This is a genomic window from Vibrio sp. 10N.261.52.C11 (assembly GCF_041471405.1).
Lineage (GTDB): Bacteria > Pseudomonadota > Gammaproteobacteria > Enterobacterales > Vibrionaceae > Vibrio > Vibrio crassostreae_C.
Map to the genome: position 1 here is coordinate 1 of NZ_JBFROI010000026.1, position 57,671 is coordinate 57,671.

The window sequence follows — 57,671 nt, forward strand, 5'->3', positions numbered from 1 at the left end:
CCAGAGCCAGAGCCAGAGCGCCAATTTTCGAGTCACCACTCTAGCTACGCAGAAATACGCGCGGCTGAGTTTGAGGTTCCTAACCTTGAAGATGTTCAGAAACTACTCAGCCGTTTAGAGGCGACCAATGTTGTTGATGAACTGAACCTTGATGAGTTGATGGATCAGAACACCCAGAAAATCGCCCAGCAAGCAGACATGCAAATGTTTGATGCCGCGGTTGAGTCTGTTCAAGTGTTCGAAGAGCCAGAGATTCAGGATTGGAATCTTCCAGAACCCGATTTATCAATTGTTGTAGAGCCACCTGTTGAATCGCAGCAAATTGAAGAGTTACAAGCTGAATCGTTGGAGACGGAACAAGTAGAAGTTAAGGCTGTTGAGCCTGAACTTGACGTTCCTGATCCCGAGACAGTTATTGAACCCGAAACTCAAGCAGGAGGTGCTGACCAGTTTACCTCTTGGGAAAGTACGGTTCGCAAAGAAGACTTTCAAGTCTTGTATTTTGATGTAAACGGCGTGACCTTTGCGGTGCCACTTGATGAGCTTGGCGGCATCCATCGCCTTGAAGAGTTAAGTCATATCATTGGTAAGCCAGCTTGGTATTTGGGTTTACAAACCAACCGTGATAGTCAGCTAGATGTGGTCGACACCGCAAAATGGGTGATGTCTGAGAAACTATCAGGTGACGAATACAAAGAAAACTATCAATATATAGTGATGCTTGGAGAGAGCTTGTGGGGCCTGGCGGGCACAGAGCTCAAAGGCACCGAGCTACTTAATACAGACAAAGTACGTTGGCGAGAAATGGCAGGGAAACGCCCATGGCTCGCTGGTATGGTAAAAGAAAAAATGTGTGCTTTGATTCATGTTGAAGCATTAATCGCCATGCTAAACGCAGGGCTAGATGTAAAAGCATTAAGCTAGTAATAAGCATTGGGCTAACAATAAGCATCAAGTTAATAATAGTGGTCGGTAACGACGGCAAGAGGATTATCTATGTCTCATATGAGTGAAGTTGAAGTAAGAAAAGAGCAAACGAATGATGAAGTACTTCAATGGGTGACTTTCCAGCTAGAAGAAGAAACTTACGGCATCAACGTAATGCAAGTACGTGAAGTACTACGTTACAGCGAAATTGCTCCAGTACCGGGTGCTCCAGATTACGTTCTAGGTATTATTAACCTACGTGGTAACGTTGTTACTGTTATCGACACTCGTTCTCGCTTTGGTTTGATGCAAGGTGAAATCACAGACAACACTCGTATCATCGTTATTGAATCTGAGCGTCAAGTAATTGGCATTCTAGTAGATAGCGTTGCTGAAGTGGTTTACCTGCGTTCTTCTGAAATCGACACAACGCCAAGTGTTGGTACTGATGAAAGTGCTAAGTTCATCCAAGGTGTAAGTAACCGAGATGGCAAGCTACTTATCTTAGTAGATCTAAACAAACTACTAAGCGAAGACGAATGGGATGAGATGGCTCACCTGTAATGTTTGAAGCGCTTCCTTTAAGCCCTGTCGCTCTGATATCAGGCGTTGGGGTTTTTACGTTATTTATCCTGATTTTGATTAGCAAAGTAAAACGTGCGATTCAAAAGCAGCTCGATCAGTCACGCCTGCAAGTTCGTAACTTGGACAAAGAGCTTCAAAAATCGAGTAAGCAATTACTTGAGGTTCGCTCTGTTGTGGTTGGCCTTGGCCAGAAAGTGACTGAACAACAAGATCTTATCAAACATTTGAATGAACGTATTGTTGAGCTGGAACATGCGGATACCGATGGACGTTTGTACACACGTGCAACGAAAATGGTTCAGCTTGGCGCTGGGATTAACGAGTTAATTGAAGAATGTGAATTACCCAAAGCAGAAGCTGAGCTGATGATGTCTCTGCAGAACAAGCTTGCTGGTAAAGAGAAAATTCCTTCATTACGAAGCGACCCTTCATCGTACGATCAGCAACCCGATGCCTCTCGCGATCGCAGAGACCCGCCTCGACGTCGTTAAATTGAGCGCTTAATTCGTATTGAGCAATTGATGTTTATTACGTATTCCTCTTAAAAGAAGCTTCGGCTTCTTTTTTTATGCCTGTCCGATCTATATAGAACGATGTTTATAAGTGCTTGTATCTACGACAATATCTTGTTTGTTGATGAAAATGTGTAAATTGTGATGAGGTGGTAACAGTTTCTTACCGACTTTGTTCTATCGAAAACGCCTAGTCCTGTTTTGTCACCATGTTGGTGTGCTACTATAGCGCTCTCATTACTCGACTAAATTTACCTATGCTAGAAGTCTCAAATTTAACTGCTATTCGTGACGACAGGATTCTGTTTGAATCGTTGTCTTTTCAATTGAAACCAGGTGAGCTGGTTCAAGTTGAAGGTCGTAACGGTACCGGGAAAACGACACTCCTTAGGATTATTACTGGCTTAGGCGATCGCGATGACGGCACTATCTCTTGGGATGGTGAGTCTATTGAATCGAGTCGAGATGTTTATCATCAAAATTTACTTTTTCTTGGTCACCAAACAGGTGTAAAGCGCGAACTTAGTGCTTATGAGAATCTGAGCTTTTATCAGTCGATTCACAGTGGCGGTACCAGCAAAGAAGAGCTTTATCACGCGCTCGCTCAAGTGGGGCTTGCGGGCAGAGAAGACGTACCTGCGGGGCAACTTTCAGCAGGCCAACAACGCCGAGTTGCGTTGGCTCGCCTTTGGTTGAGCAAGCAAATGTTGTGGATTCTTGATGAGCCGCTGACTGCCATTGATAAGCAGGGCGTGAAAGTTCTCGAATCTCTTTTTTCTCAGCATGCAGACAACGGTGGCATTGTGTTGTTAACCACACACCAAGATATGTTTGCTGATAGCCCGAAACTAAGAAAAATAAAGTTGGGTGAGTAATATGATCTCTTCAATGACCACGATTATCCGACGCGAACTGCTTATCGCGTTTCGACGTCAAGCGGATATCTTTAACCCTTTGTGGTTCTTCATCATTGTTATCACGCTTTTCCCTTTGAGTATTGGCCCAGAGCCAAACCTACTTGCGCGTATTGCTGCGGGTATTGTTTGGGTGGCCGCTTTGCTCTCTGCATTGCTCTCTTTAGAGCGTCTTTTCCGTGATGATTTTCAAGATGGCGCCCTTGAACAGATGATGCTGATGCCAATCCCGTTGCAGTTGGTAGTATTGTCCAAAGTCATAGCACACTGGTTGTTGACCGGGTTACCATTGATTTTAATCAGCCCATTATTGGCTGTTTTGTTGTCTTTAGATTTTGATACATGGCTCTCAGTTGTGTTGACCTTGCTGGTAGGAACACCCGCATTGAGTTTTATTGGTGCGATTGGTGTTGCGTTAACCGTTGGGTTACAGAAGGGCGGAGTCCTGTTAAGCCTGTTAATCTTGCCGCTTTACATCCCCATTTTAATCTTCGCGACGTCAGCAATTGACGCTGCGGCTTTGGGCGTTGCATACAACGGTCAATTGGCGGTGCTTGGGGCAATGTTAATGGGTGCGATGACTATGACGCCTTTTGCGATCAGTGCCGCACTTAGAGTAAGTGTGAACTGATTGGGGTTCCGTTATCGTATAGCCAATGTGAACCAAATGTGTCGATTGGACTCATAGAGTCAATAAAACTGAAAGCAAGACAAATAAAATTATTATAATTATAGCTTTAATAGCTGTAAGCAATATGAAGTAAGAGTGAGATTACAACATGTGGAAATGGCTCCATCCCTATGCCAAAGCAGAAACCTCTTATCAGCTTGCTGGTAAACTTTTGCCATGGTTTTCGATCCTAGCGCTATTGTGTCTATCCGTCGGTACCGTGTGGGGGCTTGCATTTGCGCCTTCTGATTACCAACAAGGCGATAGCTTCCGTATCATCTACATCCATGTTCCGTCTGCAATCTGGTCGATGGGCGTTTACATGTCGATGGCGATTGCTGCCTTTATCGGTTTGGTATGGCAGGTAAGGCTATCAGACATGGCCGCACTGGCGATGGCACCGATTGGCGCTGTGTTTACCTTCATTGCGTTACTAACTGGCGCAGTTTGGGGTAAACCAATGTGGGGTGCTTGGTGGGTTTGGGATGCGCGTTTAACCTCAGAGCTGATTCTTCTATTCCTATACTTGGGTGTGATCGCACTACACCACGCTTTTGACGACCAAAAAACAGCAGCGAAAGCGGCGGGTATCTTGGCTATCGTAGGCGTGATTAACCTCCCTATCATTCACTTCTCTGTAGAGTGGTGGAATACACTTCATCAAGGCGCGACCATTACTAAGTTCGCAAAACCTTCGATCTCAAGTGACATGCTATGGCCGCTTCTTCTTAACATCTTCGGCTTCGCCTTTTTCTTTGGTGCTGTGACTATGGTTCGTTTCCGTAACGAAATCATCAGTAAAGAAAGTCACCGTCCATGGGTTCGCAAGCTTGCGGCTGAAAAAGCGTAGTAGGGTAGGTAATTATGTATTTTGAATCTTTGAGTGATTTCTTAGCCATGGGAGGTTATGCCTCGTATGTCTGGAGTGCATTTGGAATCACATTCCTCGCGATGATCATTTTACTGGTCGTAAGCGTTCGTCGTGGTAAGCAATTACTAAATGAAGTACAAGCTAAGATTGATCGTCAGGCTCGTATCGATGCAGCAAAAAATATGGAGAACACTCTATGAACCCAAGACGTAAAAAGAGGCTGGGCATTGTCTTAGCGATCTTTTTTGGTATCAGTGCGACTGTTGGATTGATGGTTTACGCACTTAACCAGAACATGGATCTGTTCTACACACCAACTGAGCTGGTCAACGGCAAAGATGGTAAAAAGCCTGAAGTTGGTCAACGCCTACGTATTGGTGGCATGGTCGTAGTCGGCTCTGTAAGCCGTGACAATGAATCACTACGTGTAAGCTTCGATTTGGCGGATGTAGGCCCTAAAGTAACAATTCTATACGATGGTATCCTTCCTGATCTTTTCCGTGAAGGCCAAGGTATTGTTGCTCAGGGTGTCCTTAAAAATGCAACGACAATCGAAGCGTTTGAGGTGTTGGCAAAGCACGATGAAGAGTACATGCCTTCTGAAGTTGCGGAAGCAATGAAGAAAACCCATGAGCCTTTGCAATACACGACTGAACAAAAAGAAGGAAATGCTCAATGATAGCCGAGATCGGCCATTTTGCGATGATCCTGTCCTTGGGACTTGCATTGCTGCTAAGCGTGCTCCCATTGTATGGAGCCGCTCGAAATAACACATTATTGATGAACAGCGCACGACCGTTGTCGTGGGGTATGTTCGGATTCTTAGCGATTTCGTTCTTTATCTTGTGTTACGCGTTTTACACAAATGATTTTACGATTCAATACGTAGCAAGTAACTCAAACAGCCAACTACCTTGGTACTACCGAATTACGGCGGTTTGGGGTGCGCACGAAGGTTCATTACTGCTTTGGGTTCTCATCCAAGCGGGTTGGACTGTAGCAGTAGCGACATTCAGTCGTGGTATGCCTCAAGAGTCTGTGGCTCGCGTTTTGGCTATCATGGGTCTGATTACTGTCGGCTTCTTGCTGTTCATTATCGTGACGTCTAACCCGTTCTTACGTACATTGCCTTTCTTCCCTGTTGATGGCCGTGACCTGAACCCACTACTGCAAGATCCGGGTTTGATTATTCACCCGCCAATGCTTTACATGGGTTATGTAGGTTTCTCTGTTGCGTTCTCTTTCGCCATCGCTTCTCTAATGAGTGGTCGTCTTGATACGGCATGGGCTCGTTGGTCGCGTCCTTGGACAATCGCAGCTTGGTTATTCCTAACGGTAGGTATCGCACTAGGTTCATGGTGGGCTTACTACGAACTTGGCTGGGGTGGCTGGTGGTTCTGGGATCCAGTAGAAAACGCTTCATTCATGCCTTGGTTGGCTGGTACTGCTCTAATGCACTCACTAGCGGTAACTGAGAAGCGTGGCACATTTAAAGCTTGGACAGTACTGCTGGCTATCTCTGCATTCTCGCTAAGCTTACTAGGGACATTCTTAGTTCGTTCGGGCATCTTGGTATCGGTTCACGCATTCGCGTCGGATCCTGCTCGTGGTATGTTTATTCTAGGTTTCCTAGTCTTTGTTATCGGTGGTTCACTGCTGTTGTTTGCTATTAAAGGCGCATCGGTTCGTGTTCGCGGTAACTTCGATCTGGTTTCTCGTGAAAACGCACTGCTTGGTAACAACATCTTACTGATTGCAGCGCTTGTCGTTGTGTTAGTAGGTACGCTACTGCCATTAGTTCACAAACAGTTAGGCTTGGGCTCGGTATCTATCGGTGCACCATTCTTTGATATGTTGTTCTTCTGGTTAATGATCCCGTTCTCGTTCCTGCTTGGTATCGGTCCTCTGATCCGATGGAAACGTGACAACCTGTCTAAGCTTGTTAAACCAATGCTGATTTCAGGTGCACTCTCACTTGGCTTGAGTGCGCTAATGGTTGCTCTACTGGCTGACCGCTTCAGTGGTACTGCGTTTGCTGGTTGGGTAATGGCGTTCTGGATCATCTTCATGCACGGCTTTGAGCTGCATGAGCGTGCGACTCACCGTCATACATTCTTGAAAGGTCTAACTAAGCTACCTCGTAGCCACTGGGCAATGATGTGTGGTCACATAGGTTTAGCCGTGACAGTGATTGGTATCGCGATGGTGCAAAACTACAGCATCGAACGTGATGTACGTCTGGCGCCAGGTGAAAGCTACCAGCTTGAAGAATACAGCTTCCTGTTTACAGGGGTTCGTGACAAAGATGGTCCTAACTACGATGGTTACATTGCTGACTTTGAAATTACTAAAGAAGGCAAATACATCAACACGCTTCACGCTGAAAAACGTTTCTACACCACAGCTAAGTCTATGATGACAGAAGCAGCGATTGACCGTGGCGTAACGCGCGACCTTTACATTGCAATGGGTGAACGTTTAGACGACAACAAATCTTGGGCTGTACGTATCTACTACAAACCATTTGTACGTTGGATCTGGGCAGGTTCTTTGATTATGTCGATTGGTGGCGCTATTGCTATCAGTGACCGTCGTTACCGTTTCCGTAAGCCAATCAAAAAGTCGGCTGAAGAGCAGGAGGCTTAATTCGAATGAACAAGAAGATTTTATTCATTCCATTGATTGCGTTCATGGTTCTAGCTGGAATCTTTGCAACGCAATTAATGCGCAACCAGTCGGGCGATGACCCAACTAAGCTAGAATCCGTATTGATTGGTAAGCCTGTTCCTGAGTTTGGTCTAGAAGACTTAGAACAACCAGGTAAGTTTCATGATCAAGCGATCTTTAAAGGCGAGCCACTGCTTCTTAACGTGTGGGCGACTTGGTGTCCTACTTGTTATGCAGAGCACTCTTACCTGAACAAGCTTGCGGATCAAGGCGTTAAGATCATTGGTCTTAACTACAAAGATGATCGCAACAAAGCGGTTGGTTGGCTAAAAGAGTTGGGTAACCCGTACCTAATTAGCCTGTTTGATGGTAATGGCATGCTAGGTCTTGACCTTGGCGTGTATGGCGCGCCTGAAACTTTCCTAATCGATGCTAACGGCGTAGTTCGCTACCGCCATGTTGGTGACGTGAACCCAACCAACTGGGCATCGACGCTTGAGCCGATGTATCAAGAGTTGTTGGAGGAATCGAAATGATTAGAAAGGCACTGATTACTCTATTCGCTACGTTCGCAATTTCAGCGACTGTTTCTGCTGCGCCTATCGAGTTCCATGAATTTGATACCGTAGATCAAGAACAGCAGTTCAAAGAGTTGAGTAATACGCTACGTTGCCCTAAATGTCAGAACAACACGATTGGTGATTCGAATGCTGAGCTAGCGGTCGACTTACGCCAAAAAGTGTACGAGATGACAAAAGACGGCAAGTCTGAGCAAGAAATTATTGATTACATGATTGCTCGTTACGGTAACTTTGTAACGTACAACCCGCCACTGACCTTAGCTACATCGATCCTTTGGATTGGTCCGTTTGCGGTTGTTGTGTTTGGATTTGGTTTGATTATTTTACGAAGCAGAAAGTCAAAATCAAAAGCAGCAGTAGAGTCAGATAAAGACTGGGATGCAGACAAAGAAGCTCGCTTAAAAGCGTTACTCGATGAAGAGAACGACGGAGATAAGAAGTAATGACTCTATTTTGGATTTCTACCATTATCCTTTCGCTAGCGGCAATTTTCTTAATTGTTCTGCCTTTCATTAACAAGAAGGCAAACAATGACGAAATGCTTCGCGACGAGTTGAACAAAGCATTCTATAAAGACCGTCTTGTCGAGTTAGAAGTAGAAGCAGAGGAAGGTCTTGTTGATAACCAACAAGAACTGATCGATGATTTGAAACAGTCTCTGCTTGATGATGTTCCTGCACAAGAAGAGATGAAGAAGACTCAAATCTCTACGCTTGGTGTGGTTGTACCGTCGATCATCCTTGTCGTCGTTGTGACTTATGGTATGTACTTTAAGTTCGGTGCGTTGGACAAAGTTCAACACTGGCAAGAAGTGAGCTCGAACCTTCCTGAATTGTCTAAAAAGCTAATGTCATCGGAAGGTGGTGCACTAACGGATGATGAGTTGGAAGATTTGACTCTAGCGCTTCGTACTCGTCTGCATTACCAACCAAAAGATTCAACAGGTTGGTTGCTACTCGGTCGTATTGCACTGGCTAACCGCGACGCTGAAACAGCAAAAGATTCTATGGAACGAGCTTACAAGCTTGAACCTAAGAATGAAGATGTTCAGTTAGGTTTCGCACAAGCACTGATGCTTTCTCCTGATGAAGCTGATCAAAACCAAGCTCGTTTGATTTTGAGCCGTTTGATTCAAAACGATTACGTTGACCTTCGTGTGTTCTCACTGCTTGCGTTTGATGCGTTTGAGCGTCAAGACTACCCAGGTGCGGTGAAGTACTGGAGCATCATGCAGCAGATGATTGGTCCACAAGACAGTCGCTATGAAATGCTTTCGCGCAGTATTGAAAGTGCTCAGAAGAAAATGGGCGACAATATGGGTGTCGACCAAGGTAAGACTGTTGCTGTAACGCTCGATCTATCTGCAGTCGTGAATGCTGACCCTAACTCAGTGTTAATTGTTTCAGTACACAGAGCAGATGGTTCTCCAATGCCTATCGCAGCCGCTCGTTACCCACTAGGGACTTTCCCTCGTACTGTTGTTCTAGATGACGGCAACAGCATGCTGGAAGGACAAGAGCTGTCTAGCCTTGAAACTCTGATGGTTAGAGCTAGGCTTGATACAGACGGCAACGTTTCAACTCGCGAAGGCGATTGGTACGGTGAAAGTGAAGTGGTTGAACTGGGTGCTCCAGTTACCATTGATATCAATAAGCAATATTAATCATCACTTTGCATAGGTGTTAGCTATTCCGATTTGCAGATAAACGGTATAGACTTAGCCAAACAATTGAGGCCAGCGATTGCTGGCCTTTTTTATTATTTGAATTCCTTATGGAAAAGGTGATATGTCTGTCAGTGTTTTAAGACTCTCGAGTTTACTTTTTATCGCAAGCTTAACGGTTGGGTGTTCAAGTGCGCCGGACGAAAGTGTTGACGATGATAACCTCGAAACCTCTGAATACGTCGAAGAGTCCCACCCGAATGATCCTTTTGAAGGCTTCAACCGAGCGATGTGGGATATCAACTACGAATATCTAGATCCTTATTTAGTTCGCCCTGTTTCCCTCGCTTATGTTGACTACACCCCTGTGCCAGTACGTTCTGGTATATCCAATTTTCTAGCCAACTTAGACGAACCATCAAGCATGGTGAATAACCTTATTATGGGCAATGGTGAAAAAGCACTCGACCATTTCAATCGTTTTTGGATTAACTCAACGATTGGTTTGTTAGGCTTAATCGATATTGCCAGCGAAGCGGGGATCACCAAATACGATGATAAGTCGTTCTCTGATGCGATTGGTCATTACGGGGTAGGGAATGGTCCCTACTTCATGGTGCCGGGTTATGGCCCAATAACAACGCGTGAAGTAACTGAAACCGTTGATGGTATGTATGTGCCTCTGTCTTTCTTGAACTTCTGGGCTAGCTTAGGAAAGTGGGCATTCGAAGGCATGGAAACTCGTGCTCAGTTAGTGTCACAAGAAGCGCTGTTGGATGACTCGCCAGATCCATATGCGTTAACGCGAGATGTTTATATTCAACGTCGTGACTTTAAAGCCGAGATCGAGCCTGAAGAGGTCGACCTTGAAGAAGAAGATTTGATCGATGGTTATCTAGAAGATTACTAGAAACATGATTTAGAAAATCGATAAAAGAAAGGCTCGATGTTGATGCAACATCGAGCCTTTTTAATGCTTTCTACTTTTAGGGAGGTAGATTAGAAGCGGTAGTTAGCTTGGATACCTACTAGCCAGATGCTACCTGTTACTTCACCTTCGAAGTCACCACCAAATGGTGCAGAACTTGCGTCATCTTCAACCATTTTTGCGTCTTTAGCTAGAATGTAAGTGAAGCCAGCATCTAGAGTTAGTTGCTCAGACCATTGATATCCAGCACCAATGCTTAACCAAGTGCGGTCTGTTTCTGGGATCGTGGCCGTACGGTGCTCATCGCTTACCGCTGAAGTATCGTATGCGATACCAGAGCGTAGAGCTAACTTAGGCGTCATTTGGTAAGTAGTACCAAGAGCAAAGCGGTAGTTATCTTCCCAGTTCTCTTGCTTGATATCTTGAGTTCGAGCAGGACCGAATTCAGGGATGTCAGCTACTAGTTCTTTAAAGCTGCTCCAGTTAGTCCAGTTAACGCTCGCATGTACAGCGACCTTATCTGATAGTTGATGGAAGCTTGCTAGCTCGGCGGTAGCTGGCAATGCAAGTTGCATTGAGCCGTTATATTTTGACTTCACAGGAGTACCTAAAGCGCCAGCAACAGCATCAAAAGCGACACCATTTGCGTGGCCTTCAAGCGTTAGGTCTACTTCTGACTTGTAGGTAAAACCAAGGCGGTTGTTTTCATTGATCTGCCAAGCGGTACCAACTTGCCAGCCCCACGCTGTGTCATCACCTTCCATGTATTTTAAAGCTGTACCTTGAGGCATAGGAACTAGAGAGTTAACTGTAGATACCGCACCAAAGCTACCTTCAGCCATGATGTAACGAACACCACCACCAATAGATACGCTTTCAAGTACTTGGTATGCAGCGTTTAGGTTTAGCTCCATTGTGGTAACGCTTGCTTCGTTACCGTGGTTTGCACCACCAAAGTCTTTACCTAGGTCTGTTTCCATACCGTAGTTAGTACCCGCAGCAAAGCCTAATGCGAACTTGTCGTTGTACTTATGAGAAACATAGAAGTTTGGGATCACTGCGCTGTGAGCGAAATCACTGGAATTTGATGGAGTCGTTGAAGCACCACCAACTGAAGTCGAAGTTCCATCGATATCAATATTTGGATCAACATAGATAGCACCAACTGAAACTTGAGTGCCTTCTAGGTAAGTCAGCATTGCTGGGTTACGCCATTGTGCATCAGCACCGTCAGCCATTGCTGCTTCACCAGCGTATGCACGGCCTAGGCCTGTTGCTGAGTATTCTGCTAGTTGAAAACCTGCCGCTTGAGTCACGGTAGAAGTCGAAAGTAGTCCAACTGCCACTGCAGCAGATAGAAGAGTCTTATTCATTTTCATTATTATGTTCGCTGAATCATAAGTATTTAGTGGCGTGATTCTACTTTTAGAGTCATTACTTTAAAAATGAAATTCGAATAAAACAGTGTTTTAGGGATTTAATGAGCAAATGTGTTTAATTATTAGAGAAATAATCTAAATGTTTCGGCTGTGTTGCGAAGTTTGAGCGTACACTTGTAGTCATATATTGACCTTGCAGGCTACAGTTGTAAGCTTAAATTGAAGTAGGTCAGTGGTTTAGGCAATAAAAAAGGGTCGCGTAATGCGACCCTTTGGGATTAATAACTTAGCTTATATTAGAAGCTAGAAGCTAGAAGCTAGAAGCTGCGGCTGTATTGCAGGCCTAGTAGGATTGCATCAGCATGCGTTGTTGCGCTAACAGAAGTTGCGCCTAAGCTTTCTTCAACTTTAGTATCATCACCTAGTAGGTAAGTGAAACCAAAGTCTACGTTAGAATCGGTATTAATGTGGTATGTGAAACCAGCAGAGAACCACTGACGATCTGAATCTGGTACAGAGATAGAAGTTAGTGAATCTTGTGCACTTGTGTCGTACATGTAACCAGCACGAAGCGTCCAATCAGTGTTCAAGTAGTATGTACCACCAATAGCGTAGTGCCAACCATCTTGCCATTTGTAATCTTTCTGGTACGCACCTGTGCCGCCGCTCAATGCGTAAGCCAGTGTCGATTGAGTAGGATCTAGCTTCTCAAAATCAATTGAGTCGAATGCACTCCAACCAATCCATTGAACAGAGTAGTGAACAGCGAATTTAGTGTCTTCAATTTTGTGGAAACCAGAGAACTCTGCCATATCTGGTAGAGGCAGTGTGATTTCTTGACCGTTGTCATCTTCCGCGGTGAACTCAGGGCTGTAACGGTAAGATAGACCAAAACGGTTGTTTTCATCTAGCTCGTAAACTGTACCTACGTTAAAGCCAACAGCCCAACCAGTTGCACCATCTACGTCAAGTAGTTTTTGTCCTGCGGCTGGGCCAAAGCCGACACCAGCAGTACGCTTCATTGTGCCTTCACCGTAGATCAGGTCAAGACCAGCACCAAAGCTCCATTGATCGTTTAGACGGTAAGAGCCTGCAAGACCGAAGTTGATGCTCATTACATCTGTTAAACCGCCATATTCGCTAGCTAGGTAGTCATCTGAAAACTCGGTTTTTGTACCAAAATTAGAGTAAGCGTTCACACCCCAAGCAAATTTTTCGTTAACAGGAACAATAAGGTGAATGTTTGGAGCTACAGAAGTATCACCAACATCATCAACGCTATCGACTGGCATTGCGCCACCAAGCGTATTATAGCTCGTATCTTTCACTTCAATCATTGAAGTGATTGTTTCAAAACCAAGAGAAAGCTCAGTTTTGTCAAATAGTGCCATTGCTGCAGGGTTACGTGCCATTACTGACGCGTTATCTGCGATTACTGCATCACCAGCGAAAGCACGGCCGATGCCGGTAGCTGATTGTGCGTTAAGTTGGAAACCTGCTGCCATCGCTTGCGAAGACGCCAGTGTAATTGTTACTGCTAAAAGAGACTTTTTAAACAGACGCGTGTTGTTGGTAGTCATTCATTTATTCCTTTATATATCCGCCTCTACAGGGCGATTAATTTGAGCAATTGCTCAATGGTGGCTGATCCTATTCGCAAGTATACGATATACAAATCCGACCATTGGGAATTTTGAGTGGAAAATTATGGAAATGACGCCTATCTGGCACGAAAATGGTGTGAAATGCTGTTTTTTAGAGTTTTAACTCTAGAAATATTGGTGGTGTGAATGGTTCTGTGGTTTATTTATAAATAAAGCCCAGCAATATCAGTAATATAATTGCTGGGCCTTTTGTGACGGGGCTTTAAGAGCGAATTAGCTCATTGGTTTGATCATTTTTGTCAGCTTTTCGGCGATTTTGGAAACATCCTCACCATTTTCACCCACAAGGATTAAGCTGCTGCCATCTACGGGTGTTACCGAGCCGGACATGCCTTTTTCATCAAAATCGATAGGTTTGTCTGTTGGAATACCGGTTAAAAACAGTGTTACTTTGCCTTTTGCGCCTTGGAAGACCATATGTACTGCGTTGGATTTACCAAAGCCACAGTGGTTTAGGTAATAAACATGGTAAGGGAAAGCGTCATCAAACTGAAAAGCAAATGGGTTCATTTTTGCGTTGATCTGCTGCGATGTAACCTGTTCATCGATGCTACTAACAAAGCTCTTCTCATCAACAACATGCTTCATCGCTGTATCAACTAAACTAGCTTGCGCAGGTGAAACGAATGCATTTCCCCAATTCACTTGGCCAACTAATAAACCTGCAACGAATGCTACTGAGGCGGCCATTGCCATTGCTCGTCTCGCAAACGTTGGCCTTACTACTTTGCTTTCTTCGCTTGAGGTCTGATTGAACAGAATACGATCAGCAAGATCGTCTGGCACATCCACATTCATCGCAGAGTGGATCTGTTTATCAAGCGCTAGTACATCGTCTAAGAAGTTACTATTGGCTTCGCTATTCGCGGTCGCATCAACAATATCTTGTGTACGTTGTTTAGGTTCCGACAATACACGACGACGAAATTCCAAATCATCCATTATGTTGCCCCCTCTCTGCCTCTTCTGTATCCAACAGCTCTTTCAACTGATTTCGAGCTCTGAATAAACGTGTCATCACCGTGTTTTTGTTGAGATCGAGAATATCGGCAATCTCATCACCACTAAAACCACCAATCACTTGCAAGAAGAGAGGTTCACGGTAATCAATTTCAAGTTTCATGATCTGGGCTTGCAACCACTGATGCTGATGGTGCGGGTCATCACTGACACTAGCATCGTTACCGTGATCGTCGATATCAACCAGATCAAACTGTTTGCGTTCAAAACGTCGAGCGTTCTCGCGTCTCAAGATGGTAATCAGCCAAGATTTGGCGGCTTTTTCATCTTGAAGGCTATCGAGTGACTTCCATGCACGAAGGCAAGTTTCTTGAACTAAGTCTTCGGCAATGCTTTTGTCTTTGCATAACCAATAGGCGTAGCGAAAGAGGTCACGATGATAGGCGCGCACAAGTGCTTCGTATTTTCTTTGTTTGTCCATATCAGAGTTGACCGGACGCTTGGCTGTTTTCTTTCCAAACATTTTTATTATTGACACACGAGCCTCCATAATTGCTCTGCGTATAGCTGTCCTCTATACGTTGTGCTTCGTTTTTATATTTTTAGAGCTAACGATCGGCAGGAAATCGTAAAATCACATTAAAATTGATCTACTTCAAAATCTAAGGCCTCGAACTCGTTATAGTACACCTTGTCGTCTAGTTAGTCATTCGTGGCTAGCATGTTGAGCAAGACGACACTTCCTTTTGAAGGCTGACTTTACTTTCTCCTAATCAGGAAACTGATTATTTCAATTGGCGCTAAGTTAATTGCTTTATATACATTCCGACCACACAGCTTTGTGTGGTTTTTTTTTTGCCTCAAGAAAACCATTCCCTACACAGCGATAACAGTCTTTGCTTACAATAGTTTAGTCTCTTACGACAACCTTTCCCCCAAAAAGGTTCGCCTGAATGCGCAGTTATATTTTCAAACAGTGAGATACTCGTATCACGTTTATTTAAACGCTCGTTTGATTTAATTAACAACTTCTTTACAATGCTTCAGGTCAGACCTCTTAACTTTAAGGAGAAACCATGGGCAAACAGGAAGTCAAAACGCGTTCTGGAGAACGTGTTGCCGTTGTCGCTGGATTACGAACCCCATTTGCTCGTCAGAGCACAGAATTTAGCCAAGTGCCTGCGGTTGACCTAGGCAAAATGGTTGTGAGCGAAATGCTTGCAAGAACGGATGTCGATCCTGCGCTTATCGAACAAGTTGTGTTCGGCCAAGTAGTGCAAATGCCAGAAGCGCCGAACATTGCGCGTGAAATCGTGTTGGGCACAGGCATGAACATCAATACCGATGCCTACAGTGTCACACGAGCATGTGCGACCAGCTTCCAAGCGGCAGTTAACGTGACCGAAAGCATTATGGCTGGCACGATTGATATCGGTATTGCGGGCGGTGCGGACTCTTCTTCTGTATTGCCTATCGGTGTTTCGAAAAAGTTAGCGGCAAATCTATTAGCGCTGAGTAAAACGAAAACTATGGGTCAAAAGCTGAAGATTCTTAAAACGCTTTCCGTAAAAGATTTGATGCCAGTACCACCTGCAGTTGCAGAGTACTCGACCGGTTTATCCATGGGACAAACGGCTGAGCAAATGGCTAAGACGCATGGTATTACTCGCGAAGCTCAAGACGCACTTGCTCACCGTTCTCACTCTTTGGCTTCTCAGGCATGGAAAGAAGGCAAGATTAAAGACGAAGTGATGACTGCATTCCCGGCGCCTTACAAAAAGTATCTAGCGGAAGACAACAACATTCGCCACGACTCAACGGTTGAAGGTTACGCTAAGCTGCGTCCTGCTTTTGATAGAAAGTACGGCAGTGTAACGGCAGCCAATGCTACGCCTCTTACCGATGGCGGTGCAGCAGTGATGTTGATGCGCGAAGGTAAAGCGAAAGAACTAGGCTTAGAAGTGCTTGGTTATATTCGTGGTTATGCGTTCTCAGCGATTGGTGTTGAAACAGATATGCTGATGGGCCCGACTTACGCGACCTCACAAGTATTAAAGAACACCGGTTTAGAGTTGTCAGACCTAACACTGATCGAAATGCACGAAGCATTCGCTGCCCAAGTTTTGGCTAACGTGAAAATGTTCGCAAGCGATGAGTTTGCACAGAAGAATCTTGGCCGCGATAAAGCGATCGGTGAGATTGATATGGAGAAGTTCAACGTGCTGGGTAGCTCGATTGCTTACGGACATCCGTTTGCAGCGACTGGCGCACGCATGATGACTCAAACATTACGTGAACTGAAACGTCGCGGTGGCGGCTTGGCACTGAACACAGCGTGTGCGGCTGGTGGTTTAGGTGCAGCAATGATCTTGGAGGTAGAATAATGTCTACGACTCTTGATGCAACAACAAAAAAAGAAACAGTCGCTCAACCAGATTCAACCTCTGCGACTGAATCAACCAAAAAGAAAGCGACAGCATTTACTCTCAATATCGATGAGCAAGATATTGCTTGGTTAGCGATTGATGTACCAAACGAGAAAATGAACACGCTGCAAGCGGCTTTTGCTGAAGAAATGAAAGCCATCTTCGAGCAACTCAAAGAAAAGCAAAGCCGAGTTAAGGGCCTAATCGTTCATTCTCTTAAGCCAGATAACTTTATCGCTGGTGCTGATGTAAGAATGCTTGATGCGTGTAAAACGGCTGACGAAGCACAGTCTCTGGCTCGCCAAGGGCAGGAGATGTTCCAAACGCTTTCTGAACTACCGTACCCAGTAGTCGCAGCGATTCACGGCCCATGTTTAGGTGGTGGTTTAGAGCTTGCACTGGCGTGTGATTACCGTGTATGTACCGATTCAGATAAGACTCGCGTTGGTCTGCCAGAAGTACAGTTAGGTCTGTTACCAGGCTCTGGCGGTACACAGCGTCTACCTCGCCTTATTGGTTTGTTGCCATCTCTTGACCTAATCCTTACGGGTAAGCAACTGCGCGCTAAGAAAGCGAAATCGCTCGGTGTTGTCGATGCTTGTGTGCCTGAAACTATCCTGCTTGAAGTCGCTAAAAGCTTTGTTGAAAAGAATACGGGCAGTAAAAAAGGTAAGCGCCTTGCGTCGAAAAGCCAAGCGTCGACCAAAGAAAAGCTGATTTCACGTAACGGCCTTGGTCGTAAAGTGATTTTTGAACAAGCTTCTAAGAAGACCAATCAGAAAACACGCGGCAATTACCCAGCAGCGGATGCGATTTTAGACGTGATTCGTTATGGCCTTGAGAACGGCTTTGATAAAGGTCTTCAGTATGAAGCGAAGCGTTTCTCAGAACTGGTTATGACTTCAGAGTCTAAAGCCCTTCGTTCGATTTTCTTTGCAACCACGGAAATGAAAAAAGAACACGGCGCAGACGCAGAACCCAAAGCGGTTAAGCGTGTTGGTGTGCTAGGCGGTGGTCTTATGGGCGCAGGCATCAGCCATGTCAGTGTTGCTAAGGCGAAAGTGCCTGTACGCATTAAAGACGTATCAAATGAAGGTGTACTGAACGCGCTTAACTACAACTTCAAGTTGTTCGATAAGCAGCGTAAGCGTCGCATTCTGAGCCGAGCGGGCCTTGAAAGTAAGATGCTTCAACTGTCTGGTGGTATCGACTTTACGAGCTTTAATCACACCGATGTGGTGATTGAAGCGGTATTTGAAGACCTCGACCTTAAGCAGTCAATGGTTGCGGACATCGAAGCCAATGCCAAGCCAGAGACTATTTTCGCGACGAATACGTCTTCATTGCCGATCCATAAGATTGCGGAGAAGGCGCAGCGACCAGAAAACGTGGTCGGTCTTCACTACTTCAGCCCAGCCGAAAAAATGCCGCTAGTAGAAGTTATCCCTCATGAAACTACGTCAGAAGAGACGATTTCTACGGTTGTTGCATTAGCGAAGAAGCAAGGTAAAACGCCGATTGTTGTGAAAGACACGGCTGGTTTTTATGTGAACCGTATTCTTGCTCCGTACATGAACGAAGCAGCGCATTTACTGCTAGCGAACGAGCCGATTGAAAAGCTCGACAGCACGTTATTGGACTTCGGTTTCCCGGTTGGTCCTATCACTTTATTAGATGAGGTGGGTGTTGATATCGGTGCGAAGATCATTCCGATTTTAGTGAATGAGCTTGGCGATCGTTTCCAAGGTCCTGATGTGTTCGATATTCTTTTGAATGACAATCGTAAAGGCCGCAAGAGTGGTAAAGGTTTCTACACTTACAAAGGCAAGAAGAAGGAAGTGGATAAGTCAGTTTACAAGCTGCTTAAGCTGCAACCAGATCCTAAGTTGAGCGATAACGATATCGCGATGCGCTGTGTGTTACCTATGCTAAACGAAGCGGTTCGTTGTCTAGACGACGGCATTATCCGCAGCCCTCGTGATGGTGATATCGGTGCGATTTTCGGTATCGGTTTCCCGCCATTCCTAGGTGGTCCGTTCCGTTATATGGATCAAATCGGCATTAAGTCACTGGTTGAGATGATGAACGATTTCGCTAAGAAGTACGGTGATCGTTTCGCGCCATGTGATGGCCTACTGACACGTGCTGGATTGGGTGAGTCTTTCTACAAGTAACTCTCTAACTCATTGATTAAGAAGCCTGTATCAAGCAATTGATGCGGGCTTTTCTGTTTTATGAACGAGTGTGAAAGGAATGAGATTCCCGACTCAGTCGTTCCTCCTTCTCGGGAATGATGATTGAGAGATAAAAAGTAAGTTATTGCGTTGATTAGAAAGGTGGTCAAACACACGTCAATCAAAACTACCGTCATCTCCTAAAGCGACGAAGGAGCGTAATAGGAGATCTGCTTTTGGGCTGCATCCAATAAAAAAGGTTGATGCTTTCACATCAACCTTATGATTTTCATTCCAGCTTTATCAGCCTAGCTCAGTATCTTTCGGGCGTAACTGAAACTCATCAATAGAGCCAATTTCAACACCTGCTGACAGCTTCTCTTCCTCATTATGAGCATTACCGTGAGCATGCATAATCAGGCGATTTGCCGTGCGTGGTTTTAGCTGGCTAACCACAAAACGCATCATGTCTGAGCGAGTTAACCCCTTAAGGTCTTCCAATACGCGCTCTCTCTGGTTGAACTCAACATCCTTATTGCCTATCGCAACCCATAAGCGCTGAGCTCGCCCTCGCAAAGTCGTATCTGGTGTCGAAATCTGATTCCAGAGACCGCGCTTACTGCTGTGCCATTGATAGTCGTTAAGCTCCAACAGCACCATGTAAAAGGCATTGAGGAACTCATCTATTGAAGCTAACAAGTCAGCAGGGGCGGCATTCGGTGATTGCACATACAACACAATACCAGGGTGTCGGTTGAGCGGCATATTGCCAGTACCGACCATGTAACCTAGCTGCTGCTTGGTTCGTATCTCATGGAAGAAAGTGGCCGACATCAAATGGTTTGCCAATGAATACAGCGCGATATTTTTAGGTGAAATATCAGGGCATTGGTAATAAACCACAATTGCTGAATCATCTTGGTTACACACCACTTCACGTTGGAAGCTGCCGTTTTCACCGAGCATGATGAGCGGACGCAGTGATTCTTCGTAAGCCTGATCTTGAACACGCAGTGCATCTTTTAGCGTTTCAGCCATCTTGTGTGCATCGGCTTTTTTCCAGTCGCCATACACAAACATCTCAACATGAAGTTCCGCCAAGATTGCTTGAACAAAAGAGGAGAGCTCATCGACCTCTATCGTTTCTAGGGCTTCAATTAACACGGAATAAGGCGGGTTATTTGGTTGAAGTATCCCAGTCATTGCATTAAACAACTGCGAAATAGGGCGATCTTGCGACGCGTTGTTCCAGTTTCTGAGCAATTGATGCTTGATGGTTTCGAAGCGTGTTGGACTAAAGTCGCGTGCTTGGAAACGTTCAAGAATCATATTGAGCAGTTGTGGCTGTTTCTCGCTAAACCCGGACAGAGTGAGCGTTACACCGCCCTGATGGGTGTACATGTTGTAGCCCATTCCGGCGATTTCAGCCTGATACGTATCTTTTTCGAGTGAGTCTAAGAACATTTCTACACACAAGCGTGTTTTAACGATATTTCTTGGGCTAGCGACTGAGTGCGGGCTATCGATAGCAACATACACCACACCTTTTGGCACCCGGAATTGATGGTCTTGCAGATGCCATAGCTTAAAGCCATCGAGCTCTTCTAACAGTTGTGGGAACTTAGCGTCACCTTCCAGTTCAGTCGGGTCTAGATCGTAGCAAATAAACGGGTTTTTGCTTGGGAGTTCAAACTGCCAACCGGGGTTAATGCACGTAAAGCATTGAACTTGTTCAGCGCTAAAAGGTGTGACCGAGTAGGGCGTAAAGTACCACTTCGCTTCCCTGTCATACTCGAATCCCTGAGCAACAATGGTCGCTCGCATGTTGTCTACGGTTAAGTAAGGCAGCAAAGAACGCTGTAATTCGTCATCGAAATGCGACATTTTGTAATCGCCATACACCACATCTTGCTCTTGGTAGTGCTGCATGTTGATGACGAGGTGGCTGACGACATCAAGCGGTCTTGCTGGCTCTTGAAAGCGGAAAGCAGACTCTAAAACGGCGCGTTTTTCTAGGTAGCGCCACTCTTCTATGCCTTGTTGTTCGACTAACTTGATGTACTGAAATATCGCTTGGATGATGTTATCGGTTTTGGTTAAACCTTCTATGGTCAATGAGCAACTGACTGTGAAATCACGGTAGTTACTGCCACTCGCGCCACCACCTGCAGAGAGAGATGTTATCCAGCCTTTCTCTTTGAGTTGCATCATCAAACTACCTTCACCTTCGTAACCTAAAAGATGGGCAAAGAACGACAATGGCTTAACGCCGTAGTGTTCGTCCATACTGGGCATAGGGAAGGTTAAGATCAGTTTGCGTACTTCTTTAATTGGCTCAACACGCACTTGTACGCCTGTGCTCAACTCGCCGACAATCGGAACTTCAACCTTTTTGCCTTGTAGGTTGTGATTGGTGATTGAGCTAAAGCGATCCTCAACCCAGCTTTGCATCTCATCTAACGACTGATTGCCAGACAGTGTCAGGGTCATTAAGTCAGCAGAGTATTGTTGCTGGTGGAAAGCTAAAATCTCTTGTCGAATCGTCTCGCCGTTTCTGTCGCCCAACGTATCGATATTACCGACAGAAAACTTCGAGAATGGGTGATTGTGATTCACCAGTTCTTTGGTAACTTGGTACAAGCGTCGTGAGTCGTCGTTGAGTTTCATCTTGTATTCGGAGTCAACGGCTTGGCGTTCTTTGTCTAACGCTTCTTCGTTGAAAAGGGGAGCGGTAAAAAATTGGCTGAAGCGATCGAGTGCGGTTTCAAAGGCATTCAATTCAACATCAAAAAAGAAGCAGGTGTGCTCTGTTCCTGTCCAAGCGTTGTTGCTACCGCCATGCTGGCTGATAAAACTTTGGAACTCTCCGACCTTTGGATACTTTTCAGTTCCCAAAAATAGCATATGCTCTAAGTAGTGAGCTAAACCCTCTCGGTCTGTAGGGTCATCAAAATGCCCCACATTGACGGCTAATGCGGCTGCTGCTTTTTGAGCATTTTGATCCTGAACTAACAGTACACGTAACCCGTTATTTAAGGTTATGTAGCGGTATTGATGTTCATCATTTGGGCTTAAGTGCACAGGAGCATCTCCAGAGAAGGTGGTTTTTAAATTATGTACCCGATGATTCGGCGTGCAAACCTTGTGATCATATTTTGGGATATGAAGTGCTTTTTGGCGATTTCTAAATCACTTTTATCGATTTTTATCAGTAATTTATTTTCTTTTAACAAGATTGTTAAGAAAGTCGAACTCTTTGGCAAGTGACTTGATATAATTATTTATATTGACTGCGGTTTCTCTGGATTGAGAGCCAAACCTAAGTAGCGTTTCGCTGATATATGGGATATATCGACTTTCGACATGTTACGAAGACAGGATTGAACATGAAAATATTCATTATGCGCCACGGTGAAGCAGAACATTTTGCCAACTCGGATGCAGAAAGAGCGTTGACCAAGCGCGGGAAAATGGCTTCTCTTGCCGTGGCACAAGCTGCAAATGAGCAGGGGATTAGTCAATTCGATAAAGTGCTGGTGAGCCCATATTTAAGGGCACAAGAAACGTGGTTAGAGATCTCTCAGGCGTTTTCTGGAAAGAAAGTAGAAACCTGTGATGATATTACGCCTTATGGAATGTCCGACGATGTGTTTGATTTGACCTTAGCAATGACTGAAGTAGAAAAACTAGAGACCATTTTATTTGTTTCTCATTTACCTCTAGTTGGCTACCTAACTGCAGAGTTTGCAACAGGCATGGCGCCGCCTATGTTTCCCACTTCGGGCCTAGCGTGTATCGACTTCAACCTTGAGACACAAAAAGGTGAGTTGCTTTGGAACATCAATCCATAAGCTCGTTGAGCTCTGTTTGATGACAAAGTTGCAGACAATTAGAAAGGGCATCTCAATATGATTGGGATGCCCTTTGTTGTTTTTTGGTGAGAGAGAGTTTGTTAACCAGAATTACTTCTCAGGAACCGAAAGCAAGACTAACAGCGCGCCATTGCCGCCAAACTCTAACGGTGCTTGGTGGAAAGCCATCACGTCTGGGTGCTGTGCTAACCACAAAGGCACCTTCTGTTTAAGGATGTGTTTACCGATACCGTGTTGAACACAGGCACACGCCACGCTCTCTTTCACGCAGTGCGCAATCATCGCGCCAAGCTCACGTTTGGCTTCTTGTTGAGTCATACCATGCATATCGAGATACACGTCAGGCACGTAGACACCACGACGGAGGCGCTTGACCTCATATTTAGAGACATCATCACGCGCATAACGCGTCGGACCGTCTTCGCTAAGATGCGGAATGAACTCATCCGAGAAATAAAACTCGCTATCACTGGCTTGTCTTGCCGTTCGAGTAATTTCTTTTTGCTTGGCATTTCTTTTTGGCTGCTGGACTATGGTATCCTGTTGCAACTTTTTAACGCCCTTTACTGCATCGTTGAACAGGGCGAAATCGTCATCGAAGTCGGTGTCTTTTTTGCTCATCAGGTTATGAATTCTAATTAGAAACGTAATTAGCAGTATTGTAGCGCTTTTCGGAGACAATTTTGGATAAGATTTTTGTAGAAGAAGCGGTATCAGAACTACACACGCTTCAAGATGTGATTCGTTGGACTGTTAGCCGCTTTAACGCAGCGGGCCTATTTTATGGTCACGGCACTGATAACGCGTGGGATGAGGCAGTACAACTTATCTTACCTACTCTTTATCTGCCGATTGATGTTCCTTCGCATGTGATGAACTCTCGTCTAACGAGCAGCGAACGTCTACGTATTGTTGAGCGCGTAATCAAGCGTATTAATGATCGTACACCAACGGCTTACCTAACCAACAAAGCTTGGTTCTGTGGTCTTGAGTTCTTCGTTGATGAGCGCGTTCTTGTGCCTCGTTCTCCAATTGGTGAGCTGATCGAAGCTCAATTCCAACCTTGGTTAACTGAAGAGCCAACTCGCATCATGGATATGTGTACGGGTAGTGGTTGTATCGCTATTGCTTGTGCTCACGCATTCCCAGACGCTGAAGTAGATGCGATTGATATCTCTACTGACGCATTGCAAGTTGCAGAGCAGAACGTTCAAGATCACGGCATGGAGCAGCAAGTGTTCCCAATCCGTTCAGATCTTTTCCGTGATTTGCCAAAAGAGAAATACAACCTGATCGTATCTAACCCACCTTACGTGGACGAAGAAGATATGAACAGCCTGCCAGATGAGTTTACTCACGAGCCAGAACTTGGCCTAGCAGCGGGTACAGACGGTCTGAAATTGGTTCGTCGCATCTTAGCTAATGCACCAGACTACCTAACTGACGACGGTATTCTTATCTGTGAAGTTGGTAACTCAATGGTTCATATGATGGATCAGTACCCAGAGATTCCATTCACTTGGATTGAATTCTCTAACGGTGGTCATGGCGTATTCATGATCACTCGTGAGCAGCTTGTTGCTTGCGCTGATGAGTTCTCTATCTACAAAGACTAGGTTTCAATTATTAGGTTAGTGCCCCTATCTTAGGGCTGTAAGCTTAGAACCTGACATCTAGTAAGACGTTCGATTTGAAACGTTTTTATTTAAACGCCATGCAGCAATGCATGGCGTTTTTTATTGCCTAGATTAAAGATGTTTGCATTTATATCGAAGACGTTAAGCGCAATATTTAGTTGATTAATATGAGGGCTTATTACATATTGGTGTTTAATATTTAGTCGTTTTAGTGAGTTAAGGAGGATTCACGATGAGCTTTGATACATGGATTTATTATTTATTAGCGGTGCTAATTTTAACGGCATCACCAGGCCCAAGTTCTTTATTGTGCATGACCAAAGGTGTGCAATCTGGCTTTAAATTATCGATATTTACTGCCTTGGGGAGCTTAACTGCGATTACTGGTATTTTAACTTTATCGTTTACCGGGCTAGGGGTAATTATTGCTTCGTCTGAAGTGGTATTTAATGTCATAAAATGGACTGGTGCAGCTTATCTGATCTTCCTCGGTTGGAAGTCTCTGCGCTCTAGCCAACAAGATTATGACAAGTTATCGGATCAACAAGGCGGTGCTCAATCTGTCAAAGAAAGCGCTGCGCAGCATTACTTAAGTGGCTTTATTGTTGGCGCGAGTAACCCCAAAGCTATCTTGTTTTTTACTGCACTTTTCCCACAGTTTATTGATCCCTCAATTGCGCTATTACCACAGTTTACCGTGTTTGCTTTTACCTTCGCAGTGATGGAATTGTCTTGGTTATTGGTGTATGCCTACTTGGGGGCGAAGTCGTCAAATTGGTTGTTTGCGAAAGGTCGAGCCAAGGTCTTTAATCGTGTCACTGGAGGTGTCTTTATTGGGGCTGGCGCACTGCTTTCGACGACCAGTCGAGCATAACTTTCTGTTTTATCAGAGAGGTGAATGGTTACAGAATATTCTTGATGCTGTCATAAAAGGTTAATATTAATGTGCTTGCTGCTTTTGGCGAAAAGCCGATATATTGTAGTTACACCATCACGTTCTCAAGGAGAGACATATGCAGCATCAAGAAATGATTCAACACAGTAACTTTGGCGTAATCAGTCGTACTTGGATTTTCTCTACCCTTTCTCTAGTGGGTATTCTTGCTCTAATGTAGTCAGCTTCATGGCTCTATAGTTTTAGTTTTTATTATGAAATCACTTGTTAAAAAGTCTTCAAAGTCAGAACTCTTTCTCTTATAAATGTGGCTTTTCTCATCAGGCTAGCCACTTAACTTTTTCTTAGTCATCTTCTTCTAGCAAGCATCCCCCAGTAATTTACTCCTAGTCACCACTTTCTTCCTGTGGAATGGTTTATCACCTTACCTCTATAAACAAGCGCCATCGCACTTCTGAAGTTGTTACGAAACTGTGATAATCTTAAGTTATCTTTTATCTACAGTGTATCTCTCATGTCTGTCTGGGATTCTATTTCATTTAACAATCGATTTACTGCATTACCTCGACTGTTCTATACCCCAATCCAACCAACTCCGTTAAGCAATGTCCAATGGCTCGCCTGGAATCAAACCCTTGCAACTGACCTTGGCTTTCCGTCATTTGAGAGCGCTTCAGAAGAATTGCTAGATACCTTGTCTGGCAATGTGGAACCAGAGCAATTTTCTCCGTTATCGATGAAATACGCAGGCCATCAGTTTGGTGCTTATAACCCTGATTTAGGTGATGGAAGAGGGCTGTTATTAGCTCAAATTGTCGCGAAAAGTGGCGAAACGTTCGATTTACACCTTAAAGGTGCCGGTAAAACGCCCTATTCACGTATGGGCGATGGACGCGCTGTTATTCGATCAACCGTTCGTGAGTACTTATGTAGCGAAGCGATGGCAGGGCTCAATATCCCAACCACTCGCGCGTTGGCTATGATGACCAGCGACACACCGGTATATCGAGAGAAGCAAGAGTGGGGCGCATTGTTGGTGCGTGCTGCCGAATCACACATCCGTTTCGGTCACTTTGAGCATCTGTTTTATACCAATCAGTTGGCTGAGCATAAGTTGCTGGCCGATAAAGTCATTGAATGGCACTTCCCTGAGTGTCTCGATGAAGAGAAACCTTACGCTGCTATGTTTAATCAGATTGTTGACCGTACCGCGGAGATGATTGCGTTGTGGCAAGCGAATGGTTTTGCTCATGGCGTGATGAACACCGATAACATGTCGATCATCGGGCAAACTTTCGATTATGGTCCGTTCGCGTTTCTTGATGAATATGACCCAAGATTGATCTGTAATCACTCGGATTACCAAGGTCGTTATGCTTTTAACCAGCAGCCAAGAATAGGGCTTTGGAACCTGTCGGCACTGGCTCACTCACTTTCTCCGCTGGTGGATAAGGCCGACTTAGAGGCGGCTTTAGAGCAGTACGAACCGCAAATGAACGGTTACTTTAGTCAGATGATGCGTCGTAAGTTGGGGCTACTTTCGAAACAAGAAGGTGACAGTCGTTTGTTTGAATCTATGTTCGAGCTGATGTCGCAAAACAAAGTCGACTACCCAAGATTTTTTAGAACGTTGTCGAATTTGGATACCTTGCAGCCGCAAGAAGTGATTGATTTGGTTATCGACCGAGAGGCAGCAAAGCTGTGGGTAGATAACTACTTACAACGCTGTGAACTGGAAGAGAGCTCAGTGGCAGAGCGCTGCGAAAAGATGAGGCAGGCAAACCCGAAATTCATCCTCAGAAACTACCTAGCTCAACTGGCGATAGACAAAGCAGAGCGCGGTGATAGCAGCGACATTGATGCTTTGATGGTGGTACTGGCAGACCCTTACGCGGAACACCCGGATTATGAGCACCTTGCGGCTTTACCTCCTGAGTGGGGTAAAGCCATGGAGATCAGCTGCTCTTCATAACCAACCAATAGCGGATTAAGCCCTAAAGATTCAGATAGAGGTCACTAAGTTGTGATCTTTATCTGTTTGTTCTTCTAACTTTACAAACATGTCAATAATCAAACAATCGGCCAGCCTATACACTATGTGAATAAGTTGTAAATTTAATAGGTTTGGGCGATGCCAACAAATACTCGAATTCTCGTGGTGGATGATGATCAAGAAATCCGCGAGCTGCTGGAAGAGTACCTTACAAAATCGGGTTTCGATGTCTCTTCTGTTGGAGACGGTGTTGAATTAGAAACCCACCTGCAAAGCCAAGGTTATCCAGACCTGATTCTGCTCGATGTTATGCTCCCCGGTGACGATGGTTTTACCTTGTGTCAGCGAGTTCGAAAGCAATCTAATGTGCCAATCATCATGCTTACAGCGGTATCGGATGAAACCGATCAAATTATTGGTTTAGAAATTGGTGCCGATGATTACATTGCCAAGCCGTTTAGTCCGCGCCAATTAATGGCTCGTATCAAAGCACTACTACGCCGTGTTCAAGTGGTGGATGACAAGCCAAGTGATGCACTGCCAAAGCAGATTATTTTTGGTGATTGGACGCTCGATACACTAGCGCATCGAATCTCCCACAATGAAAATTCAGAAGAAATGGACTTGTCAGGCAGCGACTTTTCTTTGTTGATGTTGTTCTTAACTCGCCCTAACGAAGTTCTCGACCGTGACACTATCTCATTCGCGACCAGAGGCCGTGAAGCGTTGCCTTTTGAGCGAGGCATTGATGTGCAGCTTAGTCGTCTGAGAAGCCGATTGGGCGACAGTGGCAAGTATCCTCACTACATCAAAACCATGCGCGGTAATGGCTATATCCTCGCTGTGCCTGTTCAGTATGAACACTGATAATCAAGTGATGTTAATGAGCACCTCGGCAATGAAGTATTTCCTATGAACGGGTTGAGTCGGTTAAAGCCAAACTCTTTGGTTGCCAGAACATTGTTACTGACCTTGTTAGCCGTGGTGATTGCTCAGGGTATCGCAACGTCTATTTGGTATAGCGAATCCAAACACAAAGAGTTGGAAGGGATTCGTTCTGCCTCCGAAAGCATGGCCAATATGTTTGCCTCGACGGTGACTTTCTTTCAGTCTCTACCCGTCAAATATCGTCATATCGTATTAGATCAGATCCGCAATATGGGCGGTACGCGCTTTTTCGTCTCTTTCAATAAAGAGGCGTTGATTGTCGAACCGATCCCTGATACCCGTTTAAAAACCGCCTCGATTGAAGCTATAGAAAGTGTTTTGAGTAGCAAGCTCAATAAAGTCGAATCAGTGCGGGTTGATTTCTCTCGCCCTGAACATCTTCGTTTGCTTAAAAATGACATCTACTTGAGCGATCTCCCACGATCGTGGGCACATCATACTTTAACCTTAGAACCTCTTAACCCTCCTATTCTGGTTGTTCAGATAGAATTAGCCAGTCATGAATGGGTGTATATCGCCGCGTTGTTGCCTGCGCCTTACGTCAAACTCGACGATACGATTCTCGGCAGAGAACAGGTGATCTTCTTAGTTTCCTCGACCCTCATTCTTTTGGTTTTGACTTACTTGATGATTCGTCGGCAAGTACGCCCTCTTAAAAAATTAGCAAGAGCGGCCAATGAGATGAGTATGGATATTCAGCAGCCGCCACTTAACGAAGAGGGGGCTACTGAGCTGGTGACGGCGACCCGAGCGTTTAATCGAATGCAGCAACGGATTCGTCGCTATGTTGCCGACCGTGAGCACCTTTTCTCTGCAATCTCACATGATTTAAAGACACCAATAACACGGCTTAGACTACGAGCCGAGCTATTGGAAAGCGAAGTAAAGAAAGACAAGTTCAATAAGGATTTGGATGAGCTTGAGATGATGGTTAAGGGCGCTTTACAAGCGGTAAGAGATACCGACCTTCACGAAAACAACGCCATTATCGACCTCAATGAGATGATGCTCTCCGTGATTGAACTGCACAACCAACATCAAACCTTGGTTGAGTTTGAGCCCATTGTGGTTGACCCGTTAGTCGCCAAACCATTAGCCATTAAACGTGTGCTGACCAATCTTATCGACAACGCTGTGAAATATGGGACATCAGCTGAAGTCGATATTAACAGTGATTCAGTGTGGGTTATCGTGACTATTCAAGATCACGGAAAAGGTATTCCTGAAGACAAGTTAGAGTTGGTGTTTGAACCTTACTTCAGGCTCGCCACTGACGACCAAGGACACGGTTTAGGGCTTGGAATCTGTCGAAACATCCTACACGGACACGGCGGAGATCTCATTATTCGTAACTCCCCTCAAGGCGGCTTAGAAGCTAAAGTCTATATTCCACGCGGCCTAGAAGTTTAATGTAACAATTGTGTTACATTGAGCTTACCTTTTGTTTCAATCTTACAAATCAGAATAAGTAGACTCTGTATTGAACCGGACGTCGAGTCCGCTAAAACATGGAAGATAATAATGAAAATCAATAAAACCCTACTTACTCTATCTCTTCTTGCTGCCTCAACATTTTCTCAAGCTGGTGAAGTGGAAGTGCTTCACTGGTGGACTGCCGGTGGCGAAGCGAAATCCGCAGCTGTACTGAAAGAGATGATTGAAGAACAAGGCCATACTTGGAAAGATTTCGCTGTTGCTGGTGGCGGCGGTGAAAGTGCGATGACTGTTTTGAAAACTCGAGCAGTGTCGGGCAATCCTCCATCTGCGGCGCAGATTAAAGGTCATGATATTCAAGAGTGGGGTGGTTTAGGTTTTCTAACGTCTCTCGATGCAACTGCGAAACAAGAAAAATGGGATGAGCTACTGCCAGAAGTGGTCACTAAAGTGATGAAGTGGGATGGCGAATATGTCGCAGTTCCTGTCAACGTTCACCGTGTTAACTGGCTTTGGGCGAACCCTGTTGTTTTAGAAAAATCAGGCGTGACGGTTCCAACTACGTTAGATGAGTTCTTTGTTGCCGCAGACAAGATTAAAGCGGCTGGCTTCATTCCACTGGCTCACGGTGGTCAACCTTGGCAAGACGCTACGGTATTCGAAGCTGTAGCACTTGATGTACTAGGCAGTGAAGATTACAACAAAGCGTTCGTTGATCTGGATATGGACGTGTTATCTGGCGACAAAATGGTGGAAGTGTTCACCAAGTTCAAAAAGATGCGTGATTACATCGACAGCAACTCTCCGGGTCGTGATTGGAACGTAGCAACTTCGATGGTTATCAATGGCGAAGCGGCAATGCAGATCATGGGTGACTGGGCGAAAGGTGAATTTACTGCGGCAGGCAAAGTACCGGGTAAAGATTACATCTGTGCACCAGCACCGGGCACTGATGGCCAATTCACTTTCAACATCGATAGCTTTGCGTTCTTTGAGCTGAGTGACAAAGAGAACCAAAAAGCGCAGCAAGACCTAGCGAAAACCATTCTTACCAAAGATTTCCAAGAAGTCTTCAACCTTAACAAGGGTTCTATCCCTGTACGTCTAGATATGGACATGTCTAAGTTCGACCAATGTGCGTTGGATTCAATGGCAACCTTCAAAGCGAGTGCGAAATCTGGCGATCTTGTTCCGAGTATGGCTCACGGCCTAGCGACAACAAGCTACGCTCAAGGCGCGATTTACGACGTGGTAACCAACTTCTTCAACGAAAAAGATGCCGATCCAAAACAAGCGGCGGCTAAGTTAGCGAAAGCTGTGAAAGCGGCTATCTAATATAACTTGATAAGCGACACACAACGCACGTGAGTGACGGGTTGTGTTGCTTTACCAAACCCCCAGGGTGGGTAGGCTCGTAGGGAGCCTATCTACTCTTCACTCCCAATTCTGATATGCGTGATGCTGATGTGGTGCCGAAAGGTAAGCCATTGGCTCGATTGTGCAACAAGGATAAGTTATGGAGCATGTTTTGACTGAGTCGACTCCAAAACCCACAAGGAGCCAGCCTGCGCCCAAGCCTAGCTTTGCTGACAGGTTGCAACATTGGTTACCCAAGATTGTACTGGCGCCGACCGCGTTAGTGACCGTGGTGTGTATCTACGGCTATATATTCTGGACGGCGGCGCTGTCGTTTACGAATTCTCGATTTTTACCGAGCTTCAACTTTGTTGGTTTAGCTCAATATGAAAAGCTGATGGACAACGATCGCTGGATCACCTCAATCACCAACCTCGGTGTGTTTGGTTTTCTGTTCATGGCGATTGCTATCTTGTTGGGTGTGGGTTTGGCGGTATTGCTTGACCAGAACATCCGTCAAGAAGGCGCGATTCGTACCATTTATTTATACCCAATGGCCTTGTCATTCATCGTGACGGGTACCGCTTGGAAATGGATTCTCAATCCGGGTCTTGGCATTGAAAAACTGATGCAAGATTGGGGCTTTACCGACTTCAAATTCGATTGGTTAGTCGACTCTGAAATGTCGGTCTATACCTTGGTTATCGCAGCACTTTGGCAGTCGTCAGGCTTCGTGATGGCGATGTTCTTAGCCGGCCTTCGTGGCATTGATTCTTCAATCATCAAAGCCGCTCAAATTGATGGGGCAAGCTTACCCACTATTTATCTGAAAATCATTCTACCTTGCTTGCGCCCTGTGGTTTTCAGCGCGGTGATCATCACCTCACACATTGCGATTAAGAGTTTCGACCTTGTGACCGCGATGACAGCGGGTGGCCCAGGTTATTCATCGGATCTTCCTGCGCTATTCATGTACGCACACTCATTTACGCGTGGACAAATCGGCCTTGGTGCTGCCAGTGCCATGATGATGCTTGCTGGTATCTTAGCGATTCTCGTGCCTTATCTTTACTCTGAACTTAGGGAGAAAAAGTCATGATGAATAACATCAATTTTGCTCGAATATTTATCTATTCAGCACTGCTTTTCTTCTGCTTAGTTTATTTAATGCCACTGTTCGTAATGGTACTGACCTCATTCAAAACTTTGCCAGACATTAAGGCGGGTAACTTGATGAGTTTGCCGAAAGAGTGGGTGTTTGATGCTTGGTATAAAGCGTGGGATACCGCCTGTACGGGCGTGAAATGTGAAGGCATCAAAGGCTACTTCTGGAACTCGTTCCAAATGGTGATTCCTGCGGTTGCGATTTCAACATTGCTCGGTGCATTCAATGGTTATGTAGTGACGAAATGGCAATTCCGAGGCTCGAATCTGTTCTTCAGCTTACTGTTGTTTGGTTGCTTCATTCCGTTCCAAGTGGTGCTACTACCAATGGCAACCATGCTCGGCAAGATGGGGCTAGCGAACACAACCATCGGCTTGGTGATTGTGCACGTTATCTACGGCATGGCGTTTACAACTCTGTTTTTCCGTAACTTCTACATCTCGATTCCGGATGAATTGATCAAAGCAGCAAAACTGGATGGTGCAGGCTTCTTTACCATTTTCTTCAAGATCTTATTACCGATCTCTACGCCTATCATCATGGTGACGGTGATCTGGCAGTTCACCGCAATCTGGAACGATTTCTTGTTCGGGGTGGTGTATTCCGGCTCAGAGACTCAGCCAATCACCGTAGCATTAAATAACTTAGTCAACACCAGCACGGGCGTTAAAGAATACAACGTTGATATGGCTGCCGCGATCATCGCCGCGCTGCCAACGCTGTTGGTGTATGTCTTCGCAGGAAAATATTTTGTTCGTGGCCTAACGGCAGGATCAGTAAAAGGATAATTACCCATGGCAACATTAGATTTAAAACAGATCCGTAAAACCTATCGCAACGCGGACAACGAAACGTTAAAGGGCATCGACATCAGTATCGATTCGGGGGAGTTCTTGATACTTGTCGGCCCTTCGGGGTGTGGAAAATCCACCCTAATGAACACCATTGCTGGGCTAGAAAATATTAGCTCGGGTGAAATCGTGATTGATGGTGTTGACGTGGCCCAGGTTGAACCTAAAGACCGCGACATCGCGATGGTATTCCAGTCGTACGCACTTTACCCAAACATGACGGTACGCGGCAATATCGCCTTCGGCTTGAAGATCCGCAAGATGCCACAAGACGAAATCGACGCAGAAGTGAATCGCGTCGCTGAAATGCTACAAATCGAACAACTGCTTGATCGTAAACCATCGCAGCTTTCTGGTGGCCAGCGTCAACGTGTCGCGATGGGACGCGCTCTAGCTCGTCGTCCTAAGCTGTATCTGTTTGATGAGCCGCTTTCGAACTTGGATGCCAAGCTACGTGTTGAGATGCGTCATCAGATTAAGCGCTTGCACCAGAAGCTCAATACCACGATCGTTTATGTAACCCATGATCAGATCGAGGCAATGACACTGGCTGATCGCATCGCAGTAATGAAAGATGGCGAGCTGCAGCAGCTCGGCACACCGCAAGAGATCTACACCAAACCCAACAATATGTTTGTGGCTGGCTTTATGGGCTCACCATCAATGAACTTCATTAAGACCATGGTGGACTTGGATGATGAGCAGAATCCGATCATCAAAGTAACGGGTACAGCTGAGCAAGAGCACCACATTCGATTACCACAAAGCATGCGTGAGCAAGATGGCAAAGAAGTGGTGATTGGCCTGCGCCCTGAACATATTACCGAGCAGGAAAGTGAAGATGTGTCGGCAACGACCAAGCTAGACTTGCAGTTAGAAGTGCTAGAACCAACAGGGCCAGATACGATTGCGATGGTGAAAGTGAACGACCAAGAAGTGGCATGTCGCTTGTCGCCAGAATTTGAAGTGTCAGTTGGGCAAATGGCGCCGCTGCATTTTGACTTATCAAAGGCGGTATTCTTTGATGCTCAGACTGAAGCGAGAATTGATTTTTAGTTTTTGAGACAGTAGCTCAATGAGAGTCTAAGCTTAAGCAAAGGCAGTATCACTAATTACTAATAAGTAACGTGATGCTGTCTTTTTTGTGTTTTAGCCTGTTTTATTTCCTCACGAAAACAGAGGGATAAACGAGATAAATGGATTAACTGCAATAATATCGCTAATTAGCCTCCGTTAGCTCTATAAAGCTGACCGAGAACAGCGTAGGATCGCGCTACTTTAGACCAAATACTAGGTTGCACATTAGTGCATAAACAGAAGAATACATGAAACTAACAGCAAAACCCTCAGCTAGTAACGCTTTACTTATTTCTATTACGACACCGGACTTCAAAGGTGACGAAGCAAAAGAGTCTCTTGCCGAACTTGCTCGCTTAGTAACAACCCTAGGGTTTAAAGTGGTCGGTACACAATCACAGCACCACAGTTCAACACAACGACAAAACGTGTTGGGCGCAGGTAAGCTTGCAGAAATTGCACACTTAACCGGTTACCAAGGTTCGATTGAAGAAGCCGAAGATGAAGATTTTATCGATGAGTCTTTTGATTTTCGTGCTGGTATCGATGAGTTAGATTTTGATGATCTTCCATCTGAAGACGTGGAGTTTGGTACTGCTGACGTAGTGGTATTCGACTGTGATTTGAGCCCATCTCAACTGCGTAATGTAGAAGCTCACTTGGGTGTCGAGGTGTTTGACCGTACTGGTATCATCATTGAGATCTTCAGCCGTCATGCTCGTACTCGTACCGCACGTCTGCAAGTTGAAATCGCTCGACTAAACTACCTAGTGCCTCGACTGCGTGAGACGGCCGACGGTGATAAAGAGCGTCAAATGGGTCAGGGTGCAGGTGAAACTTCACTAGAGCTAGACCGCCGTAAAGTACGTGACCAAATTGCTGCACTTAAGCGTGAGCTGGTTAGCGTACAAGACGAAATGAAGAACCGACGCACTCAGCGTTCGGAGCTTTTCACTGTTGCTCTGGTTGGCTACACCAACGCGGGTAAATCTTCGATGATGCGCGCTATGACCGCAACCGAAGTGAGCGGTGAAGATAAGCTATTCGCGACCTTAGATACCACGGTTCGTGCACTTCAGCCGATCACTCAGCCGCGTATCTTAGTGTCAGATACGGTGGGTTTCATCAAGAAACTGCCACACGATCTGGTTGCTTCATTCCACTCAACACTAGCAGAAGCGCATGATGCTTCATTACTGCTTTATGTGGTTGATGCTTCTGATGTTTCATTCCGCGCACAGCTTGATGTGGTACACGAAGTATTAGCGCAAGTGGGCGTTGAAGGCAGCGAAAAACTATTGGTACTGAACAAGTGCGATAGATTGAGCGAAGAAGAACAGTTAGAGCTGATTGAAGAATTCCCAGATGCAATGCTGACCTCGACTCGTGACCCGCTCGATATCACCAAACTACACAAGTACATTGTGGGTGTGGCTGAACAAGGCATGATCGAAGAAGAGATCACGATTCCTTATTCTGGACAAGGCATCATTGGTGAGATTCGCTCAAACATGAGTGTGGTAAAAGAAGAGTACGACTACGAATGCATCAAGCTTACTGTACGCTCAAGTGCAATTGATTTAGCGCGCTTGAAAAAGCGTATGCAGAAGTCTTAATTTTGTAGCGAGCCTGGCAAGAACAACCAAAAGAAAAGCGACCCGTTAAGGTCGCTTTTTTGTTTCCTGTCGCTGAGTAATTAGTTACTCGTCAACCAGTCCATTTAGGTCATTTACGCCATTCTTTGAGTTGGCTTCCATCGTGCTAGTTCTGGATCAAGCTTGATGCCTTGCGAAGTCAGCAGGTTAACACGTGCTAAGTAAGCCGCACCGTGCATCAGGTGCTTAGCAAGGTCGACCGCATTACGCTGCTGGTAATCATCTAGGTAGCTGTCTTTTGCCCACGCGTTGAATGCGCCAAGTGCAGGGCCAGCCCATACTTGATAATCCATTTCACGACCTTGTTCGCCCGTGTTTGACCAGCGGCTAGAAAGCCCCAAGTACCAGCGGAAAATCAACGCCATTTTACGCTTCGGGTTGCCTTCAGCGCGTTCGATCTGTTTAGGGTCGCGCTCGTTAAAGTGAGCAACAGTACCTGCCCAGATGTCATCCAATGTTGAACGGAATACCTGCTTCTCTAGCTTTTGACGTTCTTCAACTGGAATCGCTTCAATGGAGTCGTAGCGTGTGTAGATCTCGTAAAGCTTGTTTGCACGCATTGGGAACAAGGTACCGCGCTTAACCACTTGCAGCTTCACGCCCATTTCGAACATGTCTGCTGCCGGAGCCATAGTCACGTCAGCCATTTCAGTTGTCGAAAGCAGCTTACGTGTGTGTTCGCTCGCGCCAGCTTCAACACAGGCTTGGTTAATAGAACCAGTAACAATGTATGCCGCGCCCATGTTAAACGTTGCTAGAGCTGCGTCAGGCGTGCCGACGCCACCACCACAACCAACACGCAGCGGTGTTTTGAATTGGTACTGAGCTTGGATCTGTTCTTTCAACGCAAGAATCGTTGGTAACAGGGTAACTAGAGGGCGGTTATCGGTGTGACCACCAGAATCCGCTTCTGCAGTAATGTCATCCGCCATTGGAACCAACTGTGCTAGCTCCATCTGTTCTGCTGTGATTCGACCTTCATCAACCAAAGCTTGCAGCATTTTCACAGGAGCAGGCTGCATGAACTTGCTTGCGACTTCAGTACGGCTCACTTTTGCGATGACTTTGTTGCCAATCTGGATTTCGCCTTTTGCATCACGGCTTAGACCAGCAGCACGATAGTGAACAATTTGCGGTGTTAAACCTAAGAAGGCTGAAGCCTCAACCGTTTTCACTTTGTGCTTCAAAAACAGCTCTACACTGCCGCGCTCTAGTGCAGGTTCACTTGGGCTGTGAATCAGGTTAAACGCGTAAGGGCCGTTTGGTAGCGCTGCTTGAATACGGTTGATCGCTTGCTCAACGCGAGACGGGATTAAGCCTGCCGCGCCAAATGAACAAAGAATGCCTGCCTGACCAAGCGCAATTACAAGCTCTTCAGATGAGATGCCGTTGGCCATTGCGCCTGCGTAGTACGCGTATTTTACGCCATGACAGCGACGAAACTCTTCGTCGCCCAAGCTTTGTGTACCGAGTGCAGGAGCAAATGCGCTAACAGGTTGGCTGTTCGCTGCACTTGCTGAATCACCCGATGTAATTTCAGCTTGTTGGCTGACGCCTAAGCCTTTTTCTGGGTGGCTCACTACGTAACAAGCAAGGCTTAAATCTTTCAAGATTGTCGACATTGCCGCGCTATCAAAATGAGTTGTTTTCTCTTCAATCTGCCAAGGCCACGGAGATAGCTTTTCGTTATTGATAGTAGTTTGAGTTGTCATAATTATTTCTTTCCTAGTTCCGTGTCAGGCTTATGCTTCTTCGATACAAATGGCGATGTCTTTCACTTCGTAAATACGCAGACCATCTTTGCTCAGGTTTGCGTCACCAACGATGGTGCGTTTGCCGTCTTCGTCTTTAACCGCTGTGATATGTACATCGAGAGACATCTGTTTGTTCAGAGGGTTAATCTGACCACGGTATTTCCATTTCACTTCAGATTGGATTTGACCGAACTTTGGATTGCGGAAGTCAGCGCCAAGATCTTTGTTTAGCGCATAGGTTTGCATCAGCTCGATGATCGCTTCGACACCTAGAGAACCTGGCATTACAGGATCTTGATGGAAGTGGAATTGGAAGAACCAATCACTTGGGTCAATCGTACGCTCAGCGTATAGGTAACCAAGACCGTCTTTACCACCATCGCTAGTGATCTGCACGGTATCTATAAAGTTCAAACGACCGCCGGCCAATTTGTAGTGCTCTTGTACTTCACCAGTAGACGAGACAGGTGCATTGAAGTAACGCGTCGTTTTGTCTAGCAGGTTGATGTTTACATCCGGCGTGCGGTTGTTATCAACGTGCCAAGGATGAGTCACCTTACCGTTGTCCAAACCCAGTTGGTCTTTCAGTGCTGCGCCTTTGAAGTAACCAAATACCGCTGTACCTTCGTAGAATGGCACGCCGTCAGTGCTCAGTTCGAAGCTAAAGCTCTGTACGATGTTTGTACCCATCATTACGGTTGAAAGCAGGCGAGAATCGTTGGTGATCGTTTTGCCACGCAAGTCGACGTTACGCAGCATTTTGCCGCTGCCGTCTAGGTTACGGAAAAACAGTTCTTCACCTGGGAAGCCCAGAGTGGTGCCCATGTAGCCAGAGATGAAGCCGTTTGGCTGCAGTGAAATCTCCATCAATACCGAATAAGGCATCAATGTGTGGTGGCTGTTCTCATCAAAGTACCATGCATTTTCTGGCACTTCGTATTCTGCGATACACGATGAAGGCTTCTTGAAGTCGCCACGCTTGCCATCAATCTCTACGACACGAGTGGTTAGCTGTAGATCGCCACACGGAGTACGTGGTGGGATCATTCCACGGTAGATTGAGAAGTCAGGGCCGAAACATTTCTCGATATCGCCCGTTGCGAATTCGAACATGTGGTAAGGCGTGAACGGAACCGTATCGGGTGTGCGATTTGGGTAATCTGGCGTAACCGGCGCTTCAACGTGTTGAAGTGGAATCACACCTTTGTTTGGTGCAGTTTCTAGGTCTTCAATTTGAGCCATCAATGGCGCATTGGCTGAAGCTTGTTGGTTCACTGCTGGCGTATGGCCCAAGCTTTCATTGTCCAAGTTTTCGATAACAGGGGTCGCGACAGCTGTTTCTAAAGAGGGCAGGTAACGAGTACATTCGTCGTCTTCTTTGATCATCACACCTAAGTTTTGGAAATCAACAATCACTTTGCCGTTGAGCAAGATATCGATGTTGGCTTTCGCGTATGGACGAGGGCTTAGACCAATCTCAGTCACTTCCATGCGGTAAGTCAGTTCTGCCGATTGTGGTAGAACTTGACCACGACAGCGTACTTGTTGAGGGGCATTTTCAAGCGGTTGGAAACGCCCATTTTGAACAAGCGTGTGCATGCCAAGGTGCATCATGAAGAACTGAAGCAGTTGACCACAACCTTCTGCCATCAAAGAACCAGCCATTACTGAGTCATCTTTGAAGTGACAAGGGAAGTACCAGTGCTCAGGCTCTAGCTGCTTGTGACCTTCAATCAGACCAAGTCCCCACGTGCCGCCTTGCGGTTCAACACGGCTAACCTTTTCGATCATCATGAACTTCTCTGAGCTGAAGCACAAAGAAGGCTGGTGGCGATTAGATTGGTGAGTTGGGCCAAAACACTCTGCAATGTTAGCAGTCAGTAGATGACGTAATTCTTGGTGGTTAAACTGGGTTTTAGGGCAGTGCAACATAGGGTCGAAGCGTTGCTTAGTTGCAAGCTTACGAGCCTTGATTTCATCTTCAGTGTGAATAACACCTTTGCCGTCAGCCAGCTCTTCGTCAGTGAAGAAGCCTGCACAACCGTTATCCATTTTCAGGATCATCTTGTCGCCAACGAAACATTCGTACGAGAAGAAGAACAGTAGCGTGTCGCCATTGCGAGCAAAGCTGTTGATTGAGATGTCGTAACGCAGCGTATCGCCACCACGAGGCAAGTCGCCAAGGAAGGTCAGCGTACAATCAAGCAGGCGATAAACACGTTCGCCTTTGTTTTCGAAATCAATGCCTAAGTAGCTGATCAGCATGAGGTCACACTGACCTGATTCTACCGCCACTGCCCAAGGGATTTGACCATCAACAAGATACGGCGCATCAACTGGGATGTCGTACTCTGTGGTCATAGTGCTTGGCTTGTACTCATTCACTGTCGCGTTGAGCTTGGTTACACGAGATACCAATAGGTAGTCTGTGGTTGGTAGGCGAACGCGGCGCGAGTAGCTATCGATGATCGCGTAGTCAGGGCCAAATACATTGGCGATGTCGCCTTCAGCGTATTCAACCAGATCATCGTAATCCCAGATACATGGTTTACGGATAGGTTTTACTGGTGCTGGTGTCGCAAGTGCGTTTAACTGTGCTTTTAATAGCGCATCAGCCATCTGCATGCCTTGGGCACGAGTGTGCAGGAATGCTTTGTGTACCTGTTGAGCTGCTTGCTGATTTTGAGCAAAAGCTTGGTTGTGTGGTGTTACAGACGGCTGTGATGCTGCATCCGTATTAGCGTCGATATTTGATACGCCATTTTTAGCGGATAGGACATGAGTCATATTGCTGTGGTTACCTGTTAGCTGACTGTGGCGAGTTGGCGCCAGAGTAGGGGATACTGATGTAGGAGTTTCGATGACTGGCTCTACCGCGTTCTGCGCTAATGCCTTCTTCTCTAACTCTTTTTGCGCAAGGGCTGCTTTGATGTTTGCTGTCGTTGGAATCGACGCCACTTTTGCTGCTCGTTTGCCAGAAGCTTTCTGCTGAATCGTTGCCAAGTTAGTCACTGGGGTTTGGGCAATATGTTGATAGATATCGCGACCACCAAGAGTCACTTGCTTAACCAATTGACGTTTAGCATCGCTCGCCAGTTCATTGCTTAAACGAACGGAAAGTGACTGAGATTCAACACTCGACTGGCTTAGTAGCAGCTGTGAACATTGTCCTTCGCTGATGTTGGCAACAATCGCGCTCTTAGAGCTGATATTTGGATTCAGAGACTCAAGGTTCAGGTTGAGGAGACCGTGTAGCAGGCTTGCCATGCCAGAAGCTGCAGAGCAGTGACCAACACGTAGACTTGCTTGAGTGGTCTTGGTTACACCTAGATTGAGAGATACAAGCTCGTGTGATGAAGACTCTGGTGCATGGTTAAGCTCAAGCAGAGATACATCGTTCGAGCCGATGCCTGCTTGAGTCAGTAACTCATCAGCAACGGCGTTGCTACGCTCGCTTGAACCAAAGGCCAATGCATTAATGCTGCCGTAAGCTGTGTCTTGGTTGCTCGCTACTCGACCTTCTTCCACAAGAACAATTGCACCTGCGCCTTCGCCCACATTCCAACTGCCGTCTTGCGGTTGTCCGAATTTTGGATCAAGCGACACTGGGCTCACGCTGTTCTTCAGAATCACATGTTCCGCACTGCCGCTTAGGTCGACGGCTGCAATCACGACTGCATCCATGGATTCTTGCGACATCAGGTTTTGCGCGACATCGACACAACGAGCAACTGACTGTTCAGCGGCTGAAATCGTAAAGGCAGGGCCATTAAAGTCCCATAATGAAGAGATGCGCGAAGCCATGATATTGCCGATGAAACTGGTGTATTGGTTCAGTTTGGCTGCGTCCATCACACTGTCCATCGCGATGGTTTCTAGCGATTGGTATTCGTCTTGTGTTAGCTCAATACCCATGTTGGCAAAGCTGTCAGCCAATTGGCTATGCAGGTTTACGCGTCCACGGAATTGGTGCATCTCAAGCTCAGTTTCCATCGCTACCAGTACTGCAACCTTTTGGCCTGCCACAAGCTTGGCATCTTTGATCGCTTCGTCTGCAACTTTCATCAGTAGCAACTGCTGAGAGATCAAACGGTCATCTTCATTCGGCGGTACTTTGAAGCGTAGGAAATCGAGGTCGAATTGATCGATGTAAGCCCCGTTTGGAATGCCGTGTAAACCAAACTGATTCAGCAGTTCTGGATGTTGGTCTAAACCTTTCCAGCGCTTCTTAGGCAAAGCAATGAAAGCATCGTTGTTGGTTTCAATCGCAGTGCTCAGCGCGTTGATGCTTTGCAGAGAACCGAAGTGAGACGCTAGGCCAGTAATGCTTAAATTAGACGGCTGTAGGCTTGGAGATGCCGACTCTAGAGTCTGGTTTACATGACTCTTATCTGAGTACGCTTCAAGCAGTAAGTGTGCGTTACAACCACCGAAACCAAATACAGAAACACCCGAACAGCGCTCTGAGTTGCCCGCTTTACTTGGCCAAGGTTGAACTTGCGTTGGTAGCGTCTGTGAGCCAAATAAACCTTCTGGCGACGATAGCGGCTTGTCCAAATTAATACTTGGCGGAAGAACACCTTCTTTCATCGCAAAAATCATCTTCATGATCCCCGGCATACCCGCCGCAGTCAGTAAGTGACCGAGGTTGGACTTCGCAGAGCCAATCAATGGCGGGTTAGAACCATTCAGTTTGTCAGCAAAGAAACGTTCCATTGAGGTTAGCTCAACCTTGTCACCTAACGGTGTGCCGGTTGCGTGACACTCAATTACTTCGATGCTGTCTGGTGTTAGGTTAGAAGCTTCGTAAGCGCGTTCAAAGGCTTGGACTTGTCCTTTGCTATTTGGGCTTAATACGAACTGACCACGGCCATCGTTCGACAAGCCGATTCCACTGACGACTGCGTAGATGTTGTCGCCATCACGCTCTGCATCAGCCAAACGTTTTAGGACTAAAACACCGGCACCTTCGCCAGCAAATAGACCTTTACTATTGCTATCAAACGGAACCGAAACACCGTGGTCAGGGTAAGCGTGGAAGATGGAGAAACCCATGTTGATAAAGAATGGGTCAGCACCGGATACCGCGCCTGCCAACATCATGTCGGCTTTGCCCGTGTTCAAGTAATCACACGCTAACTTCAATGAATACACTGAGCTTGCACATGCCGCATCTAGGCTAAGTTGCACGTTGCCTAAACCTAGCGCATCAGCCACTAACTTCGAGGCGTTGTGTGCTGCAGCACCATTGATCGGATTAAGGTCTTGCGCGGTTTCATTGGTTGGTAGCAGTGAAAACTGGTCATTAGCCAATTTAGCTTGTAGTGCCTTTTCGACGACCGAGTGATACATCGGCAGAAACAGGTCGTTCGAGCGTGTGGTTGGGAACGAAAGGGCACCCATGATCACGCCTGTACGCTCTAAAACATCGGCATTTAAATCAATGCCGGCGTCAACTAACGCCTTACGACTGGTATCCAAAGCCCATAGGAAACTTTGGTCAACACCGTTGAATGATTCTGCTGTCAAGCGGTAGCCATTGCTGTCGAAATTGAAGTTTTCGATGTAGCCGCCTTTATCACAGTAAAAGCGGTCTGACTCACCTTGCACGCCCTGATAGCTTTCAGGTTCAGCACCTAATTTTTCAGCGCTTAATGTGGTTCGAGAATCTTTTTTATCCAGCAAGTTTTGCCAAAAGTCTTTTGGCGTATCAGCTTCTGGGTATTGGTTAGCAATACCGACAATCGCGATCTTATTGCACTTCACTTGCTGCTTATTCTGAGCCTGATATTTATATTGAGATGGTTTCGATTGAGAACTCATACTAGCTCTCCTTGATGATTCACTGCGCTGCCTTGAGACACACCACTTAATTGCTTAGCGGCGGTGATCTGTTGTTCTAGCCCTTGGATAAGAGGCTCGACAGACAATGGGATTTGATGAGTAATGAGCTGACCAATGCATTTGATGAGCGTGACAACATCGTCACCGCCTTTGGCATTGGAAGCGATTGTGCAGTATTGGTCTGCTACGTTGTCGCTACGATTGATCTTGTCGATCAATGTGCTGGTTTGACGATCGGCACCCACTTCGACAAACAGACGCGCACCTTGTTGACGTGCACTTTGGATCAACGCGGTGAAATCCAGCGTCGAACAGAAAGTGTCGGCAATCGAAAGGGCGATGCTGTCGCTGTCTATATTGATTGGTGCGCCAGTCGGTAGACCTGCTGCGCTGATAAAGCGGATATGCTTTGGCAACTCGTCGAACAGTGGTTGAGTGTAAAACTCACGCACTTGGCTATGCTGACTCAATGCTGGTGTGGTGTGCATTGCGGTAACACGATTCGCGGCAATGCCACGTTTACCCAGTTTTTTGAGCAATGCACGACATGTGCTTTCACAACCTGCCAGTACGCAAGTGTCACCTTGGATGATAGCGAGATAAGCGCGTGGAAACTCTGGTAACAGAGCCTCAATCGCTTGCGCATCACTGCGAACCACAAAGCTGTTCCATTGGATGCTTTCGTCGCCGTTCAGCTGCCAATCTTGACGCACTGCAGTGAGTTCGCCAGAAATTGCCGTGGTGAAAATAGGGCTAGTTTGAGTCATCTCAATCAGCGCATGTGGGTTTTTCCAAACATTTAAGCTGGCCCACATGGAAGCCTCACCCTTGGAGTAACCCAAAGCGAAATCTGGCTGCACTTTGAATTCATCACATAGCAGTTGTGTTAACAGGTAACTACTGCCTACACCGGCAATTGCCAATTCACTAAGCGACATTTCTTGCGAATCTTCAGCGTAGGTTTTCTCTGCCTGCAGCATCTCTTTCAAGTTACCCTCACGTTCTAAACGAGCAAATAACTGTGGGAAATGGTGGTGAAAATCGCGCAACATACCGGGATAAACCGTGCCAACACCAGGGTAAACAAATGCAACGCCACCTTTGCTTTGAGGCTTTGGTGAGAAACAACTGCCTGCTGGAGTCTTATATTGGCTATTGTCAGCCATTATTTTTGGCAACGCATTTTCTAGCGCTGTGATCTCTTGCAGTGCAGCATCGATTGAAGCCGCCTGAATCACGATATTCGCACCACAGTCAGCATTGTGTTGAGCGCTTTGGAAATGACTTAGGTTTGAATACATCAAGCTGGCGATAGCAAGTTCTCTGTCTGCCGAATCACTAACGCATTTAAGCTCAGCTCTTAGTGAGGCCAACTGAGAAACCAATTCAGTTTGCTCGCAGCCAGAAACCACAAACATCAAACTCTCGCTGGATAGCAATGGCTTTGGCTCGTGCAAACCGGTCGCTTGAGTCAATATCAGGCTGGTGGCTTTTGGGCTATCGTCACTGAAAGTTAACGCAGCAACACGTGCTTTGTTTGGCTCAGTGAACCAGTAATGGTTAGGTAATGAATGGCTCGGTAATGAACGGCTCGATATCGCATTAACTATATTCAACAATTCATCAAACTGCTGCGAAGCCGATAAGTCAGAGTGTTGCTGTTGATGACTTAAATCTGAAGCGGGGCGGCGTGCAATATCCAGAGCTAGCTGAATGCTATTTCCGGTAGCTGTATCTACAAAGCTCGCCAAATTCGCGTGTGGGTGAATCTTATTCTGAGCAGCATTCAGCGCACTTAACATCAACAATGATGGTGAGTGATGATCCAAACAGAGCTTAACGACATTACCTTGATTGACTGTCTCGATGGCGTGAGCAAGTGCTTGATTAAAATTGCCATCAACCACAACAGTCATCATCTCTGGGAACGAGGGAAATAAGTCGGCAGAAAGCTCAGCCGCGTTTGCTGGCTGAGCTAAAAGAGCGATGCGCAATGGCATCGCTTTATTAGTAGGAACAGTCACTATGACAATTGCTCCTTTTCTGGGTTCTTAGTCGCTTCTTTCTTCGGCACTGCTGAGCTAGATTTTGGCAAAAATGCGTCATTTAAGCTCTTGCTGATGGTGACTTTGGCACCTTTCATTACTGCGCTTAAACGACCATCTTGGTGGTAAAGCGAGATATCAGCTTGCAGTGAACGAGTCGTGCTTTTTATCACGCTCAGTTCTAGCCAACCTTGGTCACCATTGTGCATCGGTGCGTAACACACAAACTCACCGATTGCAGACGGTAGGCTTGCCGCGCCGTATTTCAATCGAGCCCATACCAACATGGCTTGCAACAGATAATCTTCAGCAAATGGTTGGCTATCGCCAAAGCCTTGCTTAGGAATAAATGATCCGCAGTCGCTGTTTTCAATCTGAGGCAACTGGCACTGAGCCAATAAGCCTAAGTCGTCAAAGCGCTCAACTGAGGTAATACCTTGCAATCTTGGTCCATGAAACAGAGTGCCGTCACTGTATAGAGCTTGTGCCGTTGTTACAGGTGCTGAAGTGCTGGCTTCAAAGCGTTTTGTCGACGCTTGTTGAACATCTTCAGACATTTGCACAGAGGCAACTTGCAACTGAGCTTGATACTGTGGTCGTCCTTGGCAGCTGATTACTGCTTTTAGCTGATCTTTTGATTTAGCATCAGAGGAAAGAACCAGTTTCAGCTCTTTCACTTCATCAGTATCAAAAATCACACCTTTCAGCAGTTTGTAGTTGTGAACGCTAACGTTCACCCCTAACAGTTGCTCTGCGACTTCACGCATCCATTGGATGGCACACACTGTCGGTAACACTGGGTTACCGGCAATGCAGTGATCTTGAATGAAAGGCAATGCCTTTGGATCAAGATGACGTGTCACAGTAATGCTTGTATTCAGCGGACTCTCTGCAAGGTGCACAGACTCCGCATTAAGCTTTTTTACAGCAGCTTCCTTGTTGTCAGAACCTTGCATGCTCGTACCAACCAGCAGTTGAATGCCAGTTTCGTTCAGTAGTTGAGAACTAAATAGCTCTGCACCCGCCTGAAGAGGAATTACGTACACACCGCGCTCTGTAAACATACGTTTCAGTGCTGCGTTGACCATGCCACCGTCCCACGGTCCCCAGTTGAAGCTCATCACTTTCGCTTGAGGGTTACGAGCAGACAGCTGTAGAGCCGCTTTGTTCAGGATCTCGTTGGACATTGAGTAATCGCTTTGGCCTGTGTTTCCGTAGAAACCCGCCGCCGAAGAGAACATCGCAATCAGTTTTAGCTTGCTGCTATCAAGACCACCAAGAACCGCTTCTAGTCCGCTCACTTTGGTGCCGTAAACCATGTTCAGTTCATCAAGCGTTTTGTCTTGAATATGCTTGTCAGCCAGTACACCTGCACCGTGGATAAGACCTGTGATGCCTTCGAAGTTTGCCAGTGTTTTTGCTACTGACTCATGGTTCGATACATCTAGGCTTAGGTATTCAGCGCTCGCGCCGATCTCATTGAAAGCGGCAAGTGCTGCGTTGATTTCAAGGCTGCTCAATACAGGTTTTAGCAAGGCATCTACTTTCTTCGGCGTTGGTTTGTCACCTGTTGCTTGTAGGTGAGCGATAGCCGCTGGTTTTAGCTCTTTCTCTTGCTTACCTTGTGCCCACTGAGGTAGCTCAACTGAAGTAATATGCTTACTACGACCTGCAAGAACGAAATGAGATTTACATTGCTTAGCAAGCGTCAGTGCACATTCAAACGTCACGCCTTTAGCGCCACCCGTCACGAGAACTTTGTCGCTCTTGGTGAGTTGAGCGCCTGTGTTTTTAGTTTGTGCAGCGCCTGGTGTTGTCGCAATCAGTGTTGCACGACCAGATTCACCGTTTTCCGTATGGCTAAGGCCGATTTCAACCGTGTTGGTATCGATATCGAACAGTTCACCTGTGATAGCTTCAGCTAGGTGACGAGCATCAATAGAAGCGTCAGCATCCAATGCACGGCAGAATACGTTTGACCATTCATGGCTCAGTGTCTTAGTTAGACCAGATAGAGCCGCTTGGTTAAGTTCTGCATTCGCTAATTGCTTAGTATCTAGGTAACCAAAGCCACCATCGATACGGCTTAGTGTGAAGAACACGCTACGACCAGAAACGGCATTCAGTTGGCCATTTAGGTGCTTGGCGAATAAGAACGCTGTCGTCAGTGAAGCTCTTGAGTCTGCATTCAAGTTAACCGCTTGCTCGTTGCTTTGTTTAGCATCAACGATAGCTTGTAGGTGAATGAAGCCAGCAATCACTTTGTTCGAGGTTTTAAGGTCTGCTTCGATGTCGTTAATAACTGCAGTCACACCAGCATCATCGACGCTGTTGAGTGTGTAGCTTGCGATTTCACTGTTTAAAGGTGACGCGGCAGAAAGAGCACTACGCACTACAGCAACTTGAATGCCGTTAGCGGTCAACTTTTCTGCTAGAACACCGGCGTTGTGACCATCATCTGTGATCACGACACAAGCGTCTTTTGAGAAACAATCGACGAGTTTATCTGCCGCTGGTAGCTTTTTTAGCGCTACCTCATTGTGTGGAGGAAGTTCCGCTGTCGCTGTTTCTGCGATAGGCGTTACTGATTCAGCTTTAGCAGTCGCTACAGGTGCAGCAACGGATAGCTTGCTTTGCATGTAGGTAACGATTTCACCAAGAGTACGACACTCAGCTAAGTCTTCAGGGTTTAGCTCTGGCAGCGTTGGTAGCTGGTCTTGAACCGTACCCAAGATCTCAACGCGTTTAATCGAATCGATACCAAGGTCAGCTTCCATGTCCATCGCTAGGTCGAGCATTTCTGCTGGGTAGCCTGTTTTGTCGGCAACCACTTCCATCATAGTTGATTGAACGTGAGCAGGGTTTAGGTCGTTGCTCGTGCTTTCTACAGCGGCTTCTGGAGCAGGAGCTACTGTCGCTGCTTCCGAATTCGGAGCTAGCTTGCTGTTCATGTAGTCTACAATTTCACCCAGAGTACGACACTCAGCTAGGTCTTCAGGGTTTAGCTCTGGCAATGTTGGTAGTTGATCTTGAACTGTTCCAAGGATCTCAACACGTTTGATTGAGTCGATGCCAAGGTCTGCTTCCATGTCCATTGCTAGGTCGAGCATTTCTGTTGGGTAGCCAGTTTTATCCGCTACTACGCTCAGCATTGTGCTTTGAACTTGTTCTGCGTTTAAACCGTTTGATACTGCTTGCGCTGGTGCAGATGCTTGAGCTGCTACTGGAGCAGAAGCTGGAAGCTTACTGTTCATGTAGTCAACAATTTCGCCTAGAGTGCGACATTCAGCTAAGTCTTCAGGTTTTAGCTCTGGAAGAGTCGGTAGTTCGTCTTGTACCGTACCTAGGATTTCAACACGCTTGATTGAGTCGATACCAAGGTCAGCTTCCATGTCCATTGCTAGGTCTAGCATTTCAGTCGGGTAGCCCGTTTTCTCTGCGACTACTTCTAACATGGTTTTTTGAACGACAGCCGCATCTAAACCATTGCTAGCTGTTGCCGGAGTAACTACTGGTACTTGTGAAGACACTGGAGCAGAAGCTGGAAGCTTGCTGTTCATGTAGTCAACGATTTCGCCAAGAGTACGACACTCAGCCAAGTCTTCAGGGTTTAGCTCTGGAAGAGTAGGCAGTTCATCTTGAACCGTACCAAGAATCTCAACACGCTTGATTGAATCGATACCAAGGTCAGCTTCCATATCCATTTCTAGATCAAGCATTTCCGTTGGGTAACCTGTCTTCTCAGCAACCACTTCTAGCGTGGTTTGTTGAACGACTTTCGCATCAAGACCGTTAGCGGCTTGAACAGGAGCGGTTGCGCTTGGTTGTGCTGCCACAGGCGCTGATGCTGGCATCTTGCTGTTCATGCTTTTACTGTTCATGTACTCGACGATTTCACCAAGAGTACGACACTCAGCTAGATCTTCAGGGTTCAGCTCAGGTAGGTTCGGCATTTCGTCTTGAACGGTACCAAGGATCTCTACACGCTTGATTGAGTCGATACCAAGGTCTGCTTCCATGTCCATTTCTAGATCAAGCATTTCCGTTGGGTAACCCGTTTTCTCAGCGACCACTTCTAGCATCACTTTTTCAGCATCGGCTGTTTGTACTGCTACTGGTGCAGCCACAGGAGCTGGTTGTGCTTTTACTGGCACAGGCTGAGCTGCAACAGGTGCTGCTGCTTGAGCGACTACTTGTGGTGCAGGAACGGCTTTCTGGACTGGAGCTTGCTGAGCTACCGCATTTTGAACTGGTGCTGCTTGAACAGACTGAGCCTGTACAGGAGTCGCTTGTACTTGAGCTACAGGCTGTTGGACGATAGCTGCTGGAGTAGTTTGAGTAGCTGGAGCTTGAATCGCTGGCTGAGCATTTACAGACGCAACGAAGGTTGGTTGTACTGTTTCGACAGAACCTTGTGTCAACATGTTAAGTGCTGAGTTGTTGCTGTGCGCTTGCATCTCTAGGTAATGAGCGTGCGCTTTTAGCGTTTCAGCTTGGTGCTGGTGGAACATCTCCATAGAACGCTGTAGATTCTCAGGAATTGCTACGCCTACTGTTGCCATTTTCGCTTGCTCAGACATTAGGGTATTGAACGTGTCACCGTATTGCTGAGGAATCGCAAGGAACTGCTGATGTACTTCTGCTGCTTGTTGTTGAGCATTGAAGAATGATTGCAGTGAAGACTCATCAACCGTTACTGAAGCTGTTGGTTGAATAGTCGCTGGTGCAGGTTGCGCCACTTGAGGCTGCTGAGCTGCTGTTACTACTTGTGCACTTGGTGCTGGAGCAGCTGACTGTTGAACATTTGAAGCTTGAGGAGCAGGCACATGTACTTCAACGATTTCTGTTTTGATCACTTCTTTTTCCACGATTTTCTCGACTTCAACTTTCACTTCAACAATCTCAGTTTTTTCGGTGACGTTGCCCGAAGCCAGTGATTGATCCATTTTCTTACGAGTAGCAGGGCTGATGTAGTTGGTTGCATTCAGCTTAATGTTCATTGGTGATGCCTTTGCAGGTTCAGCAATGTCAGCTTGGTAAGGGTCAATGTTGTCTAATGAAACACCTGTCACGCACAGTTGAACCGCAGCTAAACGAAGCTGTTGGTCACTGTCTCCTTTAGGGCTTGGGTTGATGCTGATTGCGTAAAGTTCTTCGTTCTTATCAGCCAGTGTTTTCTCAACCAGCTTTTGAAGAATGTTTTTCGGACCGAACTCAACGAATACGCGCGCGCCTGCTTCATACATCGCTTCAATTTGCTCGCTGAAACGAACCGATTGCAGCATGTGTTGTTTGAATGCTTTCTTAATCGCTTTAGCGTCTTTGCTGTGCAGTTTGCCCGTTGCGTTTGAGTAAAGCGGCAGCGTTGGAGCGCTAAATGCAGCTTTATCAATTGCAGCTGCAAATGGCTTTTGAGCATGAGCAACAAGCGGGGTGTGGAAAGCACCAGATACTGGCAGAGCAATTGCTTTGAAGCCTTGCTCAGTTAGCGCTTGGGCTGCCTGCTGAACGGTTGCTGTTGGACCAGCAATAACCAATTGAGTCGGAGCGTTGTAGTTGGCAATGCTCACGCCTTCGAATTGGCTGATGCAGCTTTCAACGGCTGGAAGTTTGTCTGCGTCTAGAATGACCGCAAACATAGTACCGCTGTCGCCTTGTTCAGGTGTCGCCGCCATCGCATCGCCACGAGCGAAAGCTAGTTGGTAGTAATCGTCTTGCGAGATAACACCCGAAGCACATAGTGCGCTTAGTTCACCAAAGCTGTGGCCTGCAACCATGTCTGCTTTGAAGCCAGCTTGAGTCATGATGTCGAACTGACCCATAGACACAGTACCAATTGCACTTTGCGCATTGGCCGTGTTGGTTAACACCGCTTCTTGAGCTTTGGTTGCTTCTGGTGTGAAGGTTGGAATGGGGAATAGAATTTGGGACAGAGCCGTCTTCTTGTGCTGACCAAATACTTGGTCAGCTTGAGCAAGCTGTTGGCGCATCTCTGGGTAATGACAAGCAAGCTCGCGACCCATGTTGAGATATTGCGAACCTTGACCTGCAAATAGCGCTGCTACTTTACTAGTGCCGTTTTCAGCAATCAGTGCTGACTCACGGTAGCTAGTACCGTTTGGCATCTGCCAATGTGCTTTGGTTTGGCTCTCAAGCATAGGAATCGCTTGAGTCAGTTGCGCTTGAAGGTCTGCTTGGTCAGTTACAACTAAACCAAGACGAGCGTGCTTAGCGTCAACTTCGCGTAGAGCGTGTTGCTCAGCAAGCGCTTCCAGTTTGAACGCTGCATCTGCAGTTTGAGTTGAAACCTGTTTAAGTTCATTGATCAGTGCTTGACGAGATTCTGCGCTGAATAACAGAGTTTGCGGCACTTGGCGTTGACGGTATTTGTCACCGCGAGTGTGCTCTGGTGTGTACTCTTCCAATACCACGTGGAAGTTAGTGCCACCAAAACCGAATGAGCTGATACCTGCACGGCGTGGTGTGCCGTCGACACGTTTCATCCAAGGGCGCGTTTGTGTGTTTAGGTAGAACGGCGAGTTTTCGATATCCAGTTTAGGATTCGGAGCCGATACGTTAATCGTTGGCGGCAGTACTTTGTGGTGCAGTGCTAAGGCAGCTTTGATTAAACCTGCAGTACCCGCGGTTGATTTAGTGTGACCAATTTGAGATTTCACAGAGCCTAACGCAATGTGTTGCTTCTCTTCATTGTTCTCACTGAATACCGAGTTTAAGCCACCAAATTCAGCAACATCGCCTGCTGCAGTACCTGTGCCGTGCGCTTCTAGTAGGCCAAGCGTGTGCGGTGCGAAACCTGCATCATCATAAGCACGTTTGAGTGCTTTTGCTTGTCCTTCAGGGCGAGGCGCGTAAATACTCTTGAACTTACCATCCGAAGAAGAACCGACACCTTTAATCACTGAGTAGATTCTGTCGCCGTCACGTTCAGCATCTTCAAGGCGCTTAAGAGCAACCATGCCGATGCCTTCACCAATCATCATGCCTTTTGAATCGATGTCGAAAGGTTGAATGGTTTCGTTTGTAGTGAATGCTGGGGTTTTAGAGAAGCTCATGTACATGGTTGGTGAGTTATCAGTACACACACCACCAGTGATCATCATTTCACTGCGGCCTTCAACCAGCTCGCTCAGTGCCATGCGCATTGCGGCTAGAGAACCTGCACACGCAGCATCTACTACACAGTTGATGCCACCAAGGTCAAAGCGGTTAGCAATACGACCTGAAATTACGTTACCTAATGAACCAGGGAATGAGTTCTCTTCCCAGTGGATGTATTGGTCTTGGAATTTTTTGATCAGCATTTCGCTGTCTTCGTCGTTGATGCCACTGCTCTTGAAGACTTTTTTCAAAACAGGGTATTGAAGACGAGCATTCAAGCTTTGAGCGATCTTCTGACCACCGCCTACACCGAGTGTAATACCGATCTTATCGCGATCGTAACCTTCAGGAAGTTTCGCATCTTCAAGTACTTCTTTTGCCACGATCAGAGATAGCAGCTGTGACGTATCAGTCAGTTCTAGGATATTTGGCGGAAGGCCGAATTCCATAGGGTTGAAGTCAACTTCTGGGATGAAGCCACCGCGCTTACAGTAAGATTTGTCTGGCGTAGTACGATCTGAATCGTAGTAATCTTCTGGGCGCCAGTGTGTATCAGGCACTTCGGTAATTGCATCGATCTTTTCGCTGATCAAATCCCAGAATTTGTTTAGGTAGCGAGAGTTCGCAAACATGCTTGCCATACCAACGATAGCAATAGGCATGTCTTTAAGACGTTTATTAAGTCGAGTGTCGTCGACTGATTCCGGTGTATTTTTTTCGGGTTGGCTCATTATGAGTCTCCACTTGAAATCACTGAGGGCGATGTCGTGTTTTGAGGCTGCGCTTTTAATTGAATCGAAAATAAATCTGAAACAGATTTGGGCAAACGCAGCTGAAGAGTAAGGCTGCCGAAAGTTGGCCACCTGACTGAAATAGGGGGTGCGAAGTTCATTGACTTGCAGACGTTGAGAACGTGTTTAATGCGTGAAGGGGGTATTCGAATGTGAGGTTAATGTCCATTTAAATCCTGTCCAAAGTACTGCTTTATGCAAAGCAGGTATCCGCAATAAAAACGTGTGAATTTGTTTAATGGTTGAGCAGGCTACCCGAGGTGAGTGGCCGATACAATGCTCCCAGAGGCCACTATGATCTGTTCAGACCAGATGATTTTACTGAACTTTTATTTTTTGTATTTTTAATGCAATTAACTTATTGATAATTAATGGATATGAGTGGTTTTTTAGTGTTTATGCTCTATTTTTTGACTTGGTGAGATCTATGTCAGATTTTTGTAAGTAACATTTAATAGATGCCTGTTCCGTAAGGCTAAGTGTGATCTGTGTTTTAATTTGTTATTATTTGAAAAATTAGTTTTAAGTCCGCATATGAAGGGTGTTTCCTGCCCAAATTCTCTATGTTTCTCTCAAAATATAGGTGAGTTAAATTTGTTCGTTTTGATGTTTTATTGATGGCTTTATGAATAGTGATTTTTAAGAAGTGAGTGCTCAAAAGATGGAAACACCAGTCGTTGATTTGTGGCTTTGTTCTCTAAGCAATTTGGATGAAGGTACTGATCATGTGTCGTGCCTTAAACAGAAACTGACCGACGATGAAGTCGCTAAGGTTGAGCGTTATCGAATGCCTTCATCTCAGATCCAAGCGCTCTATGTTCGTAACTACTTACGAGAGGTTCTGTCGATCTACTCTGATTTGACGGCTGAAGAGTGGCGATTTGAGTATGGTGAAAAAGGCAAACCAAGCTTGATTGCAGAGCAGCAACACAAAACCGGACTGAATTTCAATATTAGCCACAGTCAAGATCATTTACTGATTGCTGTCTGCCGAACGAAAGGGCAACCACTACAGCTTGGGGTGGATATAGAACATGCAAGAAGTTCGACCAACATCGCGGCGATCATGAAGCATTACTTTTCGGAATTTGAGATTAACGATTTACTCGAGCTGGATGAGGTATCTCAAAGAGAACGTTTTTTTGATTTGTGGGCACTGAAAGAGTCGTACATCAAAGCGACAGGTAAGGGGTTGGCCACATCATTGAAAAGTTTTTCGTTCGATTTTTCCAATCTAACTCAACAAACGCTGCCAGTTCATTCGTCGGGTTTACGACCAGAGTTACATGGAGGAATCATTGTCCATAACGGTGTAGGGTTGGATGCTGCTGAAAATGACAATACTTCAACAGATTGGCAATGCAGTTTAGGAAGGCTGGATAACCAGTTTCGATTTGCCGTGACGCTTGGTGGTGCAACGCTTCCTATGCAATTAGAGATTAAGTGCTTCCCCAAATCGAAGCTACTTGGCTGAGTTTACGTTCGTTACACTAGAACCTTTAGCTTCTAATCTTGAACACGGCTCGCTCTCAGCCATTCGTAATATTGGCTAACTCGTTTCGCCAAGCATCGCTTTTAATACTTCTGCGGGTACAGGCTGAAGTTGTTTGTCTTTATCTAGGCAAACCATCTCGATATCACCAATCACGGCAGGTTTGGTTGCATCTTTACGCCATACCTCTTGTCGCCATAAGGTTTTGTATTTGCCATCGAGCTCAAAAGAGGTTCGGATATCGCAGATCTCTGCGAACTCAACGCCGTCTTGAAAGGTCATATTGGCTTTATACACCGCAAACCCCAGTCCATGTTCATTCCACAACTCTGCCAGTTTATCGCTGCCCAACACATGCTCGCGCGCACGCTCAAAGTATTTAAGAAAGTTAGGGTGATAAACCACACCTGAGTGATCGGTATCTTCGTAGTAAATCTGTACTGGGTGATGGTAGATCTGACTCATGGGTAGCAACTCTTGGTAAGTAGTGGATCAGTAAATCTGACTAAGTTGTGCAGCACTCTACAGGATAGGTTGAAATTACTTCAAGGCATCATCGTGAAAGGGGCTTTTGGTCAGACCTCATTTATCACTGATGCTTTGGTCAACTCCCACCCATTTACAAATATTCTATGTGTCATTTTCCACCCATTAATTTTTGTAGCGAGTTAGCGACAACTGCAGGCAGATCTGATGAAGCCTTGCGGTTAAAGGCTTGTTGATGAATTGTGTCAATATGGCGCGCTAATTGCTTTAGTGAAAGCACGCAGTTCCCATTGAAGGGCTGCTTTGTTTACTAAGGAGAATAATAATGTTTAAGCCTCTTACCCTGCTGTCTGTATCTGCTCTGGCGCTCACAAGTTTTAATGCTGCTGCAAACTGTGACCCTGGTGAAATCGTGATTAAATTCAGTCATGTAACCAATACCGATAAGCACCCGAAAGGCATCGCCGCTTCTTTACTGGAAGAGCGAGTAAACACAGAAATGAATGGAAAAGCTTGTATGCAAGTTTTCCCTAACTCAACACTTTACGATGATAATAAGGTACTGGAAGCCCTGTTAAATGGTGATGTTCAAATGGCGGCGCCATCGCTGTCAAAATTTGAGAAGTTCACTAAGAAATACCGCATTTTTGACCTTCCTTTCCTATTTGAAGACGTAGAAGCCGTTGACCGTTTCCAAAACTCAGAATCTGGTGAAAAGCTGAAGAACGCGATGAAGCGTCGTGGCCTGCAAGGTCTTGCGTTTTGGCACAATGGCATGAAACAGATGTCGGCGAACAAACCTCTTATCAGCCCTGAAGATGCAAAAGGTTTGAAATTCCGTGTTCAAGCATCGGATGTATTGGTGGCTCAGTTTGAACAACTAGGCGCTAACCCACAGAAGATGTCTTTCAAAGAAGTGTACGGTGGCTTGCAAACTAAAGTTATCGATGGTCAAGAGAACACATGGTCAAACATCTACGGTAAGAAGTTCTTTGAAGTACAAGACGGCGTGACCGAAACTAATCACGGTATCTTGGATTACCTAGTTGTAACGTCAAACGACTTCTGGAAAGACCTACCTGAAGATGTACGCACACAGCTTGGCACTATCGTTCAAGAAGTGTCTGAGACGCGTAACGCAGAATCTTCAAAAGTTAACCTAGCGAACAAAAACAACATCATCGAAGCGGGTGGTGAGGTTCGTACACTTACGCCTGAACAGCGTGAAGCATGGGTAGCTGCACTTCAACCAGTATGGAAGAAGTTTGAAAAAGACATCGGTTCAGACCTTATCGATGCAGCGTTAGCTTCAAACCAATAACACCGCTAAGGGAGTGGCGAGTATTCGTCACTCCTTATTAAAACAATTATAAGCGGAGTCAATTATGGAAAAGCCTCAAATGGAACAACCAAATTCTAGCGAATCAGCACTGGAAACCTCTCTTTTTTCCAAAGTCGGAAGAGTTACGGATGTGATTGAAGAGTCACTAATCGCATTTTTCCTTGGCGCAATGACGCTACTTACTTTTGCCAACGTGGTATTTCGATACGCATTCAATGACAACATCTTATGGGCACTGGAACTGACCGTGTTCATGTTTGCTTGGATGGTGTTAGTGGGCGCATCTTATGGCGTTAAAAAACACTTCCACATTGGTGTTGATGTGATCATCAACCTTGCCCCAGAAAAGCTACGCAAAGTGTATGCGCTCATCGCCGTGACAAGCTGCCTAGCATTTTCAATCTTACTTCTTATCGGTTCTTGGAATTATTGGTACCCATTCGCGACCGATCGCGCATGGTACGAGACCGACGATATTCCAATGCCAGAGATGCTTCAGTTTCTTGCTGACTGGCTGAATGAAGGCGAGCGATACGAGAAACTGCCACGTTTTATTCCTTATATGGCGCTGCCGATTGGTATGGCAATGCTAACGTTCCGTTTTGCTCAAGTTGCTTACCAAGTCGTAACAGGCAAGCTTGACCGCATGATTGCAGGACACGAAGCCGAAGAAGAGCTGGATGCGTTGAAAGCAGACGTGCTAGCGGGCTCTGACGAAGATGCGACAGCGGTATTGAATTCGACTCCGCAGAACAAAGCGAATGAGTCGAGTACAAAATCTAACGGTAAGGAAGACTAATCATGGCAATGTTATTTCTATTTTTAATGGTAATTGCTTTCATGTTGGTCGGTGTACCAATTGCAATTTCCCTCGGTTTATCGAGCGTAATATTCTTATTGATGCACTCAGATGCGTCATTAGCTTCAGTCGCACAAACGCTGTTTAATGCATTTGCAGGCCACTACACACTCTTAGCGATTCCTTTCTTTATTT

The 57,671-nt window shown here is 46.0% G+C and carries 41 protein-coding genes (1 of these 41 running past the window's edge); 30 read left to right on the plus strand and 11 right to left on the minus strand.

Annotated elements, in window-relative coordinates; all coding sequences use genetic code 11:
• From AB4323_RS10925 to AB4323_RS10985, 13 genes are all read left to right on the plus strand, one after another.
• Positions 1 to 924, plus strand: a 924-nt coding sequence (locus tag AB4323_RS10925; RefSeq protein WP_372082571.1) for a chemotaxis protein CheW, incomplete at its 5' end; no start/stop codon positions are given.
• Positions 925 to 996: 72 nt separating this feature from the next.
• Positions 997 to 1,491: a chemotaxis protein CheW gene (locus AB4323_RS10930; RefSeq protein ID WP_017064109.1), complete on the plus strand. Its 495-nt coding sequence runs from the start codon at positions 997 to 999 to the stop codon at positions 1,489 to 1,491.
• Positions 1,491 to 2,003 (plus strand): DUF2802 domain-containing protein, encoded by a 513-nt coding sequence (locus tag AB4323_RS10935; RefSeq protein WP_017060660.1) that lies wholly within the window; start codon positions 1,491 to 1,493, stop codon positions 2,001 to 2,003. The genes AB4323_RS10930 and AB4323_RS10935 overlap by 1 nt, the downstream gene beginning before the upstream one ends.
• A gap of 278 nt (positions 2,004 to 2,281) precedes the next feature.
• The gene (gene ccmA, locus AB4323_RS10940) at positions 2,282 to 2,899 is read left to right on the plus strand and encodes a cytochrome c biogenesis heme-transporting ATPase CcmA (RefSeq protein WP_017060659.1); all 618 of its coding nucleotides are present in this window, start codon (positions 2,282 to 2,284) and stop codon (positions 2,897 to 2,899) included.
• Between the two features lies 1 nt (position 2,900).
• On the plus strand, positions 2,901 to 3,569 hold the full coding sequence (gene ccmB, locus AB4323_RS10945; RefSeq protein WP_017060658.1) for a heme exporter protein CcmB: 669 nt from the start codon (positions 2,901 to 2,903) through the stop codon (positions 3,567 to 3,569).
• Between the two features lie 148 nt (positions 3,570 to 3,717).
• Positions 3,718 to 4,458 (plus strand): heme ABC transporter permease, encoded by a 741-nt coding sequence (locus AB4323_RS10950; protein ID WP_102332830.1) that lies wholly within the window; start codon positions 3,718 to 3,720, stop codon positions 4,456 to 4,458.
• Positions 4,459 to 4,472: 14 nt separating this feature from the next.
• A complete protein-coding gene (gene ccmD, locus AB4323_RS10955) occupies positions 4,473 to 4,679 on the plus strand; it encodes a heme exporter protein CcmD (protein WP_017060656.1) in 207 nt (68 codons plus the stop codon).
• Positions 4,676 to 5,158 carry a cytochrome c maturation protein CcmE gene (gene ccmE, locus AB4323_RS10960; protein WP_017060655.1) on the plus strand — a complete coding sequence of 161 codons (483 nt, stop codon included), beginning with the start codon at positions 4,676 to 4,678 and terminating at the stop codon, positions 5,156 to 5,158. Before ccmD ends, ccmE begins: the two co-directional genes overlap by 4 nt.
• Positions 5,155 to 7,125 (plus strand): heme lyase CcmF/NrfE family subunit, encoded by a 1,971-nt coding sequence (locus AB4323_RS10965; RefSeq protein WP_136979573.1) that lies wholly within the window; start codon positions 5,155 to 5,157, stop codon positions 7,123 to 7,125. The genes ccmE and AB4323_RS10965 overlap by 4 nt, the downstream gene beginning before the upstream one ends.
• Positions 7,126 to 7,130: 5 nt before the next feature.
• Positions 7,131 to 7,682, plus strand: coding sequence for a DsbE family thiol:disulfide interchange protein (locus AB4323_RS10970; RefSeq protein WP_017060653.1), 552 nt, complete (start codon positions 7,131 to 7,133; stop codon positions 7,680 to 7,682).
• Positions 7,679 to 8,170: a cytochrome c-type biogenesis protein gene (locus tag AB4323_RS10975; protein ID WP_065583667.1), complete on the plus strand. Its 492-nt coding sequence runs from the start codon at positions 7,679 to 7,681 to the stop codon at positions 8,168 to 8,170. Before AB4323_RS10970 ends, AB4323_RS10975 begins: the two co-directional genes overlap by 4 nt.
• Positions 8,170 to 9,390: a c-type cytochrome biogenesis protein CcmI gene (ccmI, locus tag AB4323_RS10980; RefSeq protein ID WP_372152460.1), complete on the plus strand. Its 1,221-nt coding sequence runs from the start codon at positions 8,170 to 8,172 to the stop codon at positions 9,388 to 9,390. The genes AB4323_RS10975 and ccmI overlap by 1 nt, the downstream gene beginning before the upstream one ends.
• Positions 9,391 to 9,514: 124 nt before the next feature.
• Complete coding sequence (locus AB4323_RS10985) at positions 9,515 to 10,300, plus strand: VacJ family lipoprotein (protein ID WP_017064102.1); 786 nt, start codon at positions 9,515 to 9,517, stop codon at positions 10,298 to 10,300.
• An 89-nt stretch (positions 10,301 to 10,389) separates the two neighbouring features.
• Here the strand turns inward: AB4323_RS10985 and AB4323_RS10990 are convergent, their stop codons facing one another.
• The 4 genes from AB4323_RS10990 to AB4323_RS11005 all read right to left on the minus strand — a co-directional run bounded on the left by AB4323_RS10990 (position 10,390) and on the right by AB4323_RS11005 (position 14,844).
• Entirely contained in the window at positions 10,390 to 11,697 is a 1,308-nt protein-coding gene (locus AB4323_RS10990) for an outer membrane protein transport protein (RefSeq protein WP_372152462.1), read from the minus strand.
• Positions 11,698 to 12,014: 317 nt separating this feature from the next.
• Entirely contained in the window at positions 12,015 to 13,277 is a 1,263-nt protein-coding gene (locus AB4323_RS10995) for an outer membrane protein transport protein (protein WP_372152465.1), read from the minus strand.
• A 297-nt stretch (positions 13,278 to 13,574) separates the two neighbouring features.
• The gene (locus tag AB4323_RS11000) at positions 13,575 to 14,303 is read right to left on the minus strand and encodes a DUF3379 domain-containing protein (RefSeq protein WP_017060647.1); all 729 of its coding nucleotides are present in this window, start codon (positions 14,301 to 14,303) and stop codon (positions 13,575 to 13,577) included.
• Positions 14,296 to 14,844 (minus strand): sigma-70 family RNA polymerase sigma factor, encoded by a 549-nt coding sequence (locus AB4323_RS11005; RefSeq protein WP_017060646.1) that lies wholly within the window; start codon positions 14,842 to 14,844, stop codon positions 14,296 to 14,298. Before AB4323_RS11005 ends, AB4323_RS11000 begins: the two co-directional genes overlap by 8 nt.
• A 553-nt stretch (positions 14,845 to 15,397) precedes the next feature.
• Here AB4323_RS11005 and fadI point away from each other — a divergent pair.
• Complete coding sequence (gene fadI / locus AB4323_RS11010) at positions 15,398 to 16,705, plus strand: acetyl-CoA C-acyltransferase FadI (protein ID WP_017060645.1); 1,308 nt, start codon at positions 15,398 to 15,400, stop codon at positions 16,703 to 16,705.
• Positions 16,705 to 18,921, plus strand: a complete 2,217-nt coding sequence (gene fadJ / locus AB4323_RS11015; protein ID WP_017066142.1) for a fatty acid oxidation complex subunit alpha FadJ — start codon at positions 16,705 to 16,707, stop codon at positions 18,919 to 18,921. Before fadI ends, fadJ begins: the two co-directional genes overlap by 1 nt.
• 303 nt (positions 18,922 to 19,224) lie before the next feature.
• Here fadJ and AB4323_RS11020 read toward each other — a convergent pair whose 3' ends face one another.
• Positions 19,225 to 22,002 (minus strand): insulinase family protein, encoded by a 2,778-nt coding sequence (locus AB4323_RS11020; RefSeq protein WP_017064099.1) that lies wholly within the window; start codon positions 22,000 to 22,002, stop codon positions 19,225 to 19,227.
• Between the two features lie 305 nt (positions 22,003 to 22,307).
• On the opposite strand from AB4323_RS11020, the gene sixA reads away from it, so the two are divergent.
• Complete coding sequence (gene sixA, locus AB4323_RS11025) at positions 22,308 to 22,772, plus strand: phosphohistidine phosphatase SixA (protein ID WP_372152467.1); 465 nt, start codon at positions 22,308 to 22,310, stop codon at positions 22,770 to 22,772.
• 111 nt (positions 22,773 to 22,883) lie between these two features.
• On the opposite strand, the gene smrB is transcribed toward sixA, so the two are convergent.
• On the minus strand, positions 22,884 to 23,414 hold the full coding sequence (gene smrB / locus AB4323_RS11030; RefSeq protein ID WP_017064096.1) for an endonuclease SmrB: 531 nt from the start codon (positions 23,412 to 23,414) through the stop codon (positions 22,884 to 22,886).
• 62 nt (positions 23,415 to 23,476) lie between these two features.
• Between smrB and prmB the strand changes: the two genes are divergently transcribed.
• The 10 genes from prmB to hflX all read left to right on the plus strand — a co-directional run bounded on the left by prmB (position 23,477) and on the right by hflX (position 35,765).
• On the plus strand, positions 23,477 to 24,409 hold the full coding sequence (gene prmB, locus AB4323_RS11035; RefSeq protein WP_017060640.1) for a 50S ribosomal protein L3 N(5)-glutamine methyltransferase: 933 nt from the start codon (positions 23,477 to 23,479) through the stop codon (positions 24,407 to 24,409).
• Between the two features lie 253 nt (positions 24,410 to 24,662).
• Entirely contained in the window at positions 24,663 to 25,304 is a 642-nt protein-coding gene (locus AB4323_RS11040; protein WP_017060639.1) for a LysE family translocator, read from the plus strand.
• A gap of 535 nt (positions 25,305 to 25,839) precedes the next feature.
• A complete protein-coding gene (locus AB4323_RS11045) occupies positions 25,840 to 27,297 on the plus strand; it encodes a protein adenylyltransferase SelO (RefSeq protein WP_372152469.1) in 1,458 nt (485 codons plus the stop codon).
• Positions 27,298 to 27,456: 159 nt separating this feature from the next.
• A complete protein-coding gene (locus tag AB4323_RS11050; protein WP_017076788.1) occupies positions 27,457 to 28,185 on the plus strand; it encodes a response regulator in 729 nt (242 codons plus the stop codon).
• A gap of 45 nt (positions 28,186 to 28,230) precedes the next feature.
• Positions 28,231 to 29,676, plus strand: a complete 1,446-nt coding sequence (locus tag AB4323_RS11055; RefSeq protein ID WP_372152471.1) for an ATP-binding protein — start codon at positions 28,231 to 28,233, stop codon at positions 29,674 to 29,676.
• A 111-nt stretch (positions 29,677 to 29,787) separates the two neighbouring features.
• Positions 29,788 to 31,035 carry an ABC transporter substrate-binding protein gene (locus tag AB4323_RS11060; protein ID WP_017066147.1) on the plus strand — a complete coding sequence of 416 codons (1,248 nt, stop codon included), beginning with the start codon at positions 29,788 to 29,790 and terminating at the stop codon, positions 31,033 to 31,035.
• Between the two features lie 181 nt (positions 31,036 to 31,216).
• Positions 31,217 to 32,155 (plus strand): carbohydrate ABC transporter permease, encoded by a 939-nt coding sequence (locus AB4323_RS11065; RefSeq protein ID WP_017060634.1) that lies wholly within the window; start codon positions 31,217 to 31,219, stop codon positions 32,153 to 32,155.
• Positions 32,152 to 33,009: a carbohydrate ABC transporter permease gene (locus AB4323_RS11070; protein ID WP_048613124.1), complete on the plus strand. Its 858-nt coding sequence runs from the start codon at positions 32,152 to 32,154 to the stop codon at positions 33,007 to 33,009. Before AB4323_RS11065 ends, AB4323_RS11070 begins: the two co-directional genes overlap by 4 nt.
• A gap of 6 nt (positions 33,010 to 33,015) precedes the next feature.
• Positions 33,016 to 34,128: an ABC transporter ATP-binding protein gene (locus AB4323_RS11075; RefSeq protein WP_017066148.1), complete on the plus strand. Its 1,113-nt coding sequence runs from the start codon at positions 33,016 to 33,018 to the stop codon at positions 34,126 to 34,128.
• Between the two features lie 269 nt (positions 34,129 to 34,397).
• A complete protein-coding gene (gene hflX, locus AB4323_RS11080; RefSeq protein WP_017071725.1) occupies positions 34,398 to 35,765 on the plus strand; it encodes a GTPase HflX in 1,368 nt (455 codons plus the stop codon).
• A 113-nt stretch (positions 35,766 to 35,878) separates the two neighbouring features.
• Here the strand turns inward: hflX and pfaD are convergent, their stop codons facing one another.
• From pfaD to AB4323_RS11100, 4 genes are read right to left on the minus strand one after another with little or no spacing between them, the layout of a single operon-like run.
• Positions 35,879 to 37,516, minus strand: coding sequence for an eicosapentaenoate synthase subunit PfaD (gene pfaD, locus AB4323_RS11085; protein WP_017071724.1), 1,638 nt, complete (start codon positions 37,514 to 37,516; stop codon positions 35,879 to 35,881).
• Positions 37,517 to 37,546: 30 nt separating this feature from the next.
• A complete protein-coding gene (locus AB4323_RS11090; protein ID WP_372152473.1) occupies positions 37,547 to 43,381 on the minus strand; it encodes a beta-ketoacyl synthase N-terminal-like domain-containing protein in 5,835 nt (1,944 codons plus the stop codon).
• Positions 43,378 to 45,426: a PfaB family protein gene (locus AB4323_RS11095; RefSeq protein WP_372152475.1), complete on the minus strand. Its 2,049-nt coding sequence runs from the start codon at positions 45,424 to 45,426 to the stop codon at positions 43,378 to 43,380. The genes AB4323_RS11090 and AB4323_RS11095 overlap by 4 nt, the downstream gene beginning before the upstream one ends.
• Entirely contained in the window at positions 45,426 to 53,297 is a 7,872-nt protein-coding gene (locus AB4323_RS11100) for a phosphopantetheine-binding protein (protein ID WP_372152477.1), read from the minus strand. Before AB4323_RS11100 ends, AB4323_RS11095 begins: the two co-directional genes overlap by 1 nt.
• A 721-nt stretch (positions 53,298 to 54,018) precedes the next feature.
• Here AB4323_RS11100 and AB4323_RS11105 point away from each other — a divergent pair.
• Positions 54,019 to 54,831, plus strand: a complete 813-nt coding sequence (locus AB4323_RS11105; protein WP_017060627.1) for a 4'-phosphopantetheinyl transferase superfamily protein — start codon at positions 54,019 to 54,021, stop codon at positions 54,829 to 54,831.
• Positions 54,832 to 54,906: 75 nt separating this feature from the next.
• Here AB4323_RS11105 and AB4323_RS11110 read toward each other — a convergent pair whose 3' ends face one another.
• Positions 54,907 to 55,314 (minus strand): thioesterase family protein, encoded by a 408-nt coding sequence (locus AB4323_RS11110; RefSeq protein WP_004736070.1) that lies wholly within the window; start codon positions 55,312 to 55,314, stop codon positions 54,907 to 54,909.
• 346 nt (positions 55,315 to 55,660) lie between these two features.
• Here AB4323_RS11110 and AB4323_RS11115 point away from each other — a divergent pair, with 346 nt between their 5' ends.
• The 3 genes from AB4323_RS11115 to AB4323_RS11125 form a co-directional block, all read left to right on the plus strand.
• A complete protein-coding gene (locus AB4323_RS11115) occupies positions 55,661 to 56,656 on the plus strand; it encodes a TRAP transporter substrate-binding protein (RefSeq protein ID WP_016788636.1) in 996 nt (331 codons plus the stop codon).
• Positions 56,657 to 56,720: 64 nt separating this feature from the next.
• A complete protein-coding gene (locus AB4323_RS11120) occupies positions 56,721 to 57,476 on the plus strand; it encodes a TRAP transporter small permease (protein ID WP_048607896.1) in 756 nt (251 codons plus the stop codon).
• A gap of 2 nt (positions 57,477 to 57,478) precedes the next feature.
• Positions 57,479 to 57,671 carry the 5' end (the start) of a TRAP transporter large permease gene (locus AB4323_RS11125; RefSeq protein WP_017060625.1) on the plus strand. 1,169 nt of this gene lie beyond the right edge of the window, so only the first 193 of its 1,362 coding nucleotides appear in the window; the start codon lies at positions 57,479 to 57,481; the stop codon falls past the right edge of the window.

Bases quoted from the DNA above. Each gene is read 5' to 3' on its own strand.
- AB4323_RS10930 (WP_017064109.1), top strand. From the start codon at position 997: ATGTCTCATATGAGTGAAGTTGAAGTAAGAAAAGAGCAAACGAATGAT.
- AB4323_RS10935 (WP_017060660.1), top strand. From the start codon at position 1,491: ATGTTTGAAGCGCTTCCTTTAAGCCCTGTCGCTCTGATATCAGGCGTT.
- ccmA (WP_017060659.1), top strand. From the start codon at position 2,282: ATGCTAGAAGTCTCAAATTTAACTGCTATTCGTGACGACAGGATTCTG.
- ccmB (WP_017060658.1), top strand. From the start codon at position 2,901: ATGATCTCTTCAATGACCACGATTATCCGACGCGAACTGCTTATCGCG.
- AB4323_RS10950 (WP_102332830.1), top strand. From the start codon at position 3,718: ATGTGGAAATGGCTCCATCCCTATGCCAAAGCAGAAACCTCTTATCAG.
- ccmD (WP_017060656.1), top strand. From the start codon at position 4,473: ATGTATTTTGAATCTTTGAGTGATTTCTTAGCCATGGGAGGTTATGCC.
- ccmE (WP_017060655.1), top strand. From the start codon at position 4,676: ATGAACCCAAGACGTAAAAAGAGGCTGGGCATTGTCTTAGCGATCTTT.
- AB4323_RS10965 (WP_136979573.1), top strand. From the start codon at position 5,155: ATGATAGCCGAGATCGGCCATTTTGCGATGATCCTGTCCTTGGGACTT.
- AB4323_RS10970 (WP_017060653.1), top strand. From the start codon at position 7,131: ATGAACAAGAAGATTTTATTCATTCCATTGATTGCGTTCATGGTTCTA.
- AB4323_RS10975 (WP_065583667.1), top strand. From the start codon at position 7,679: ATGATTAGAAAGGCACTGATTACTCTATTCGCTACGTTCGCAATTTCA.
- ccmI (WP_372152460.1), top strand. From the start codon at position 8,170: ATGACTCTATTTTGGATTTCTACCATTATCCTTTCGCTAGCGGCAATT.
- AB4323_RS10985 (WP_017064102.1), top strand. From the start codon at position 9,515: ATGTCTGTCAGTGTTTTAAGACTCTCGAGTTTACTTTTTATCGCAAGC.
- AB4323_RS10990 (WP_372152462.1), bottom strand. From the start codon at position 11,697: ATGAAAATGAATAAGACTCTTCTATCTGCTGCAGTGGCAGTTGGACTA.
- AB4323_RS10995 (WP_372152465.1), bottom strand. From the start codon at position 13,277: ATGACTACCAACAACACGCGTCTGTTTAAAAAGTCTCTTTTAGCAGTA.
- AB4323_RS11000 (WP_017060647.1), bottom strand. From the start codon at position 14,303: ATGGATGATTTGGAATTTCGTCGTCGTGTATTGTCGGAACCTAAACAA.
- AB4323_RS11005 (WP_017060646.1), bottom strand. From the start codon at position 14,844: ATGTTTGGAAAGAAAACAGCCAAGCGTCCGGTCAACTCTGATATGGAC.
- fadI (WP_017060645.1), top strand. From the start codon at position 15,398: ATGGGCAAACAGGAAGTCAAAACGCGTTCTGGAGAACGTGTTGCCGTT.
- fadJ (WP_017066142.1), top strand. From the start codon at position 16,705: ATGTCTACGACTCTTGATGCAACAACAAAAAAAGAAACAGTCGCTCAA.
- sixA (WP_372152467.1), top strand. From the start codon at position 22,308: ATGAAAATATTCATTATGCGCCACGGTGAAGCAGAACATTTTGCCAAC.
- smrB (WP_017064096.1), bottom strand. From the start codon at position 23,414: ATGAGCAAAAAAGACACCGACTTCGATGACGATTTCGCCCTGTTCAAC.
- AB4323_RS11040 (WP_017060639.1), top strand. From the start codon at position 24,663: ATGAGCTTTGATACATGGATTTATTATTTATTAGCGGTGCTAATTTTA.
- AB4323_RS11045 (WP_372152469.1), top strand. From the start codon at position 25,840: ATGTCTGTCTGGGATTCTATTTCATTTAACAATCGATTTACTGCATTA.
- AB4323_RS11050 (WP_017076788.1), top strand. From the start codon at position 27,457: ATGCCAACAAATACTCGAATTCTCGTGGTGGATGATGATCAAGAAATC.
- AB4323_RS11055 (WP_372152471.1), top strand. From the start codon at position 28,231: ATGAACGGGTTGAGTCGGTTAAAGCCAAACTCTTTGGTTGCCAGAACA.
- AB4323_RS11060 (WP_017066147.1), top strand. From the start codon at position 29,788: ATGAAAATCAATAAAACCCTACTTACTCTATCTCTTCTTGCTGCCTCA.
- AB4323_RS11065 (WP_017060634.1), top strand. From the start codon at position 31,217: ATGGAGCATGTTTTGACTGAGTCGACTCCAAAACCCACAAGGAGCCAG.
- AB4323_RS11070 (WP_048613124.1), top strand. From the start codon at position 32,152: ATGATGAATAACATCAATTTTGCTCGAATATTTATCTATTCAGCACTG.
- AB4323_RS11075 (WP_017066148.1), top strand. From the start codon at position 33,016: ATGGCAACATTAGATTTAAAACAGATCCGTAAAACCTATCGCAACGCG.
- hflX (WP_017071725.1), top strand. From the start codon at position 34,398: ATGAAACTAACAGCAAAACCCTCAGCTAGTAACGCTTTACTTATTTCT.
- pfaD (WP_017071724.1), bottom strand. From the start codon at position 37,516: ATGACAACTCAAACTACTATCAATAACGAAAAGCTATCTCCGTGGCCT.
- AB4323_RS11090 (WP_372152473.1), bottom strand. From the start codon at position 43,381: ATGAGTTCTCAATCGAAACCATCTCAATATAAATATCAGGCTCAGAAT.
- AB4323_RS11100 (WP_372152477.1), bottom strand. From the start codon at position 53,297: ATGAGCCAACCCGAAAAAAATACACCGGAATCAGTCGACGACACTCGA.
- AB4323_RS11105 (WP_017060627.1), top strand. From the start codon at position 54,019: ATGGAAACACCAGTCGTTGATTTGTGGCTTTGTTCTCTAAGCAATTTG.
- AB4323_RS11110 (WP_004736070.1), bottom strand. From the start codon at position 55,314: ATGAGTCAGATCTACCATCACCCAGTACAGATTTACTACGAAGATACC.
- AB4323_RS11115 (WP_016788636.1), top strand. From the start codon at position 55,661: ATGTTTAAGCCTCTTACCCTGCTGTCTGTATCTGCTCTGGCGCTCACA.
- AB4323_RS11120 (WP_048607896.1), top strand. From the start codon at position 56,721: ATGGAAAAGCCTCAAATGGAACAACCAAATTCTAGCGAATCAGCACTG.